The sequence below is a fragment of the Candidatus Binatia bacterium genome (assembly GCA_029243485.1).
GTDB lineage: Bacteria > Desulfobacterota > Binatia > UBA12015 > UBA12015 > VGTG01.
On the sequence record JAQWRY010000071.1, the window covers coordinates 1 to 57,671 of the forward strand.

47 protein-coding genes, 1 tRNA gene and 2 pseudogenes are annotated in these 57,671 nt (G+C 65.7%); 26 read left to right on the plus strand and 24 right to left on the minus strand.

Annotated elements, in window-relative coordinates; translation table 11 throughout:
- On the plus strand, positions 1-732 hold a 732-nt coding region (locus P8R42_19740), incomplete at its 5' end, for a serine/threonine-protein kinase (GenBank protein ID MDG2306832.1).
- Here the strand turns inward: P8R42_19740 and P8R42_19745 are convergent.
- The 4 genes from P8R42_19745 to P8R42_19760 form a co-directional block, all read right to left on the minus strand.
- On the minus strand, positions 729-4,067 hold the full coding sequence (locus P8R42_19745) for an AAA family ATPase (protein MDG2306833.1): 3,339 nt from the start codon (positions 4,065-4,067) through the stop codon (positions 729-731). The two genes, P8R42_19740 and P8R42_19745, sit on opposite strands and share 4 nt — an antisense overlap.
- Positions 4,068-4,255: 188 nt before the next feature.
- Positions 4,256-7,375 carry a hypothetical protein gene (locus P8R42_19750; GenBank protein MDG2306834.1) on the minus strand — a complete coding sequence of 1,040 codons (3,120 nt, stop codon included), beginning with the start codon at positions 7,373-7,375 and terminating at the stop codon, positions 4,256-4,258.
- A 625-nt stretch (positions 7,376-8,000) separates the two neighbouring features.
- Complete coding sequence (locus tag P8R42_19755; GenBank protein ID MDG2306835.1) at positions 8,001-8,987, minus strand: LLM class flavin-dependent oxidoreductase; 987 nt, start codon at positions 8,985-8,987, stop codon at positions 8,001-8,003.
- A 271-nt stretch (positions 8,988-9,258) separates the two neighbouring features.
- The gene (locus tag P8R42_19760; GenBank protein MDG2306836.1) at positions 9,259-9,711 is read right to left on the minus strand and encodes an OsmC family protein; all 453 of its coding nucleotides are present in this window, start codon (positions 9,709-9,711) and stop codon (positions 9,259-9,261) included.
- A 138-nt stretch (positions 9,712-9,849) separates the two neighbouring features.
- Between P8R42_19760 and P8R42_19765 the strand changes: the two genes are divergently transcribed.
- Both P8R42_19765 and P8R42_19770 read left to right on the plus strand, forming a co-directional pair.
- Complete coding sequence (locus tag P8R42_19765) at positions 9,850-10,500, plus strand: TetR/AcrR family transcriptional regulator (protein MDG2306837.1); 651 nt, start codon at positions 9,850-9,852, stop codon at positions 10,498-10,500.
- Between the two features lie 11 nt (positions 10,501-10,511).
- A complete protein-coding gene (locus P8R42_19770) occupies positions 10,512-11,777 on the plus strand; it encodes a cytochrome P450 (GenBank protein ID MDG2306838.1) in 1,266 nt (421 codons plus the stop codon).
- A 413-nt stretch (positions 11,778-12,190) separates the two neighbouring features.
- Here the strand turns inward: P8R42_19770 and P8R42_19775 are convergent, their stop codons facing one another.
- The gene (locus P8R42_19775) at positions 12,191-13,219 is read right to left on the minus strand and encodes a LacI family DNA-binding transcriptional regulator (protein MDG2306839.1); all 1,029 of its coding nucleotides are present in this window, start codon (positions 13,217-13,219) and stop codon (positions 12,191-12,193) included.
- A gap of 268 nt (positions 13,220-13,487) precedes the next feature.
- Between P8R42_19775 and P8R42_19780 the strand changes: the two genes are divergently transcribed.
- Both P8R42_19780 and P8R42_19785 read left to right on the plus strand, forming a co-directional pair.
- Positions 13,488-13,646, plus strand: coding sequence for a CPBP family glutamic-type intramembrane protease (locus tag P8R42_19780; protein MDG2306840.1), 159 nt, complete (start codon positions 13,488-13,490; stop codon positions 13,644-13,646).
- Between the two features lie 143 nt (positions 13,647-13,789).
- Entirely contained in the window at positions 13,790-14,734 is a 945-nt protein-coding gene (locus P8R42_19785) for a glycosyltransferase family A protein (protein ID MDG2306841.1), read from the plus strand.
- Between the two features lie 108 nt (positions 14,735-14,842).
- Here P8R42_19785 and P8R42_19790 read toward each other — a convergent pair whose 3' ends face one another.
- The 4 genes from P8R42_19790 to P8R42_19805 form a co-directional block, all read right to left on the minus strand.
- The gene (locus tag P8R42_19790) at positions 14,843-16,465 is read right to left on the minus strand and encodes a sigma 54-interacting transcriptional regulator (protein MDG2306842.1); all 1,623 of its coding nucleotides are present in this window, start codon (positions 16,463-16,465) and stop codon (positions 14,843-14,845) included.
- Between the two features lie 31 nt (positions 16,466-16,496).
- Positions 16,497-18,842, minus strand: a complete 2,346-nt coding sequence (locus P8R42_19795; GenBank protein MDG2306843.1) for an adenylate/guanylate cyclase domain-containing protein — start codon at positions 18,840-18,842, stop codon at positions 16,497-16,499.
- Positions 18,843-18,869: 27 nt separating this feature from the next.
- Positions 18,870-19,550, minus strand: a complete 681-nt coding sequence (locus tag P8R42_19800; GenBank protein ID MDG2306844.1) for a hypothetical protein — start codon at positions 19,548-19,550, stop codon at positions 18,870-18,872.
- Positions 19,551-19,803: 253 nt separating this feature from the next.
- Complete coding sequence (locus P8R42_19805) at positions 19,804-20,505, minus strand: GAP family protein (GenBank protein MDG2306845.1); 702 nt, start codon at positions 20,503-20,505, stop codon at positions 19,804-19,806.
- Positions 20,506-20,616: 111 nt separating this feature from the next.
- Here P8R42_19805 and P8R42_19810 point away from each other — a divergent pair, with 111 nt between their 5' ends.
- Complete coding sequence (locus P8R42_19810) at positions 20,617-21,351, plus strand: protein kinase (protein ID MDG2306846.1); 735 nt, start codon at positions 20,617-20,619, stop codon at positions 21,349-21,351.
- A 120-nt stretch (positions 21,352-21,471) separates the two neighbouring features.
- Positions 21,472-22,347 (plus strand): transposase, encoded by an 876-nt coding sequence (locus P8R42_19815; GenBank protein ID MDG2306847.1) that lies wholly within the window; start codon positions 21,472-21,474, stop codon positions 22,345-22,347.
- Between the two features lie 15 nt (positions 22,348-22,362).
- Here P8R42_19815 and P8R42_19820 read toward each other — a convergent pair whose 3' ends face one another.
- Positions 22,363-24,060, minus strand: coding sequence for an amidohydrolase (locus tag P8R42_19820; GenBank protein ID MDG2306848.1), 1,698 nt, complete (start codon positions 24,058-24,060; stop codon positions 22,363-22,365).
- A gap of 244 nt (positions 24,061-24,304) precedes the next feature.
- Positions 24,305-24,526: a hypothetical protein gene (locus tag P8R42_19825; protein ID MDG2306849.1), complete on the minus strand. Its 222-nt coding sequence runs from the start codon at positions 24,524-24,526 to the stop codon at positions 24,305-24,307.
- A gap of 12 nt (positions 24,527-24,538) precedes the next feature.
- Between P8R42_19825 and P8R42_19830 the strand changes: the two genes are divergently transcribed.
- Both P8R42_19830 and P8R42_19835 read left to right on the plus strand, forming a co-directional pair.
- On the plus strand, positions 24,539-24,775 hold the full coding sequence (locus tag P8R42_19830) for a hypothetical protein (GenBank protein ID MDG2306850.1): 237 nt from the start codon (positions 24,539-24,541) through the stop codon (positions 24,773-24,775).
- Positions 24,776-24,898: 123 nt separating this feature from the next.
- Positions 24,899-25,489 (plus strand): phosphohydrolase, encoded by a 591-nt coding sequence (locus tag P8R42_19835; protein ID MDG2306851.1) that lies wholly within the window; start codon positions 24,899-24,901, stop codon positions 25,487-25,489.
- A 59-nt stretch (positions 25,490-25,548) separates the two neighbouring features.
- Here the strand turns inward: P8R42_19835 and P8R42_19840 are convergent, their stop codons facing one another.
- Positions 25,549-26,679, minus strand: a complete 1,131-nt coding sequence (locus P8R42_19840; protein ID MDG2306852.1) for an LLM class flavin-dependent oxidoreductase — start codon at positions 26,677-26,679, stop codon at positions 25,549-25,551.
- Between the two features lie 122 nt (positions 26,680-26,801).
- Positions 26,802-27,614, minus strand: coding sequence for an ion transporter (locus P8R42_19845; protein MDG2306853.1), 813 nt, complete (start codon positions 27,612-27,614; stop codon positions 26,802-26,804).
- Positions 27,615-27,710: 96 nt separating this feature from the next.
- Here P8R42_19845 and P8R42_19850 point away from each other — a divergent pair.
- From P8R42_19850 to P8R42_19860, 3 genes and pseudogenes are all read left to right on the plus strand, one after another.
- Positions 27,711-27,904, plus strand: a pseudogene (locus P8R42_19850) (aquaporin).
- 10 nt (positions 27,905-27,914) lie between these two features.
- Positions 27,915-28,228: pseudogene (locus P8R42_19855) on the plus strand (aquaporin).
- 288 nt (positions 28,229-28,516) lie between these two features.
- The gene (locus P8R42_19860; protein ID MDG2306854.1) at positions 28,517-28,918 is read left to right on the plus strand and encodes a TM2 domain-containing protein; all 402 of its coding nucleotides are present in this window, start codon (positions 28,517-28,519) and stop codon (positions 28,916-28,918) included.
- A gap of 65 nt (positions 28,919-28,983) precedes the next feature.
- Here P8R42_19860 and P8R42_19865 read toward each other — a convergent pair whose 3' ends face one another.
- On the minus strand, positions 28,984-29,379 hold the full coding sequence (locus P8R42_19865) for a RidA family protein (protein ID MDG2306855.1): 396 nt from the start codon (positions 29,377-29,379) through the stop codon (positions 28,984-28,986).
- A gap of 197 nt (positions 29,380-29,576) precedes the next feature.
- Between P8R42_19865 and P8R42_19870 the strand changes: the two genes are divergently transcribed.
- The 3 genes from P8R42_19870 to P8R42_19880 are packed head-to-tail and all read left to right on the plus strand — an operon-like array spanning position 29,577 to position 33,094.
- Positions 29,577-30,920: an ATP-binding protein gene (locus tag P8R42_19870; GenBank protein MDG2306856.1), complete on the plus strand. Its 1,344-nt coding sequence runs from the start codon at positions 29,577-29,579 to the stop codon at positions 30,918-30,920.
- A 9-nt stretch (positions 30,921-30,929) separates the two neighbouring features.
- Positions 30,930-32,345: a sigma-54 dependent transcriptional regulator gene (locus P8R42_19875; protein ID MDG2306857.1), complete on the plus strand. Its 1,416-nt coding sequence runs from the start codon at positions 30,930-30,932 to the stop codon at positions 32,343-32,345.
- A 2-nt stretch (positions 32,346-32,347) separates the two neighbouring features.
- Entirely contained in the window at positions 32,348-33,094 is a 747-nt protein-coding gene (locus P8R42_19880) for a PspA/IM30 family protein (protein MDG2306858.1), read from the plus strand.
- A 50-nt stretch (positions 33,095-33,144) separates the two neighbouring features.
- On the opposite strand, the gene P8R42_19885 is transcribed toward P8R42_19880, so the two are convergent.
- The 4 genes from P8R42_19885 to pgeF form a co-directional block, all read right to left on the minus strand.
- Positions 33,145-33,477 carry a DUF4345 domain-containing protein gene (locus P8R42_19885; protein ID MDG2306859.1) on the minus strand — a complete coding sequence of 111 codons (333 nt, stop codon included), beginning with the start codon at positions 33,475-33,477 and terminating at the stop codon, positions 33,145-33,147.
- Positions 33,474-34,373: an ROK family protein gene (locus P8R42_19890; GenBank protein ID MDG2306860.1), complete on the minus strand. Its 900-nt coding sequence runs from the start codon at positions 34,371-34,373 to the stop codon at positions 33,474-33,476. The genes P8R42_19885 and P8R42_19890 overlap by 4 nt, the downstream gene beginning before the upstream one ends.
- A gap of 94 nt (positions 34,374-34,467) precedes the next feature.
- Positions 34,468-35,487: an A/G-specific adenine glycosylase gene (locus P8R42_19895; GenBank protein ID MDG2306861.1), complete on the minus strand. Its 1,020-nt coding sequence runs from the start codon at positions 35,485-35,487 to the stop codon at positions 34,468-34,470.
- Positions 35,484-36,158, minus strand: a complete 675-nt coding sequence (gene pgeF, locus P8R42_19900; protein MDG2306862.1) for a peptidoglycan editing factor PgeF — start codon at positions 36,156-36,158, stop codon at positions 35,484-35,486. The genes P8R42_19895 and pgeF overlap by 4 nt, the downstream gene beginning before the upstream one ends.
- Positions 36,159-36,218: 60 nt before the next feature.
- Here pgeF and P8R42_19905 point away from each other — a divergent pair, with 60 nt between their 5' ends.
- The 4 genes from P8R42_19905 (at position 36,219) to P8R42_19920 (ending at position 42,174) form a co-directional block, all read left to right on the plus strand.
- On the plus strand, positions 36,219-37,136 hold the full coding sequence (locus P8R42_19905; GenBank protein ID MDG2306863.1) for a HEAT repeat domain-containing protein: 918 nt from the start codon (positions 36,219-36,221) through the stop codon (positions 37,134-37,136).
- A 71-nt stretch (positions 37,137-37,207) separates the two neighbouring features.
- Positions 37,208-38,596: a nicotinate phosphoribosyltransferase gene (locus P8R42_19910; protein ID MDG2306864.1), complete on the plus strand. Its 1,389-nt coding sequence runs from the start codon at positions 37,208-37,210 to the stop codon at positions 38,594-38,596.
- Complete coding sequence (gene uvrA / locus P8R42_19915; GenBank protein ID MDG2306865.1) at positions 38,593-41,625, plus strand: excinuclease ABC subunit UvrA; 3,033 nt, start codon at positions 38,593-38,595, stop codon at positions 41,623-41,625. Before P8R42_19910 ends, uvrA begins: the two co-directional genes overlap by 4 nt.
- 210 nt (positions 41,626-41,835) lie before the next feature.
- Positions 41,836-42,174 (plus strand): hypothetical protein, encoded by a 339-nt coding sequence (locus tag P8R42_19920; protein ID MDG2306866.1) that lies wholly within the window; start codon positions 41,836-41,838, stop codon positions 42,172-42,174.
- A 622-nt stretch (positions 42,175-42,796) separates the two neighbouring features.
- Here the strand turns inward: P8R42_19920 and P8R42_19925 are convergent.
- The 4 genes from P8R42_19925 to P8R42_19940 all read right to left on the minus strand — a co-directional run bounded on the left by P8R42_19925 (position 42,797) and on the right by P8R42_19940 (position 46,009).
- The gene (locus P8R42_19925) at positions 42,797-43,252 is read right to left on the minus strand and encodes a cytidine/deoxycytidylate deaminase family protein (GenBank protein MDG2306867.1); all 456 of its coding nucleotides are present in this window, start codon (positions 43,250-43,252) and stop codon (positions 42,797-42,799) included.
- Positions 43,249-44,322: a site-2 protease family protein gene (locus P8R42_19930; protein MDG2306868.1), complete on the minus strand. Its 1,074-nt coding sequence runs from the start codon at positions 44,320-44,322 to the stop codon at positions 43,249-43,251. Before P8R42_19930 ends, P8R42_19925 begins: the two co-directional genes overlap by 4 nt.
- A gap of 104 nt (positions 44,323-44,426) precedes the next feature.
- Positions 44,427-45,413 (minus strand): hypothetical protein, encoded by a 987-nt coding sequence (locus tag P8R42_19935; GenBank protein MDG2306869.1) that lies wholly within the window; start codon positions 45,411-45,413, stop codon positions 44,427-44,429.
- The gene (locus tag P8R42_19940) at positions 45,410-46,009 is read right to left on the minus strand and encodes a D-sedoheptulose 7-phosphate isomerase (GenBank protein ID MDG2306870.1); all 600 of its coding nucleotides are present in this window, start codon (positions 46,007-46,009) and stop codon (positions 45,410-45,412) included. The genes P8R42_19935 and P8R42_19940 overlap by 4 nt, the downstream gene beginning before the upstream one ends.
- 113 nt (positions 46,010-46,122) lie before the next feature.
- Here P8R42_19940 and P8R42_19945 point away from each other — a divergent pair, with 113 nt between their 5' ends.
- From P8R42_19945 to P8R42_19955, 3 genes are read left to right on the plus strand one after another with little or no spacing between them, the layout of a single operon-like run.
- Positions 46,123-46,992, plus strand: coding sequence for an enoyl-CoA hydratase/isomerase family protein (locus tag P8R42_19945; protein MDG2306871.1), 870 nt, complete (start codon positions 46,123-46,125; stop codon positions 46,990-46,992).
- A 1-nt stretch (position 46,993) separates the two neighbouring features.
- Entirely contained in the window at positions 46,994-47,839 is an 846-nt protein-coding gene (locus P8R42_19950; protein MDG2306872.1) for a thioesterase family protein, read from the plus strand.
- A gap of 14 nt (positions 47,840-47,853) precedes the next feature.
- A complete protein-coding gene (locus P8R42_19955; protein ID MDG2306873.1) occupies positions 47,854-48,834 on the plus strand; it encodes an NADPH:quinone oxidoreductase family protein in 981 nt (326 codons plus the stop codon).
- A gap of 339 nt (positions 48,835-49,173) precedes the next feature.
- On the opposite strand, the gene P8R42_19960 is transcribed toward P8R42_19955, so the two are convergent.
- A complete protein-coding gene (locus P8R42_19960) occupies positions 49,174-52,581 on the minus strand; it encodes a DUF748 domain-containing protein (GenBank protein MDG2306874.1) in 3,408 nt (1,135 codons plus the stop codon).
- Between the two features lie 496 nt (positions 52,582-53,077).
- On the opposite strand from P8R42_19960, the gene P8R42_19965 reads away from it, so the two are divergent.
- From P8R42_19965 to P8R42_19980, 4 genes are all read left to right on the plus strand, one after another.
- Positions 53,078-53,149, plus strand: a tRNA-Gly gene (locus tag P8R42_19965).
- Positions 53,150-53,524: 375 nt separating this feature from the next.
- Complete coding sequence (locus tag P8R42_19970) at positions 53,525-53,908, plus strand: VOC family protein (GenBank protein ID MDG2306875.1); 384 nt, start codon at positions 53,525-53,527, stop codon at positions 53,906-53,908.
- Entirely contained in the window at positions 53,909-54,631 is a 723-nt protein-coding gene (locus P8R42_19975; protein MDG2306876.1) for a hypothetical protein, read from the plus strand.
- A gap of 131 nt (positions 54,632-54,762) precedes the next feature.
- Positions 54,763-55,416, plus strand: a complete 654-nt coding sequence (locus P8R42_19980) for a histidine phosphatase family protein (GenBank protein ID MDG2306877.1) — start codon at positions 54,763-54,765, stop codon at positions 55,414-55,416.
- On the opposite strand, the gene P8R42_19985 is transcribed toward P8R42_19980, so the two are convergent.
- A complete protein-coding gene (locus P8R42_19985) occupies positions 55,398-57,662 on the minus strand; it encodes a PBP1A family penicillin-binding protein (protein ID MDG2306878.1) in 2,265 nt (754 codons plus the stop codon). The genes P8R42_19980 and P8R42_19985 overlap by 19 nt on opposite strands.
- Positions 57,663-57,671: the final 9 nt, after the last annotated feature.

The window sequence follows — 57,671 nt, forward strand, 5'->3', positions numbered from 1 at the left end:
GTCATCGACCCGAAGCGCCAGCGAACCTTCCTGTACTACCTCATGGAGTACGTCGACGGGACGACGCTGGCGGAGTGGCGCGCCAGTCGGGAGGACGTCGAGATCCGTGAGGTGACCGATCTCATCGAGCAGATCGCGCAGGGCCTGCAGGCCTTCTTCCGCCGCGAAATGCTCCACCAGGATGTGAAGCCGCCCAACATCCTCGTCGGTCGCGAGGGGCGGGTGCGCATCGTCGACTTCGGCTCGTGCTGGGTCGCGGGGATCCGGGAAATCGCCGCACCGATCGAGCGCGACGTCGCACTCGGGACCGCACAGTACTCCGCGCCGGAAACGCGCTCGGGCGAAACGGCGGGCGTTCCGTCCGAGGTATTCTCACTGGCTACGGTCGCCTACGAGTTGCTCACGGGTGCCCTGCCGTTCGGGGATGCGATCGAGGCCGTGCAGACCCCCAAGGACTTCGAGCGGTTGTCGTACAAGCCGAGCTACGAGCACGATCCGCTGATCCCCGTCTGGCTCGATGGGGCGCTGCGGAAGGCGCTCGCGCCCCGTCCGGCAGATCGATACCGCGAGGTCTCGGAGCTGGTCTACGATCTCCGCCACCCGAACCCGAAGCTGCTCGGCCGATGGCGGCCTCGGCCGCACGGGTCGCAGGAAATCGGGTGGTGGAAGCGGGCTGTCGGCGTGTTGCTGGTCCTGCAGGCCCTTACGATCGGGCTCCTGATCTTTGGCTAGCGCAGGTCCCAGTCGATCGGGGAAAGCGGATCGGGGGAGTAGCCGCACAGCCGGCCCGTCCGCACGCACTTCTCGAGGTGGTCACCCAGCGCCGGATCGTTTTCGCGAATGCGCTTGATGGCGTCTCGCACCGTACGGGTGACGTTGATCCGTGCGCGCTCGGTGCCCGAAGCGTGCCTGCGCGAACGCCCCCCGAGGCCCGTCGCGGCCGCCACGACTTCGGCGATACGCTCTCGCTCACCACGCAACTCTGAAGCGCGCCCCGTGTCGTTGTTCGCCTCAGCCTCCTCGATTTCACCGCGGAGCGACTCGAGCTGAGCGCGGTACTCCGCGCGCGCCCGCTCGTCGAGCACGTCGTCCTCCGACTCGCCCTGACGCGTGACGGCCTCGTGCGCCGCGGCCTCCCCGATCGCGGCCGGCCCGGCATCCTGCACCAATTCGATCGCCGTGAGGTCGTCGCCCGGGCGTGCAAGCATTCGATGCAACTGATCGAGCCCTCGCGATCCGCGGATGCGAAATGGGCTGTCGGCGGGCCCGACGGCCCACCCATCGCCGTCTCGGCGGAACGCGATACGACGCGATGGCCTGTCCTCCGACGCGCCACCTCCCACCGGGGCTCCAGTCGCGCGAGCGGCGACCTCGCTCGCAAGCTCGACGATGCGCAGCGCACCGATCTCTCGGGCGATGCCTTCGCCCTCGGCGAGAACACGCGCCGCGCGGTCGCGATCTTGGGACGGTCCGGAGGACGCCAAGGCGTCTGCAAGCCGGACCTTGGCATCTGCAACGAAGGGTGCCGCCCCCATTCCCTCTTCGAACTCGACGGCAGCCTCGAGGTGGCCCGCGGCGTCGGCGGAGCGACCGAGTGCCGATGCGAGGATTCCGAGATACCGCTGAACCCCGCCGTAGTAGACCGCCGCGAGCCCGGCGAGCACGACACCACCCGCCTGCGGCGCGAGTAGATCGTACAGCACCTCGGCTCGCTTCGTATCGCCAAGTGCCGCAACCGTTTCCGCGGCGACGGCGATGGTCACCATCCAATTCCCGTCGCGGGGGACACCGGCGAACCCGTCTCCTCCGAGCGCGGCGATCTCGGCCGCCGCCTCCTCGGGCCGTTCGGTTTCGACGAGCAGCAACGCAAGGACGGCCCGCCAGGTCGGAACCCGCGGGAACTGCGCCGCTACGCCGCGCACGATCGGTTCGAGCTCCCCGAGCCTCCGCTGCTCCCGCCGGACTACGTAGAGCTGGATGCCGGCGAACTGAACGAGGTTCTTCTCCCCCGGCCAGCGATCCGCCGCCGCGAAGGTCTCGAGGACCCTCCCTTCGGCGCCCTGGAAGTCGCCGCGCATGCAGCGCCGCATCGCGTCGAACAGCGACAGGTAACCGGCGACCCGGGGATCGCCGATCCGGTGGGCCCTCTGTGTCAGTGCTTCGATCTCGGCGTCGGCGTCCACCGGTCGGCCTTGCTCGAGTGCCTGCATGATCCGACGCGTGCGGAACACTATGATCCGGAGGTGAAGCTCGGCCCGCTCCGCGACCTCGAGCCCCTCGCCGGCGAGCGCGACTCTTTCCTCGAGACGGCCCGGGCCCCAGAGAGCGAACAACCGAGCTTGAACCGCGGCGGCGTGAATCGCCGGATCTTGCGACCGCCGGCCGACGTCGAGCGCGGTTGCGCTGAGCTCGTCGATTCGGTGGCGCTCGTCACTGAAGTAGAGGGCGGCAACCAGCTCGCTGTCGACGAGCGCTTCGAGTGGATCACCGCTGCCCTCGAGCCCGGCGCGGGCATCTTCCAGGAGCCGCACCCGCTCCGGCTCGACGACGCCGGTTTCCGGTTCCGCGCCACTGAACGCGACGGCCGCGCGCGCCCGAAGGTGGGGATCGTCCCGCTCCTTCGCCAGCGCAGTCACGTCGCGAAGGATTCCGCGCCCCCGCTCGATCTCGCCCTGCCAGAGCAGGAGCTCGCCGAGTTCCAGGAGAAGATCACCGCGCAGATCTTGCGACTCTCTGGGAAGGTGTTCGAGCATCTCGACCGCCCGGCTGCACCACAGCACGGCGCGGTCGGCGAAGGTCTCTCGCCGCGCTCGGGCCGTTGCACGGCGCGCGAACTCGAGCGCGACCTCGGGGTCGCCCACCCCTCCCGCGGTCGTGCGGTGATGGGCGATCTCTTCCAGGTGCTCTGTCGATCCCGAGGGGAGTGACTCGAAGGCACACGCGATCGCCAGGTGGGCACGCGGACGTGCTTCGACCTCGATCTCGGCCGCGAGGGTCTCGCGCGTCAGGTCGTGGACGAAGCGATGGCGGTCGGCACCGGGTTCCAGGAGCCCCGCGTCCGCAGCGCGCGCCGCGATCTGCTCGACGCCGAGCTCGTCGACCTCCGCCGCACGAGAGAGTGTCCTCTTGTCGAATTCCGGCCCGATGAGTGCGGCGAGGCGCAAGACCCGCCGACCAGTCTCGTCAAACGAATCGAGCCGTCGCCGAATCGCGGCGCGGACGCCGAGAGGCAGGAGACGCGACGGCAAGCGGCCGGTCTCGGGGCCAATGTCGTCGCGCGCCGCCAGGGACCGCAGCAGTTCGTCCGCAAAGAAGGCGTTCCCTGAAGTGGCCGACAAAAGTGAGTTGCGAAGCTCCGCGGAGATCGGGAAGCCGAGCCTCGACTGCGCGAGCGCCCCGAGCGCCTCGCCGTCGAGTCCGCCCACGGCGATCGTCGTGAACTCGCGCAGAAGGCCTTCGAGCGCCGGCTGCGCCTCGATGCGCTCACGGAGCTCGACCTCGCGCGAGGTCGCGATCACACACAGGGGAAGCGCGCGACACGTACGAGCGACGAACTGCAGCGCTTTGATCGAGGCCTCGTCGCTTGCGTGAAGATCGTCGAAGACGACGAGCGCGGGGCGGGTCGACGTCAGGTTGGTCATGAGCTGCGCGAGCGCCTGGTAGAGGCGGAACTGAGTACCCTGCGGATCGAGGGCCACCGGCTCGGGGAGGTCCGGGAGGGCGCGGCGGACTTCGGGGGTGAGCACGACCAGGTCGCCGGCGGCCCCCGAGAAGAGTTCGGTGTGCTGGTCGGCCGGAACGGCGGCGATCACGTTGCGGACCAGCTCGATCCACGGCCACAGCGGCGGCGCCCCCTCGTCGTCCCAGGCCCGGCCCCAGACACACCGGAACCCGGCCGCGCGTTGCTCGGCCTCGGTGGCGAGACGGGTCTTGCCGGCACCCGGCTCACCGAGGGCCAGTAGGAACTGCGCCTGGCCGGAGGCGGCCGCCTCGAGCGAGGTGGCGATGTCGTGGAGTTCGGTTTCGCGACCGACGAAGACGGCAGCCCCGGCCAGACCACTCGTCACGCCGCTCTGCGCGCCCGGACCCCCTCTTTCCTCCGCAGACACTCCACCGCAGTACATCGCATGGGACGGGCATAGAGAACACCGTTCAAGGCCGAGCCGTCACGGCCCCAAAACGACGACCGGCCATGGCCTCCTCCCCGGATGCGGGAAGGCGACCATGGCCGGCTTGGGAGAGATGGTTCGGAGACCTAGTAGCGACCCTTCGCTCGGCCCCCCTTCAGCGCCATCTCGTGGAGCAGCGTCTGGCTGTCCAGATCCAGGAGCAGCGCGCCGTCGGAGACCTGGCCCACGATGCGACCGTCGACGAGCGACATCAGGTCCGTGCCCAGGTGATCACCGGGCTTGCCGTAGAACGGCTCACCGATGTTTCGCCCCTTGAAGTCCAGAGCGTAGATGGCGCCCGACGGGGACTTTTTCCTCGCCTTCCCCTTCAGGACGACGTTCGGCGCGCCCACCAGGATCCGCTCGGAGACGAAGTCGACGACGATCGCCGTACCGAAGTCACCCTTCTTCCGGGTCCGGCTCCAGAGCGTCGTGCCCTTTACGACGTCGCGCACCAACACCCGACCGCGCTGCTTTCCGAGGGCCAACCCGAACACCACCTCGGGCATGCCGTCGCCGGTGAGATCGGGGAGCATCGTGGCCGAGCGAATGCCGCCGACGCCGAGATCCTTCGGCGAAACGTTGAACTTCCTGTTGCCGAACTGCGCATTGAAGCGCCCACCCAGGCAGGAAGATCCGTCTTTACAGCCGCGCGTGAAGATCCGGAAGAAGTCCGGGTCGAATCCGGGGGGCGGAAGGTTGGAGAAGTCGAAATCGGGGTCGAAGTTCCCGCCCGGGCCGTTCGGGTCGAAGAGACAGATCGGCTGACCGGCGTTGCAGAGATCACACGCATCGCCGATGCCGTTGTCATTCTGGTCGCGCTGGTCCGGGTTGTCGTCGAACGGGCAGTTGTCGTCTTCGTCCGGAACACCATCGTTGTCGTCGTCGGGATCACAGTCGCTCGGGATGCCGTCGCCATCTTCGTCCGTGTTGCCACTCGAACGAGTGGGACGCTGGTCGTGGATCTCGCCGTCGCGTGGCGTGCACGAGGTGGGCACGGAATCCGGCGCGTGGTCCACCGGACGAAGTCCGAGCTCGTTCACACAGCCGTCACTGTCGATGTCACACTGGCAGTTGTTCGGGTTGTTGAAGGGATCCGGCGTCCAGGGACACAGATCACACCCGTCGCCGAAGCCGTCGAGATCGTTGTCGACCTGCTCCGGATTCACGTCGGCCGGGCAGTTGTCGTCCTCGTTCGGAACTCCGTCGAGGTCACGGTCGGGAAGGAAGCGGAACACGGCGTTCCGCTCGCCCGCCCGGCAGGCCGCCGGACGCGTCGGTGAGGGGGCGCACCAGAGCGTATCGGTGAAGCGGTAGCGACCTTCCGCATCGACCGCGTCGAGGGGACGCGTGAAGATCTCCTGAACCGTAGGAGCGGCGCTCAAGACTCCGTCGAAGAAGGCGGCCAGGTTCGGCGAGGCGGGAATCTCCTCGCTGAGCATTGCCCACAGCGCCTCCCGAGCAAGGCGATGCGCGCGACGCGCCGCGGAATCTGCACCCGGTGCGAGTGGTCGCAGCACCTCGTAGACCACCAGGAGCAAGCCCTCCGTCAGCTGAAGATCCGTCGCCTCACAGTGCGAGGAGTCTCCGGACGGAACCACGCAGATCCCGGCCGACGTCAGATCACACGACGCGAGCCCAGCCGGGCCACCGCACAGAGTCGTACACTGGCTGCAGAGGCTCCTGCTGGCGGGACACGCCTGGCAGGTCCCGTTCAGCACCGAAAGGTCGAGCTGCGCGCGCTTCAGACCACCGCCATCGTGGATCAGGTTGATGGTGTCGGTGCTCCAGGTGCCACCCGGGCCCGCGAGAGGAGCAAGCGAGTCACCTGCGAAGATCGAGCTCGTATCGAGCGTCAAGCCGCCCGACACCGGGATGTTCAGAAGAGGGATCTGCATGAGGCCGTCGAGAATCCGGCCCGGCATCCTACCGACCGATGCGAGCCGATCATGGATCATGCCGCGCGCGATCTCGCCGGCGGCAATGCAGGTGGCGAGCGGGACTCCCGCAGCGCCGAGCGGAGGGAAGAGGATTGCCACTTCGACGGGCAGCGCGGGAAGGAAGCAGAGGGCACCGGGAGCGATGGAGATGTCGGTCGAAACGAGACGGGAGCGAACGTGGACGTCGAGACCGGTTCCGCTCTCGGCCAGGTCGCGCGGCGCGCCAAGGCGGTAATCCTCGAAGATCAAGCCACGGTCGAATCGGCAGCCCGCGCCCGAACACGCAACGGGCTGGATGCGCAGTTCGAAGACCAACTGGTTCACGCCGATGTCGAGAGCCGCACCGAGCAGGTCGTTCGGGTCGAGATCGCCGGCGATCGGAAGTTCGACGACCAGCACAGGCGCCTCACGATCCTGCTCGCTGTTCCCCGAGTCGAAGGCGTTGAAGGACGTGCACACGCCAACCGTGTCGGCGCAGACGCCCGGCTCGAGAAAGCTGCGATCGCGGCAATCGTCGTTGGTCGAGCAGAGGCGATTCCACCGACACTCGCCGGCGACGGCTTCGCCTGCGTCGTCCGTAGGACAATCATACCCGGCGGAGCAGTTCGCGCGGACGTCGTCGCCCTCCATCGAACAGCTCCCTGTGTCCGACGGGAACTCGTACGTGTGGAAGTTCGTCCGCGGGCCGTCCCAGAAGACGTCGATGTCGTTCGAATCCACGCGGAGGTGAAGATCGTCGAACGGCACGGACTCGAGAGCTCCGAGACCGAAGCCGCCACAGACTGCGTCTGGCAGCTGGCCCTGAAGAAGCGGGCTCTCGCAGAGCGCGGCGACCTCGGCCTCCAACGTCGAGAGGGGAATCGGTGCAAAGAGGGGGCTGGCCGGCCCGAGCACGCTGGCGAACGCCTCGGGGCCCGACGCCCGGTGATCCGGGTTGCGGGGGTCGTAGATCTCGACGTCGCCGTTCGCTTCCGGCCAGAGGGCGCTCTTCACGCTCAGCTGGCCTCCGAGATTCCGCAGAAGGTTCCGCAGCGGCCGAACCTGTCGGTTCCGGGACTCGAAGGTGCCGGCCCGGATCTCAGCGCGTGTGAGTTCGGGGTTCGAGCGGCCGCGAAGTACGTGGCGGTCGGCGACCATGTCGCCGCCCAGCGAGAAGTTTCTACAGCCGGTGCCGAGCATTGTGACGAACGCCAGTCCCAGCAGTGCCTTGGCCGCAAAACCCTGAGTCCAACTTCGTTCATTTGCCTGATTATTCAGCGTTTTCATCGTTTCTCTCCCACTTTGGAGCGGCCGGACCGGCCCGCTTCGTCGTCGTTTTGTGGAGAGGCGTTCGATCGCTTCGAACGATGTTCGAAGAACGGGCGAGATTGCCGTTCGAACATCGGGTGAGCCGCATGCGGCGCCGGCTTCGTGTCCCGGTCAGCGGGCGCGGCGGGCCTCCTCGACCCCTAGGACGGGGAGAAAGCGGGCGCCTAGCTGCCCTGGCGTGCGGCGCAGAGCGGGCTCAAGCGGGGACTTGCTCGAAGAAATCCCCAGGTCGGCCCACCGGTGATGCCAAAGCCCGGGTGCCTTAGCTTCCGCCTGACCGTTGCGCGGGGTCGGGGCTGGTCGGTGGGCTCGCTCGACGAACCAACCGTCCCTCCCGAAACATCGACACCGTTAGGGCCCGGGAGTCGCTGTTGGGTCGGAGCGAGTCCCGCAGGCGCTCGTGTCACTCGGTAGAAAGCCGACCCTCCCTCGCCCAGGATCGCACCGACCCGACAGCGACTCTCGCGCCCGGCCGAAATCAGGAAGAAGCCCCGAGAGAGATCGGGAGACGCCTCCAGCCCCCATAGGATCGGCAAAAATGTAACGATTAAAGAATTCGCCGAGATTAAAGAACGTCCCCCGGTTAGCGGGGGGCCAGGGCTTCGAACATGGCTATGGCGCCGGCTTCGTCGCCGGTGATGGGGCTGACCATCGGGGTCGTGACCCCGGCGGCGCGGAAGGCCTCCAGCTTGTCGCGACACTCCTCGGCCGACCCGATGACCGCAATGCTGTCGATCATCTCGTCGGTGACGGACGCCCCCACCTTCGCGCGATCCTTCGCTTTCCAACCCTCGAGGATCCCCTTCGCCTCTTCCTCGTAGCCGCACCATGCGACGAAGCGGTTGTAGACGGACGTCGCGAAGTATGGGCCGAAGAAGCCGCGCATGAAGCCGCGGGCGCTCTCGGGATCGTCGGTGACGCAGACCATGAACCTCGAGACGACCTCGAAGTTCGAGAGGTCTCGACCGGCCTTCTCGGCGCCGATCTTCACGTGCTCGAGCATCTTCGGGACGGCCCCGACGGGCATCATGTTGAGGGTGACGCCGTCGGCGATCTCTCCGGCGAGTTCGAGCATGGGCGGGCCGAGCGCGCCGACGTGGATGGGGATCGCTGGGTTCGGCGGGATCATCTGCAGGCGGTAGCCGTGCGTTTCGAGGGTGCGGCCGGAGAAGTCGCTCTTCTCGCCGGTGAGGATGCCCCGGACGGCCGTCACGGTTTCGCGGACCCGGGAGAGCGGCCGCTTGAACGGGATGCCGCTCCACTTCTGGACGATGTTCTCGCTCGACGCGCCGATGCCGAGGATGAATCGTCCGGGAGCCAGCTCCGCGCACGACGCGGCCGCGCAGGAGATGACCGGCGGCGTTCGCGTGTAGGCCGGGATCACGGCGGTGCCGATACGCACCTTCGAGGTCACGGCGGCAGCCGCGGCGGCGACCACGAACGGGTCTGGGCCGCCGGAATCGGCGATCCAGAGGCTCTCGTACCCGAGCTCCTCGGCGCGCTTCGCTACGCGCTGACTCGCCGGGACGCTGGGAGGGGTGGGAAGACTCGCCGCTAGAATTCCTGCCATCCCTCTCGCTTAGCGCAAAAGGGGGCGAGCGGGGAGCCGTTCAGAACGCGATGAAGTAGGCGGCGACCATCGAGACCGCGAGAACGCCCCCGATGATGTACATCATCTGCGAAATATCGTCCGTAGGCTCATGCTTCGAATCGTTCGACATGCCCGCTCTCCTAACAAGGGGACGTTGGTTAGTCCCGCCCAAAACGTTTAGTCACGGCCGACCGGCCTGCGCGGGCGGGCGGGGTTAAACAAAAAAGGCGAGACTAACCAACGTCCCTCCCTAGGCGTCCACGGCGACGTCGGGTTCTAGGATGAGTTCGCAGGTGACGGAGTTGGCGATGAAGCAGCCCTGGTGGGCGCGGTCGACCAGCTTTCGGGCTTTTTCGGGGTCGGCGTCGGCGGCGAGGCGGATGCGGGGGCGGAGGGTGACCGAGGTGATCCGCATCCGACGGTCGGCGATGGCCAGGGTAGCGGTCGCGCGGTCCTCGTAGGCGAGGACGTCGAGCCCCGCGTGCTGGGCCAACGCGAGGTAGGTGAGCATCTGACAGGACAGCAGCGAGGAGAGGAAAAGTTCCTCGGGGTTCACGCAACTCGGGTCACCCTTGTACTGCGGCGCCGCCGAGACCTCGAGGTCCGGCCGCCCGTCGAATCGAACGCTGTGGTTGCCCTGGCGCTCATCCTCGGCGCCCTTCTCCCAGATCAGCTCTGCTTCGAACTCATGTGAATTCGCCATCTTTGCCCTCCGACGATTCGGTTGTGGCAGACGGCCGGACTGGCGGCTAGACGGGAGATGGCAAATAAACGTTTGTTTGGAGTTTACTTGGAGACATCTCCAAGTGTATAGTCGACTCCAAGTTTGGAGATTCCTCCAGTGGCGACCCTACCTACACCAGCAGCATCTCTTGGCGGGCGGCGAGAACGCCGGCGGCGAGAGCTCCGCGAGAGGGTCGTCGAGTCCGCGCTGAGATTGGTCGCGGAGCAGGGGTTCGAGGCTACGACGGTCGAGCAGATCGCCGCCGCGGCGGACATCGCGCCGGCCACCTTCTTTAACCACTTCCAGAGCAAGAGCGGCCTCCTCAGTGAGATTACCGGCGACGTCGCCGAGGCCCTGGAGACCCTCATCGGCCAGCATCTCGGTGCCGAAGGCACCGTCCGCCAGCAGGTCGAGGGTCTCGCCCTCCATGCGGCGGAAATGATCTCGGAGCACCAGAAGGTCTCCCGCGAGGTCATGCTCGAGATGCTCCGATCCGGCTCGCGTCCCGAAGACGCGGCACCGTACATGGCGAGTCTCCACCGCCCCCTGAGTACCATGCTGGCCGCCGGCCAGGACCGCGGTGAGGTCCGAGCGGACCAGGATGCAGAGTTTCTCGCCGAGATGGTTCTCGGCGCCTTTCACGCCACGGTTTCGCAGTGGCTTTCCGACGAAAAATACCCCATCGCCGAGCGGCTTCCCCGCGCGGCGTCGTTCATTTGGGATGCCATCCGAGCGGGCTCCGCCGGAGAGGCAAGCAACGAGAAGTGAGGATCGAAATAATGACTCCAGCCGATGTGAACTACGGAAAATCTGATTTCTGGACGTGGGACGAAGCGATGTACGACCGCCTGCGCTGGTTGCGCGAGAACGATCCGGTCCACTGGTCCGAGGAGACCGGGGCGTACATCCTGAGTCGTTTCGAAGAGGTCACGTTCGCCTCCAAGAACAACGAGCTCTTCTGCTCCGGCGAAGGTGTTCTGCCTGAGAATCCGGCCAAACTCGGCCTGATCGACGAGGACGAGCCTCGCCACCAGAAGCTCCGCCGTCTCGTGAACCAGGGCTTCACGCCGCGCATGGTGAAGAAGCTCGAGGAGAGCGTTCAGGAGATCATCGAGGGCTCGCTGAATGACGTCGGTGCGAAGGGCACCTGCGACTTCGTCGACGACATCGCCGTCCCCCTGCCGCTGCTCGTCATTGCCAAGATGATCGGGATCCGTCACGAGGACTTTGGGCGTTTCCACCATTGGTCGGACGCGATGATCCTGGCCCAAGGCAACATGCACGAGCCCGGCGTCGCCGAGGCGGCCGCCCAGGCGTTCGTCGAGTACGGCCAGTACGTGTCCGAGCTCATCGAGGATCGGCGCACGACCCCGCAGGACGATCTCCTCAGCATCCTCGTCAGCGCGAAGGACGAGGGCATGATCGGTGAGCACGAGAACAACGGTACGCGTCCGGGCTTCAGCGAGGAGCAGAAGGAGATGGGCAACGACGAGCTCATCATGTTCTGCGTTCTCCTCATGGTGGCCGGAAACGAGACCACGCGGAACGGCCTCTCGGGCGGTATGAAGCTTCTGATCGAGAACCCGGAAGCCCGCCAGCGCCTCCTCGACGACCCGTCGTTGATCCCCGGCGCCATGGAGGAACTCCTCCGCCTCACGTCCCCGGTCGTCTCCTTCATCCGGACGGCGACGCAGGACACGGAAATCGCCGGCAAGACCATCAAGAAGGGCGAGAAGGTCCTGATGCTCTATCCCTCGGCGAACCGTGATGCGGCCCAATTCGACCGCCCCGATGAGCTCGACATCGAGCGGAACCCGCAGCACCTCGCCTTCGGGATCGGCAACCACTTCTGCCTCGGTGCGAACCTGGCCCGGATGGAGCTCCGCGTCGCCTTCGCCGAACTCCTCAAGCGGACCCCGGACATGAACTATGCGAACGCCGGCCCGGTCATGGCGCCTTCGGCCCTGGTCCGGAGCTTCCAGCACATGGAAGTGATCTTTACGCCCGAGGCCGCCAAAGCCGCCGGGGCGGGCGCCGAGGCCTGACCCTGCAGCGTCTGGGGGCCCAGGGCCCCCATGGACTACCCCACTTGCCATAGCTCCGCGCTCGGCCAATCCTGGTCCCCAGACGCCCCGTGAGGGGTGTCTGGGGGGATTGATTGGAAACGATAGTCGAGGCAGAGACGGCGCAGGGTGCCACGAATACGTTATGGAGGGCCGGGGCTCGGTCCCCCGCAAGACGTGTTCTGCCCTCTAGGGCAGAGGCCCGACCGATGGTCTACGGGATCTGCGTGGTCTGCCACCAGAAGACCCCAATGGCTCTTCTCGCCGCCATCCCAGAGACGAGTCTGTGTCTGCCCTGCGCTCGCAAGGAACAGCGCTGGGCCGCGGCGTGAGCCGTCCCGTCCGCTTGGCGGCTCTCCGAAGCTAAGGAAGTGTCGCGAAGCTAAGGTCCGAAGCTAAGGCGGCGGACCCGTCGAGCGCCGGATCTCCAGGCGGGGATCGAACCGGACCGTGCGAAGCGCGGGAGCCGTTGTCTCGCCTCGGGTGGTCATGAGGAGGAGGTCCACCGCGGCAGCTCCCATCTCGTCCAGAGGTGAGACGACGGTGGTGAGCCCGGAGCGTCGGTCCCCCCGGTCGTCCCCGCCCACGAGGCTGATCCGGCCGGGTACGTCGATGCCCCCGTCCCGGAGGCCCGAGAGGAGGCCTGGTGCGAGCTCTCCTTCGAAGGCGATTGCGGCTGTCGCTCCGCTTCTGAGTAAGGCGTTCGTGAGCCCGTGACCATCGGCGAAGCTGGCCCCGCCGGCCTCCAGAGCGACGACCGAAGGGCCGCCCCCCGGCCGGCTCAGAGCCGTGTCCCGCTCCCGCTCAACCTCGGAGTCGTTCGATGGGGCGACCCAGGCGACGCGGTCATGTCCCAGTTCTCGCAGGTGCTCTATGGCGCGAAGGACCCGCACCCGCTCGTTGGCCAATACGGTCGGCAGGGGTCGGACGCGTCTGCGGGCGAGTACCACGGCCGCCGTTTCCGCGAGGACCGCGCACTCGCGGTCCAAGAGCGCGGGGGCGCACAGGAGGAGTCCGTCGGTCCGCTGCGCCATCTCCGCGACGAGCGGCCGCACTTCGGCGGGAGAGTGGACCCAGTCCGCCACGGCCAGTGAGAACCCCTCCGTCTGGGCGCGGCGCATGGCCGCTTGTACGAAGTGCGCCTCGCCGGGGTGGGTGAGATCGGGGACGACGATTCCGAGGAGGCCGGTCGACCCGCGGGCGAGGCTCCGGGCGGCCGGGTTCGGACGGTAGCGCGCGTCTCGAGCGGCGTTCAGTACCCGCTCTCGCGTAGTCGAGCGCACGCCGCCGGCCCCCGAGAACACCCGGGAGACCGTCGCGGTCGAAACACCGGCTGCCTTGGCGACCTGGCGAATCGTGGCCCCCGGAGACCGTCGCCTGCGGTGCCCGGTGCGTTTCGGACCGGCGGCTGAGTCGGCTCCCATTGCAGCATCCATTCTGGCGCGAGTTCCACTAGATGTAAACGTTTACATCTAGAGATATACCGTACGCTCTCCATCGAGCTGCCAATAGAGCCGGCCGATCTTCCGACACAGAAAGCGCTTGAAGGGCGGCACCCGGATCGCCACCGCCCATCCCATCGGAGGAGTGAACTGATGAAATCGAACCTGATTTTGTGCGCCAAGACCGGCCTCACGGCCCTCGGCATCGTGTCGGTGGCCAGCCGCTCGTCTCGGCGGAATCTGGCTCGCCTTGCGCATCATCAGGGCCGTGATCACCGTGCCGATTGCGGAGGAGCTGGCCTTCCGAACCTATCTCGCTCGCCGGGTTCAGGATCGGCAGTTCTGGAACGGGCCTCTCGCACGCTTCTTGTGGCTTACGTGCTCGTCACCGGCGAGTGGTCTGCGATGACGTGACTTGCCGCCCCTCGACGTCCCTCGCGGCGTCATGCCGCCTCGAAAGATTGCCGACATTCCTTCGTCGCCGGTCCTCGTGAGAAATGCCTACCTGCGGCCATCCGTTGATGTCATGTCGCTTACGATGCACTAGAAGGAGTGTCGGGGCAGACAGGGGAGCGCGTGGTGGTCGTCGTTCCGGTGTTCGAGCGGCCGACGGCCGTCCTCGAAGCTCTGGATTCGGTCGCGGCGCAGAGCCGGCCGCCCGACGAGCTCGTGATCGTCGACGACGGCTCGACAGACGACACTGCCGAGCGCGTGGCGAGATGGCTCGAGACGACCACGGGGTCGTTTCCGACGCAGCTCGTCCGGCAGCCCAATCGGGGTGTCTCCGCGGCGCGGAACCGTGGGGTCGAAGCCGCCGGCTCTTCGGACTGGGTGGCCTGTCTCGACTCCGACGATCTCTGGCCCCGCGAGTACCTGAAGGCCCATCTCGACGTGCTCCGGACACGCCCGTCCGCGGTCGCGTCCTCGTCGGACAAGGAGAGCACGGACGTGCCGACCGGCCGGCGGCGCCGCGTTTCTCGAAGCTGGGTAGAGCGCGATGCGACGCGTGGCATCGCGCGGCGCGGCCCCCCCGGCGTCTCGAACACGCTACTGCACGCCGGCCATCTGGCTGCAGTGGGTGGATTTCCCGAGCACCTACGAACGGCTGAGGATCTCGACCTCATGCTGCGGCTCAGCCGCCGCGGGCCTTGGCTCTACGTTCCCGAGACGAGCGCGACCTACCGCCACCGTCTCGGGGAGGCCCGGAACGAGGCGCCGTCGCTCGGCCACGCGCACGGAGACCGGCGACGCACACGCGCTGAGGTGCTCGACGCGTTCCGCGAGGCCGTATCTTTGGAGGAGCCGACGCTCGCCCGGGAGGTTGGAGATCTCGCTGCACGGCAGTGGGCCCGGGCGGGTCGCCAGTTCGAGGCGGCCGGGCGATCCGAGGACGCGATCGATTGTTTCGATCGCGCACTCGCCGAGCGGCCGGTGGACCTCCGGTCACGTTGGTCCCGATCCCGACTCCGGTCTCGCCTCGGGCGCGGGCCTTCTTAGCTTGGGCTCGCGCCTTCGCGTTCGGCTCGGGTGGGGTCGTTCTTGGCCGGAGGCCGGGGTCTTTCGTTGGGCTCCGGCCCGGGTCGTTCTCATCCCGAGGACGGCCTCTCAGCGGAGGCCGTAGTCCTTCATCTTCTTCTGGAGCGCGACCCGAGAGAGGCTCATCGCCTTCGCTGCGCGGGTGATGTTCCCGCCCTGGGTCTCGAGCGTGCGGCGGATGAAGTCGGCTTCGAACGCGGAGCGCGCTTCGCGCAAGGACCCGAGGGAGCCCGCCGGGTGCGCAGCAGCCGAGGCCCCGGCGGCGGCCGGGATGGTGGGACTCGACGGCCGCGCGGCCAGCGGCGGGGCCGAGGTGCCGGCCGCGCCGGTCAGCTTCCCGGACATCTGCGCCGGCACGAGCGGATCGCCGCTTCGCGCGAGGGCGCAGGCCCGCTCGATCTCGTTCTGAAGCTCACGGACGTTGCCGGGCCAGTCGTGCCCTTCCAGGAGGGCGAGGGCCTCGGGCGAGATCCCCTCGATCCGCTTGTCGTATCGCTTGGCAACGCTCTCGATCATGCGCGCGGCGATCGGCCCAATGTCTTCGCGGCGTTCCCGGAGTGAGGGCAGCCGGATCGGGAAGGTCGAAAGACGGTAGAACAGATCCTCGCGGAAGTTCTGCTCGCCGACCTCTCGGTGAAGGTCGCGGTTCGTGGCGGAAATCACGCGCACGTCGATCTTGCGGGGCCGGTTGTCGCCGACCGGTGTGATTTCGCCCTCTTGCAGAACGCGCAGTAGCTTTGCCTGCATCGGCGGGGGCATCTCGCCGACTTCGTCGAGGAAGATCGTGCCGCCGCGGGCGGATTCGAGCAGGCCGACGCGGTCGTGGCTGGCGCCGGTGAAGGCGCCGCGTCGGTGCCCGAAGAGCTCGCTCTCGAGCAGGGTTTCGGGGAGCGCCGCGCAGTTCACGGCGACGAACGACTGCGCGGCACGCGGGCTCGCCTTGTGGATCCCCTGCGCGACCAGCTCCTTGCCGGTGCCGGTCTCGCCTTCGATCAACACCGTGATGGGCGTCGACGCGGCGCTCTCCATGAGTCGGAAGACGTCGGCCATCGCCGGGCTGGTGCCGACGATCTCGGAGAATCGATCCTGGCGGGCGAGGTCGCGGCGCAGACTGCCGACCTGCGTCTTGAGACGTTCCTCCGACTCGCGGAGGGTCGCGTACATGCGGGCGTTGTCGATCGCGACCGCGACGCTGCCGGCGAGGGTCACGAGGAACGCTTCGTCGTCGGCTGGGAAGGGAGTTCCGCCCTTGTGGTTGACGAGTTGGATGACGCCCGTCGGACCTTCGCGCGTGATCAAGGGCGCGCAGATGAGGGACTTGGTGGTGGTGCCGGTCTCCTTGTCGGCGCCACGGTACATGCGCTCGTTGGTTTCGCCGTCGTCGACCCGGATCGGCTCGCCGGTTTGTAGGACGCTGCCGGCGATGCCCTGGTCGGCCGGGAACCGAAGCGTGGCGAGTTGGGCTGCGACTTCGGGATTCCGCGAGACCACGAACGGGAAGTAGAGCTCGTCCTTCTCCCGGTCGTGCAGGAGGACCGAGGCGCCTTCGGCGTCGAAGACGTCCTGGCACTTCTCGACGACTAGAGTAACGAGGTCGTCGAGTTCGAGCCGCGTCGCGAAGGCGCACGCCAGATCGTACAGCAGTCGCAGCCGTTGGGGATCGGTCGGTGCGGCGTGTGTTGCGGGACTCATGCCTCGGCTCCAGGTAAGATTGGTACGCGACTCAGGCCGCCGGGTCGAGGGGAAGGGCGTACACGGAGACCTGCTCCTTGCGGCCGCGGATCGGGACTTCTCCGCGGGGTTCGAAACCGGTCGTAGCGTCACCGGCGTCGTCGAAGGTCGGGCCGTCGATTGCGACGGCAGCCTCGAGATCCCGGGTTTGGTCCTGGAGCCGAGAGGCCACATTCACCGTGTCGCCGATCGCCGTGTAGATGAGCCGTTCCTTGGTTTCGACGTTGCCGATGAACACCCGGCCGGTGGCGATCCCGACGCCGACCTGAATCGCCCGGTTTCCGCCTCCGAGCTCCAGGCGGTCGATCTCGGATACGATCGAGCAGCCGGCCTGGACGGCGGAGCGTGCGTGCGCAGGGTTGGGATTCGGGGCGCCGAACACGGCCATGACCCCGTCGCCGAGGAACTCGACGACCGTGCCGTCGTGCTGGCGGATGACGCTGGAAATCGCCTCGGTGAGTTCGTTCACGACCGAGAAGATCGCTTCGGCTTCCTTCCCTTCGGAGTACGTCGAGTACCCGCGAACGTCGGCGAACAAGACGGAGAGTTCCCGTTCTCCCCCCTCGATGTCCTCGCCGGCGGCCAGATGATCGGCGACCGACGAGGGGACGTAGCGTCGGAACGAGTCGCGCATCGCGCGTTCCTGCTGGAGGATCTCGGCTTCGTCGAAGCGTTGTAGGACGTCGCTCGTCTTCTCGGCGACGGCTCGCAGAAGGGCCTTGTCGGTCGTGGAGTAGACGTCGCCGGAGCGCTTGGCGCCCAGCGCGAGGACGGCCGCGACGCGACCGGAGCGTCGGATTGCAAACACGAGTGTCGCGCCGAGTTCTGCGAGCGCCGCGAGATCCTCGGACTCGGCGTGGAACTTCTCCGTCAGATCGATCCCACCCTTGGCCGTCTCGAGGCTCTCGAGTGAGAACTGGGCGGGGGCGTCGCCGCCGGAGAACCGGCCTCGTTGGTAGACCGGCGCGGCGGTCTGTTCGAGGGCGCCGAAGACGACGCAGCCCTCAGGTAGCAGGAGTGTGTACAGTCGTCGCCCGAGCAGCGGGGGGAGGGCCTCGGGGGTTTCGCAGCCGTCGAGGGCTTGCAGGAGATCGTCCACCCCTTGCTCGAGTGCGTGCCGTTCCGAGAAGAAGACCCGCTCGATGTGGGGTTTCAGAACCCTCTGCCCCGGAACGACTCCGGCAGCGAAGATGGCGGACAGCGAGATCTGGCTCTGCGTGGCACTCGTTCCCAGCACGGCGCTCGCGATTTCGGCGAGCCACGGGACGACGGTGAGCAGTCCAGCGATGAGCACGATCGACAGGATCGAGTACGCGGTCGTCGAGAGAATGAGCCGGTCGACGTCGAAGGCGTTGAAGCGCACGATCGCGACGAAGAAGCAGATCGGTATGAGGACAGTCGCGAGGTTCGCGACGTCGTGAAGCCACCAGAGCTCCGGTCGGACGGCGATCAGAGCGGCCGCGGCCAGCAGTGGCGCCATGCCGAGATAGAGCCCGAGTACGACCCAGCGGAGCTGTCGGCGCCCGCGAGGGCGGGCGCGGCGGTAGCCCTGGGTCAGCACGAACAGGACGGTCGCGAGCCAGACGAACGTGATGGCGAACGTCACCTGGAGCGAGAGGACCGGGGGGAATGGAATCCCGACGACCCAGCCGGTGGAAACGGGGCCGAAGATCGAGAAGACCCAGATCCAGGCGGGTACCTTTTCGGGACCGGCTTCGTTGTCGTGAAGGATCACAAATATCGGTCGCAGCATGAGCGGGTAAAGGACCACAGAGGACAGGGCGAACACTGCGAGCCACCCGTACGTCACCTCGGGGCCGCCGCCGAAGAAGAAGGTCCAGTGCAGGCCGTAGACCATCGCGGCGACGAAGAACGCCCGACCCAGGCGCGTCCCGCGGCGCCGCAACAAAACGAGCGAGCCGGCGATGACGAATCCGACGGTGACCGGGACGGCCCGCCACGGAAACGGAATCGGTGTGAGGGCGAGGGTGATCTCGCCGGGGGTGCCGTCGCGCTCGTACCGGAGCGGCACGGTGAGGTTCGCGTCTGCGACGGCGAGGGTTTGGGCGAAGACCCCGACCGGTCCTTCGTGTTCGAGCGGAACGTCGCCTACCCGCAGAAGCCGGTCTCCGACCTGAAGGCCGGATTGGGCTGCGAGGGTTCCGGGCCAGAGAGCGCGCACCACCGGCGCGTCTCCGGACTCGGTGGTTTCGACCCAGAAACCCGGCCAGGCGAGACGACCGTCCGCCACGCGGTCGACGTGTAGCGCGAAGGCTCCGATCCACAACGGGAGGAGCACGGCCGCCAGGAGGCCGTCGATCAGGTAGCTCGACTTCACCTCGCGCCGCTCATGCGGACGTCGCCTTTAGTCCTCGGGTGTCACGGCGACGAAGAGCTTCGCCTCGATCACCGTCGCGAGCGGGTTGTCCTCGTTGTTGGAAAAGGCCTTGATGCCGGCGGTCCTGAGCACGACGAAATCGCCCGTAGTCTTGAAGTAGTGCCGCATCGCGGCTTCCATCCGGCTGTCCGCGCGCTGGAACAGGAAGTCGTCGATGATACCGCCGTCGCGCACAGCGGCGGCGGCGAGTGCCTCGTCGAGACGGCGGTCGGAGTTCGGCAGGTCGGCGATCTCGACGCCCTGCTTCATGTTGGCGATCAGCTCCTCGGCGGTGGCGCCCTTCACGTTCATGTAGTTCTGCGCGACGATCCGCCGCTTACCCTGCGCGACGAACTGGAGCTGGATGCTCACAGTGTGGATGTCGTCTTCCTCTTCGTCCTCGTTCCACTCACCGGTCTGGTCGTCGATCACGATGGTCGCTTTGACGGTGATCGGGCGCCGGCGGGCACCGCTGCGCGTGATCTGACACCTGCCACCGGGGCAGTCGGCGCCACCGCCGCAGCTGAGCCCCGAGGAACTGCCGCCTTGGCAGAGTGCATCGAGATTCTCGATCCGACCGCCGGATCCGGGCGCGCCGGCGAGGGCCGAGTCGGCCAGGCCGACGAAGAGAGAGAGAGCAATGATGAGCGTGAGTCGAATCGTATTCACTTTGAAGCCTCCTTTGTCCCATTTCTAATGGCTGGTTGCGACAGTGGGGGCAAGGCGGATCTCCGGCACATGACATGATCAGGGGACGGCTGGTTGGTGGCGATGTCGGGGGTGCTTTGGAAGATGCCACGGGCGCATCTCCGGTTGGGACGGGAGCTTTTCGTGATCCCGGCCGAGAGCGAGTCCCGCGCCCCGGCCGTGCAGAGCGGCCCGCGTTGTCGCCTTCCGGCCGGGCGAGTTGCAGGGGGCTCGATCAGACTGGGATCAGGGGTGTTCCCAGCAGCCAGCCGACCCCGTCGATCGTGAGGATCGCGCCGAGAAGGATCAAAAGCGCGATGATCAGGCCCCGTCCCCAGACGTCGAAGAATCGGGCGATTCGGGCGAAGATCGCCTCGCTCTGGGTCGGGAAGACGAACCGGATGAGGGGAATCATACAGAGGGGGAAGAGGAAGACGGCGTTGTAATACAGGAGGGCCCCGATTCCTCCGGCGATCGACAGGTCGGCCTGTAGAATCTGGTCCGCCGCCGCGAAGAAGGGTACGGCGCCCGGGAGGCCGACGAGGGTCAGGCCGGCCCCGAGAGTGAAGCCCTGGAGGGGGCTCATGACGAGGGTGGCGCCGCGCTCCCCACGGCTCTGGCGTGCGTTGGCCATCCGGTATCCGAAGACGAGCAGGATCAGGCCGATCGCGATCTGGAGCCAGATCTCCGATGTTTCGGGCGCGCGCCACAGGCTTTCGACCCACCCGTTCAGCTGGTCGGAGACGGCGCCGAGGCCGAGGAGGACCAGGATTCCGAAACCGAAGTAGACCACGAAGATCCCCAAGAGGAGGGACGCTGCCCCGAGGTAGGGGCGCTTGCCGGCGAGCAGCGCGACGAGTGGGGCGATGCACAGGGGGACGATCGAGGTGCTGTCGAGCAAGGCGATCGACGTCAGCACGGTGAAGAGAGCCGTCACGCTCCTCGGGCTATGCGAGGGGCGCGGCTCGCGCAAACTCTGCCGCCCGCCCCTTGTTGCGGGCGGCTCCAGTAAGCATATTCCATCCCCGCGTCAGGGATCCGAGTTCTGGTGGCAACAGTTAATCGAGAGGAGTTCCGGCTACGCCACGGGCGGTTGATCGGCGGCAAGTATGTCGTCGAGGAGCCGCTCGGGATGGGCTGGGAGGGCGAGGTTTATCGCGTGACCGAGCGCACCACCGGTGCGACGCGTGCGGTGAAGCTGTTCCATCCGCAGAGGAACCTGCGAGACCGGCGCCTGACGCGTTACGCGCAGAAGCTCGAGAAGCTTCGTCACTGCTCGATCGTCATGCAGTACCACCACTCCGAGCCCGTCCGGGTGGGTGGTGAAAAGCTGAACTGCCTCGTCAGCGAGTTCGTCGAGGGGCAGATGCTTCCCGACTACGTGAAGAGCCATCCCGGCAAGCGTCTCGAACCCTTCCGCGCGCTCCACCTGGTCCACACGCTGTCCGTCGGACTCGCGCAGATCCACGATCACGGCGAGTACCACGGCGACCTCCACGCCGAGAACATTCTCGTTCGCCAGCGCGGCGTCTTCTTCGACGTAAAAGTCCTCGACCTCTACGACTGGCGGGGCCAATCTTCCGAGGCCCGCCGCGACGACGTCGTCGACCTCGTAAAGATCCTCTACGAGGTCACCGGAGGTCGCCCCCGCTACCTCTCCCAACCCAAGGTCATCAAAGACATCGTCCGCGGCCTCCGCCGCGACCTCATCCTCCACCGCTTCCCCACCATGCACCGCCTCCGCCGCTGGCTAGAAACCTTCCCTTGGGGGGACGTTGGTTAGTCTCGCCTTTTTTGTTTAGTCGCGGCTCTGGTTCGGCTCGGGGCTGCGCGAGGGATTGCAGTGCACGCGGGTACGGATGACCTGCCGGAGGGCTTGAGTAGGGCTTAGCGTCTGGTGGCCATGCCACGAGTCGGACGAGGGGACCAGCCGGGAGGCATCTACCACCTGTACCCGCGAGGAGTGAATCGACAGCGGATTTTCGTCGACGATCGCGATCGGTTCTATTTCCTCAAATGCCTGGTCCGAGCATGCCGCCTCGGCGACCTGCGTGTCGTCGCGTACGTTTTGATGAGCAACCACGTGCACATCGTGGCGCTGCGCGGCTCTCTCAAACTCGGGATTGCTCTGAAGAGCCTACTCGGCCGATATGCGCAACATTTCAACCGTCGCCATCAGCGCTGCGGGCATCTCTTCCAGCAACGGTATGGTTCGAAGCTTTGCGATACGGACGACTATCTCGTTCATTTGATTCGCTACGTGCACGCGAATCCGGTTCGAGCGGAGATGGTCGCGGCCGCGGGCGAGTATCGGCATTCTTCGCACCGTTGGTACGCTGACTCTCGCTGGCCTCGCTGGGCAGCTCCAGAGGTGGTGCAAGGGTCGTTCGGGAGTTCGACGGCGCTTCGGCGGTTCTTTGCAAAGAGCGATGTCCTTCAGGATCGTCGGCAGATCGAGGCATACGAGTCGCGCGTACTCGGCGCGCGGCTGGTTCCTGTGGAGCCCGGGGGTGCCTTGCCTGGGGAACCCTCCCTTGAGGCCTTGGCCCCCGAACCTCGCCAGCTAGTCGCGTTGCAGGCCGAAATCGAACGATACCGGGGGCTCTCGCCCGGCCAGCTTTACGGAAATCGCCCGACCGAGACGGCCGCCGCTGCACGTCGCGAGTTCGCGGTTGCCGCGGTGAAGCTCGGCGGGGTGCGCGCGGCGAGTGTGGCTCGGTTTCTCGGGATCAGCCCTGGGAGAGTGAGTCAGGTGCTCTCGGCGTGGCGCGACGACTAAACAAAAATCGGGAGACTAACCAACGTCCCTATCTCGAGTGTATGCGGTTTGGCCGTTGATGATGGTTTCTTCGACCTGGATTTGGTCGATGGTTTCGGGGGTGTCCAAGGGGGAGGAGGAGAGGATGACGAGGTCGGCGAGTTTGCCGGGTTCGAGGGAGCCTTTGGAGGCTTCTTCGAAGTGTTGGCGGGCGGCGTTGATGGTGACGCCGGCGAGGGCTTCCATCGGAGTGATGCGCTGCGCTTCGCCGATGACGTCGCCGCCGGTGGAGATGCGGTTCACCGCGGACCAAACGATGCGCAGCGGTTCCATTGGAACCACCGGGCTGTCGGCGTGCAGGGTCGGTTGGATGCCGCGGTCGATCGCGGTGCGCGCGGGGCTCATTCGGGCCGCGCGTTCCGGGCCCATGAAGATGTCGCGGTGGCGGTCGCCCCAGTAGTACGTGTGGAGGATGAAGAAGCTCGGTATCACGCCGAGCTCTGCCATGCGGTCGAGCTGATCCTCGCGGGCCATCTGGGAGTGGATGATGACCGGCCGCGTATCGTCGAACGGCTTTGCTTCGTTCGCGGCGTCGAAGGCATCGAGGATGTCGTCAATCGAGGCGTCCCCGTTGCCGTGCACCGCGAGCGGCAGCCCGGCCTTGTGGTAGCGAACGACGCGCTCACGCAGTTCGTCGGATGGAATTCGCGGATAGCCTCGGAAGTTCGGGTCGTCGCCGGGCGGCACGTGATACGGCTCGCTCAAATACCCGGTGTACCCCTGGATCGACCCGTCGGCGACGATCTTGATCCTGCCGATGCGAACCCACTCTTCGTCATACGTTTCGTGGGTCGCTCCGTCGTCGAGCATTTCGTCGGCGGTCTCCATTCCCGGCCACAGGACGAGCCGGAGCGGAATCAGTCCGACGCGCGAGGCCAGCGTAAGGCCGTCCATCAGCTCCCCGGTCGCATATCCGCTCTGCGCCGTCGTGGTGCCCGACGCGACGTATCGCTGCGCCGCTTCCTTGATCATCCGCAGGCCAGCCATCGTTCCCTGCGACGTGAGGCGCTCCATCACCGGTTCAGCGGCGGTCTCTTCCAGGACGCCGGTGGGCGACCCCGATGCATCCCGGCGGATTACGCCGCCTTTGGGGTCGGCACTGTCGCCGTCATACCCGACCAGCGCGAGTGCCGCGGAGTTCACCGTCGCGAGGTGCGCGGAGATGTGAATCAGGCCAATTGGATGCTCGGTGGAGATTCGATCGAGGTCCTCCCGCGTCGGGTGACGCTTCTGCGCGAGGAGCGTGTCGTCGTAACTCATTCCGACCACCCACTCGCCCTTGGGCGTATCGGCGGCCTGGAGCTTCATACGCTCGACGATGTCATCGATCGTCTTCATCTCTCCGATCGGCGGCGAGTTCAGATCGGCGATCTCGACGTAGGCGCCTTCACCGGGGAAATGCCCGTGTGCGTCGATGAACCCCGGCAGCAGCGCCTTGCCTTGAAGATCGATCACCTCGGCGTCGCCCGCGGCCCATGCAGCGACCTCTTCTTCGGTTCCGACGGCGGCTATTCGATTGCCCTGCACGCCGAGGGCCTCGACCACGCGTCGGTCCGGATCCATCGTGATCACTGGTCCGCCGCGATACATCACTCTTCGTTCGCCGCTGCGGAACAAGACGCCCCCGAGCACGATGATCGCAAGAACCGCCAGGAGAATCCGTAGGCTTCGCATCTCCCTTACCTGCGCGATCCAGGGTTGGAAGACAAGGCTCTACGAACGTCGTCTGCTTTTGGCCGCAGGAGTTGGGCATGGGGCTGATGGCGAACACGGAGGTGCCGCGGATTCACGCGATCGTGAACCCGTTTGGAGGCAAGAAGATCGGCCTCCGACTCCTCGAGGAGGCTCGCGCGGTCTTCGACGAAGCCGGCATCCAGTTTCTGACCTACGAAACCGAGTACGCCGGGCACGCCCGCGACTATGCCCGTTCGCTCCTTGTGGAGGGGGCAGATGTTCTCTTGCCGATCGGTGGTGACGGCACGCTCTTCGAGGTGGTGAACGGCCTGCTCGCGCGATTCTTGGCGGCGACATCCGCCAGGTCGATCTCGGCCACGTCCAATCCGAAGGCCGCGACGTACACGCGCTTTGCGCGCTTTTCTGGGGTTACGTCGCCGAACTTGCCGCTTGTGCCGAGCGTCATCGGTGGATGGGCGTGCAGCGCTGCACGGCCGCGGGTCTCCACGAGCCCTGGAAGACCGGCGCCCGTCCGGGCCGCCTCAGGATCGACGACGACGAAGTCAGCGACGATCAGTTCAGCCTCTTCCTCTGCGTGAATACCGAGTACATGGGTCGCGACAAAGTCGTTTTCCCCGAAGCGCGAATCGATGACGGCTACTGGGATCTCATCATCTGTCGTGCTCTCTCGAGGGGGAGGCGGGCGATCCGGTGAACGTCGACGGCGAGCCGAACCTGCCGATGCCGCTCCAATTTGCGGTCGAGCCGGGCGCCGTTCGCTTCGTGGCGCAATCGGCGCTCGCGCGCTATCGAAGTTTTCCGATAGGAGGGCCCGAAAATGGACGCAACAGATCCACCCGATACGACCTTCTCGCGGATGCAGGACGCAAGCCGAGACGACTACCAGGTGATCGCGGAACACTCGATCGAGTTTTTCGTGGGCCTGCCAGACCGCGTCCTGACGCACCTCGGGCTTCTCGCCGGCGACACGGGTGGCTACGCCGTCGATCGGCTGACGCACAGCCTTCAATCCGCGACGCGCGCGCATCGCGACGGACGAGACGAAGAGTACGTCGTCTGCGCGCTGATCCACGACATCGGCGATTCGCTCGCGACATCAAACCACGCGGATCTCGCTGCGACGATTCTCGAGCCGTTCGTTTCGGAGAAGAACCACTGGGTCGTGAAGCATCACGGCATCTTCCAGGGCTACTACTTCTTCCACCACCTCGGTCTCGATCGGAACATGCGCGATCGTTTCAAGGACAACGAGCACTTCCGGGACACGGCCGAGTTCTGTGCCAAGTACGATCAGAACTGCTTCGACGCGGAGTACGACACGATGCCACTCGAGGAGTTCGTGCCGATGGTGCGCAACGTTTTCAACAAGCGCCCCAAGAGTATCTACATGCCCGAGAACGAGAACTAAAAAGGGCGACCGGGTTTCCCCGGCCGCCCTTTCGAACCTTCGACCCGACGAGACGCGCTCTAGAAGCCGCCGCCGGTGGCGTTGTTCCGGTAGTGCGTGGTGCTGCAAACCGGGTCCTTGTCGTACTCGGGGATGACCTTCTGTCCGAAGAGCTCGAGGCACTCGTGCACTTCGTCCGGCTTCAGGTGGTTCGGCATGCCGAAGACCAGCTGGTCCATTCCGACGGCGTCGAACGCCTTGAGCTGCTCGGCAACCTCTTCCGGATTGCCGCAGAGAAGGGCGCCGGCTTCGATCGCTGCGTCGACGTCCTCGATCTTCATCTGGTTGGGCGTCTCCGGCCAAACCGGCGCGCCGGGAGGGGTCGGGAACGTGTCGTGGTAGAGGCACACGAGAGAGAAGATCAGTCCGCGGTCCGGGCGGCACGCGATCTCACGTGCGTGGTCGCGGTCCTTCATGCAGATGACCGAGTTCGTGACCATCACGTTGTTGTTCTGGTAGTCGCCGACCGGGTCGGTGCAGTTCGCGGCACCTTCCTTGTACGAATCGATCTGCGGCTTCATCGCGGCGACCGGCGAGAAGTTGAACCCGAGCGCACCGATGCCCATCTTGCCGGCCTTCTCGTACGTCTTGGGATTTCCGCAGGCGACCCACATTGCCGGATGAGCCGCTTTGTACGGCTTTGGCAGAATGTTGTGCGGCGTATCCATCTGGAAGTGGTCGCCTTGGAAGGTGTAATCCTTCTGGCGCCACATCTTGGGGATCTCCTTGATCACCTCGTCCCACTCGACCTTCGTGGACGACGTGTCGTGGATGTTGAACGTCGCGATCTCATGCGAGCCCGCGCCGCGTCCCGTGCCGAATTCGAACCGGCCCTGCGTGAGATGGTCGAGCATCGCGACCTTCTCGGCATTGCGCACCGGGTGATTCACCCGAGGGCTCAAGTTGAAGATGCCCGAACCGAGATGGATTCGCTCGGTCTGTGCGGCGAGGTATCCGAGGTAAACGTCGTTCGCCGAAATGTGGCTGTACTCTGTGAGGCCGTGGTGCTCGGTGGCCCAGCAGTACTTCCAATTATTCTTATCGGCGGTCTTGGTGTAGGCGATTTCGTTGAAGAGAGCTTCGTGCTCCTTCTCCGGAATGTGTGCGTTTTCGCCCGTACACGTACCTTGGATGAAGATTCCGAACTCCATCTGAACTCCCCTTCTCTAAGCTGACAGGTAAACGGCCGGTGACGCGCGCCGTCACCCGTTCGGGGGACTCTAGCGTCCGATTGAATGTTCGCAAGGCAGGTTTTCTGCAGGTTTTCGGAGTCTCAGCCCTTGGGGAACGAGCCGCCGCAGTGCGGGCAGATCGTGGCCTCGGCGCGTTGCCTCTTCAGTTCGTCGGTGAATCCGCTGGCGAGCACACCCGCCGGCAGCGCGAACATGATGAGGCCGAGGATCTGGATCCCCCCGGCAACGAGTTTCCCCATCGGGGTGACGGGCGTCGCGTCGCCGTACCCGACGGTGGTCAGCGTCGTGATGCCCCACCACATCGAGGCCGGGATGCTGGAGAAGTCCTCGGGGTTGTCCTGGTGCTCGAGGACGAACATGGTCGCGGAGGCGCAGAGGAGGAGCATCCCGCCGAGTGCCGCGGTGATCACGAGCTCTTCTCGTTTGTCGCGCAGGACACGAGCGAGGGTGTTCACCGCGCTCGAGTAGCGCCCGATCTTGAGGATGCGAAGGAGCGCGAAGAGGCGAAACACGCGGGCGGAGCGCATGGGCGTTCGCAGACCCAGCTCGACGGTGCCGATGTAGAAGGGGAGGATCGCGACGAGATCGATGAGCCCGAACGCGCTCGTCGCGTACCGCAACCGGCCGGAGATGGGGGAGGCGAATCGTTCCTCCTCGACGCACGACCAGATTCGAAGGAGGTACTCCACCGAGAACACAGCGACCGAGAAGAACTCGAAACGCCAGAAGAGGACTCGATACTGCTGTTGGATTGTGGGGACGCTCCCCGCGATCACGACCATCACGTTGAGTGCGATCAACACCAGGATCGCGAAGCTCACGAATTGATCCAGCCTGTTGTCGTTCTGGTCGAAGTCCAGAGCCATGTGGACCCGTTTGCGAAGTGCTCTCATCGGCCTCAGTCTACAACGTCGCTGGTGCGGCCAAAAGGAAATCGCGCCGAGTCTTGCCGCGAGGGGAGGGGGGCGCTTGCTCCCGCGGCGTCCTCTGTGGCAGCGGGGTTCCCCGAGCTCGGGATTGGGCTGCTCGGAGTCTCCTTCGCCTTCGGACTAACCGTCCTCACCATGGCCTGCTTGATCGAGCACATTTCGGGCTGCCACCTGAACCCCGCCGTCTCGATGGGGCTGTGGGGGGCGGCAGTTTCGAGGCGGGCGCGCTCGCGCCGTACATCGTTGCGCGGGTCGTCGGTGCGACGTCGGACGCCGGCCGGCTTCGCGATCGGTCTCGGCCTGGCCCTGATTTCCTGATCGGCATTCCCGTGACGAATCTCTGGGTGAACCCCGCGTGCAGCACCGGGCCCGCCCTCTTCGTCTGCGGCTGGGCGATCGCGCAGCTCTGGCTCTTCTGGGTCGCCGCCGACGGTGCCCGGGGACGTCACGTTGTATTCCCACTGGTCGAACACAGGTGCGAGTCCGTCGAGAAGGTTCACGGTCCCGGTCGAGTTTGGGGTCGAAGGTCCAGAGCTCGCGACCCGTTTCGGGCTCGAGAGCGATCACCCGGTTCCTAGGGGTCGTGAAGATCAGCCGGCCGCCTGTGACGACCGGCGTCGACTCGAACGCGCTGTCCCCGTTGATCTCGAGGGGAAAGCCCCCTTCGAAGAAGTCGCCGCGGTTGTCAGTCCAAGCTACCTTGATGCTGTCGACGTTCTCTTTACTGATGTCGATGAGCGGCGATCCGAAGCGCTCTTTTCGAGGCTCTCATGCGCGGGTGCTTTCATCGGCATCGAAGTTGCGCTTGCACTTCGCTCTAGAAGCCACACATTGGGGCAGGACGAGACGTCCCCGAGGAGAGCACCATGCAAGAGCATACGCATCTAAAATCAATTGGCTACATCCTCTGGATCTTCGGATTCACGGGCGCGCACCGCTTCTACTTCGGGAAGCCGATCTCGGGAACGATCTGGTTCCTCACCTTGGGCTTGCTTGGAATCGGTTGGCTCATCGATCTGTTTCTCATCCCGGGCATGCAGGCGGAGGCGGATCTCCGGTTCGAAGAGGGCCCCTACGATTACAACATCGCGTGGATCTGCATGACGTTCCTCGGCCTCTTCGGTGTCCACCGAATGTACATCGGAAAGTGGATCACCGGCTTCCTCTACCTCTTCACCGGCGGCTTCTTCCTGATCGGCCTCCTCTACGACTACTGGACCCTCAACGACCAGATCGCCGCAGAAAATGCCCAATACGTAGAGGCCTGACCGGAGAGGGACGTTGGTTAGTCGAGCCGAAAAAGTTTAGGCTAAACGTCGGCTAATCAACGTCCCTACCCGACGATCGCGTCGGCTTCGATTTCGACTAGGAGGTCGGGGGAGATGAGGCGCTTCACTTCGACCATCGTGGTGGCTGGGCGGATGTCGGCGAAGACTTCGCCGTGGACGCGGCCGATTGCTTCCCATTGGTCGATGTCGACGACGTAGATTCGCGTGCGTACGACGTCGCTGAGCTTTGCGCCGGCCCGTGCGAGGGCGCTCTCAATGTTGCGGAGGATCTGCCGGGTCTGGGCGGCGGGGTCGCCGACCCCCACGACCGAGCCGTCGTCCCCGGTCGCGGTGGTGCCCGACACCATCACGCGGTCTCCCAACCGGACGGCCCTGGAGTAGCCGACGATCGACTCCCAAGTTGTGCCGGTGGACACATTGTTCCTCGTCTCGGCGCTCATCGCAGCCCCTGATTTCAACCATTCCAGCCGCAGTCGCTTTACTGCAGTATGGATGATGCAGCCGCAGTCAGGCGGTTGCGTTCTGGGCCGCTCGCGGCCCGGTTTGGACGGTTTTCCAGGCTTTTGGTGGTGGCACGGGGGTTGCGGAGACATATCCCCAGACCCGCTCCACGACAACGGCGGGAGGGAAGGGACAGATGGCGGCCATATTCGGCTTCATCCTCGCACTCATGCTTTTCAAACACTTCAATCGCCAAACCCGATACTACCGGCGGCGGTACGAACTCGACGACGACGAGGCACTCCGCAGTGGGAGCCTGCGTCGGCAGCGTCGCAGCTCGTTCCCGGGCACACGGGGCGGTTCATCCTCGACGCCGAGCTCGAGTCCGACCGGCGATTCGCGCGAGGCGAGCTGGCACGAGGAGTGGGAGCGTCATTGGGCGGAGAAGTTCCGTCGTCAGGAAGAACGCCGCGAGCGCTACGTCGCGCGCCATTCCAAGCGCGAGCAGAAGCGCTCGAAGAAGCGACAGAAGCAGGCGGCGAAAGCCGGCGTCGGGGAGATGCCCGCCGACGAGTTCGAAGAGGGCATCGGCGAACTCTCTGAGCAGGCGATCCTGAAGCGCGCGAAGCAGCGCGCCAACGCCGAACTCGGCTTCTACAGTCACCTCACGAGCTACCTGAGTGTCATCGCGATGCTCGCGCTCATCAACATCTTCACCACTCGCTACCCGTGGTTCATGTGGCCGGCCCTCGGCTGGGGCATCGGCATATTCTCACACTACATGTCGGTCTTCGGGTCGCGTTCGCTGAAGGATCGCTACTTCTACCCAGCTGTCGAACGCGAAGTCCGTCGCGAGACGATGGAGGCGCGTACCGACAAGCAGGCGAGTATCGATGAGCTCTCCGCCTCTATCGCGCACGAGATCCGCAACCCGATCGCCGCGGCGAAGAGCCTGGTGCAACAGATGGGCGAAGATCCTCGCTCGATCGAGAACGTAGAATACGCGGGCGTGGCCCTCGACGAACTCGACCGCGTCGAGCGCAGTATCTCTCACCTTCTGAAGTACGCGAAGGAAGAGGACATCGAGTTCGCCCAGGTCAATCTCGCCGGAGTGATCGATTCGTCGCTCTCCGAAATGCGCGCGAAGCTTGACGCCGCCAACGTGGCCGTTGCCCGCAACTACATCGGTGGCCCGACGCTGATCGCCGACGGCGAGAAGCTCCGGCAGGTCTTCACAAACATCCTAGACAACGCGATCGACGCCTTCCCCGACGAGAAGGAAGAGAAGCGAATCGATCTCCACATCGAGAACGGCATCCCGAAACGCGTCCGCGTACGCTTGCGGGACAACGGAAACGGGATCCCTCCGGAGAAGATCGACCGGATCTTCAATCCGTTCTTCACAACGAAGGACGACGGGACAGGTCTCGGCATGGCGATCTCGAAGAAGATCGTCGAAGCCCACGAAGGAAAAATCGATGTCGTCAGCGAAGAGAGCCGTGGCACGGAGTTCGTGGTCACGCTCCCGCTGCCGGAGTAGGGGCGAATCATGGTTGGACGAATCCTAGTCGTCGACGACGAGAAAGCTCTGGTCCTCGCGCTGAAGGGCCTCCTTTCGAAGGAAGGCTACCAGGTCGACGTGGCCTACAGCGGCGAAGAGGCCATCGAGAAAATCGAGCCCGGCGCCTTCCACCTCATCATTACGGACCTGAGCCTCGGCGGATTGAGCGGCATGGACGTGCTCGCCCACGCCCGGGGAGTCGATGTGGCCGTCTCGGTGATCATGATCACGGCCTACGGTTCCGAGAAGATCGCGGTCGACGCGATGAAGCTCGGTGCGTGCGACTACATCCCGAAGCCGTTCGACAACGACGAGGTTCGGGTGATGGTCCGCAAGGTGATGGAAACCGCCTTGCTGCGCAGCGACCACCAGCGACTTCTCCAGCAAGTCCAAGAGGCCTACGGCTTCGAACAAATCGTCGGGAAGAGCCCGGCGATGCAGAACATCTTTTCGATGATCGAAAAGGTCGCTGACACCGACATCACGGTTCTGGTTCGCGGGCCGAGCGGTACCGGCAAGGAACTGGTTGCGAACGCGGTCCACTACCGCTCCTCACGTCGCGCGCGAACCATGGTGAAGATGAACTGCGCGGCGCTCTCGCAGGAGTTGGTAGAGAGCGAGCTGTTCGGGCACGAGAAGGGCGCCTTCACCGGTGCCGTAGCCCGGCGCGAGGGGAAGTTCGAGGCTGCGAACGGCGGCACACTTTTCCTCGACGAGGTCGGTGACATGCCGCTCGAGACGCAGGCGAAACTTTTGCGCGCCATTCAGGAGCGGGAGTTCGAGCGCGTCGGCGGCAACCAGCCCATCAAGGTCGACGTGCGGTTGATCGCCGCGACCAACCAGGATCTGGAGGCCGGCGTCCGAGCGGGCACGTTTCGCGAGGATCTCTACTACCGGCTGAAGGTCGTCGAAGTCGTCCTGCCGGCCCTGATCGAGCGGCGCGACGACATTCCGCTTCTGATCGATTGTTTCCTGAAGACCGCCGCCGAGCGTTTCAGGCGCGATCCCAAGCCGTTCACCGGTGAGGCGTTGGGCGCCGCGCTTGCGTACGAATGGCCGGGCAACGTGCGCGAGCTCAAGTCGGCGGTAGAACAGGCGCTGCTGTTGTCTTCCGGCGCGGAGATCACGGCGGGCGACCTCCTGGGCACCGGATCGAACGGGAACGGTCACGGGTCGGTGGAAACGGTGCCGGCCGACGGTCCTCCCTCCTTCCGCGAGGCGAAGGAACGCACCGTGCAGAATTTCGAGCGCCGCTTCCTCGAGGACGCTCTCCGCCGCAGTGGCGGCAACATCACCCGGGCCGCCGAAGCCGTCGGCATGTACCGGCAAAGCTTTCAACAAAAGATGCGCGAACTCGGGCTCACCGCCGCCGAGGCGATGAACGGCGCGCAGAAAGGGGTCTGACAATGAAGTTCTTTTCCCGACTGACCAATCTGATTCAGGGCACTCTCACGAACTGGATGGGACGGCGCGAGCGGCGCAATCCGGGGGCGGTATACGAAGCCGCGATCCAAGCGCGGCTCGAACAGTATGGTTCGCTGAGAGAGTCCGCCGCCGGCGTTCTCTACATGCGCGGCAAGCTCTCGGGTGAGGTCGAGCTGAAGGCCAACGCGCTGCGCTCGTTGACTCGTCAGATCGATATCGCCGTCGAGAGAGACGAAGATGACGTCGCCGTCGTTTTGATCGCACAGCGTCGCGCGCTGAAAGTCGAGGTCGACCGTGTGACCGCCGAGCTGAAAGAACTGCACACCGAGGCGGAGGCGGCGAAGAAAAACCTGGTCGCCTTTCAGAGCGATGTGATCCGTCTGCGCGAAGAGAAGGTGCACGCCATGGCGCGGCTCGCGAATGCAAAGGCCCGTCTTCGGCTTCAGGAGACGATCAAAGGGCTCACGCCGGATGCGGACGTCCAGGCGTTGGAGGAGGTGCGGGCCCACATCGATCGTCTGTCCGCCGAGGTTCAGGTGAGTCGAGAAGTTGGCGACTCCGAGCTCTCGGAGCGAATCGAAAAAGTGCATGAGGCCGAAGCGGACGCGGCAGCCCGCGGCGAGCTCGAAGAGCTGAAGCGCGTGAAGAAGCGCTCACTGGTTCGAGTCGACATTCCCGAGCCGGCGAAGGCGGCGGTCCCGCCGTCGAATGGGGCGCCCGCGTCCTGATCCGAAGCCGAATCCGATCGATTCGACGTTGAACAGCCGGAGCTGCCTCTTCAACGGGGGCAGCCCCGGTTGCGTTGTATCAGCGGCCCATCGACCGCCAGACTCACGAAGCGCCCGATGGTGAGACCGCCCATGAAGGTGAGGCCCACCCAGAGCGCCGAGCGGCGGAACGCAGGTCGCACGGCACCAGCGAGAAGCAGCATGCCGATGCCGATGTGCATCCCACCATACGCCGCACGCATCTCGTTGTGTGCGCTCACGCCCTCGACCTGAAGACCGAGAGGCGTCAAGAGGGTCTGCGGATCGACCAGCCCCGTGATCCCAGTGGCCAGGATTGCGAGACCGGAGAGCCCGAGGGTCACGATCTCGAGTGTGCGCCTCATCCTCGCGGAGCTTCGTCCGCGAGGAGTGCGGCGCCGATGACGCCGGCCGAATCCCCAAGCGCGTTCTTCCGGATCGGGGTGCGAAGCTCGTCGTTGAAGATGCGTGCCGCGACTTGGTCTCGGCCGCGATCGTAGAGAGCATCGAGATTCGAGACGCCCCCGCCGAGAACGATCACGGAGGGATCGAGAATCGAGATGAGGTTCGCCATCGCGCGTCCGAAGAGTGCGAGGTACGCGTCCAGGGTCGCGCTTGCGGTTGCGTCGCCGGCGGATGCGAGTGCCACGATCTCGGGGGCCCGGACGGAATCGCCACCGGCCTCGCGGTACGAGTTCTCGAGTGCCGGTCCCGACAGCAGCTTCTCGACGCAGCCGCGCTGGCCGCAGTAACAATGCGGCCCGTTCGGATCGATCGAGTGGTGCCCCCACTCACCGGCGATGTGCTGCGGGCCCGCCCAGATGCGGCCATTCACGACGATCCCGCCACCCACGCCGGTCCCGAGGATCACGCCGAAGACGACGTCGGCGTCGCGGGCCGCCCCCAGGCGCGCCTCCGCGAGCGCGAAGCAATTCGCGTCGTTCTCGATGCGAAGAGGAAACCCGAGCCGGGCCTCGAGCTCGGTCTGAAGCGGCTGCCCATTCAGACAGAGAGTGTTCGAGTTCTTGAGCGTTCCGTCCTCTGCCGAAAGGGAGCCTGGCGTGCCGATCCCCACGCGGTCGGTTCCGCCGGCGCGCCCGCGCAGCTCCTCAATGAGCCGGACGATCCGCTCAACGATGTGCTCGTAGCCGCCGTCCTGCTCCGTCGGGATGCGTTCACGTTCGACGACCTCCCCGTCTTGGGAAAGCACCGCTCCCTCGATCTTGGTGCCGCCGAGGTCGATGCCTATCGTCGCTTTCATGGGTGATGCAGGGGGCCCCGCTAAGCTGGTTTGCCTTGCAGGTGCACCGGAGGCAAGCGTGGCACGCCCACCCGTGCGCACCACAGACGCGGCGTCATGCGTGTCGCAGAGACTTCGTGAGCAGGGAAGAGCGTCCGAGCCCAGCCAGCTCGCCCGGTTCCACGACGCGCCGTTCGGCGGCTTTCTTGGACGGTTTGCCGACCAGGCGACGGAGCTCGGCGGCGGACACGGTCCGACTCTCGACCGTGACTTCGAAGGATCGGTGGAGAATCGCGTGTTTGAAGTCGGCGCGGTCGGGCGGCGCTCGAAGGAGCCGCACCGGGGGCAACCAGAGGTGGTCGAGGTGTTCGAAGGCGCCGCGTTCGAGGAGGAGTCGACCGTGCCTGTCCTTCAGTATGGTGACCGAAAGCCCCAAACGCTGCGTGGCCCGCCGCGGCTTCGGCGGCGGGTGCTTTTCGACCACGCGGCGGAGATGGGCTTCGCACATCGTTTGCAGAGGACACTGGCTGCAGCGCGGCGCCCGTGGGGAGCAGAGAGTTTCGCCGAGCTCCATGACGGCCTGGTTCCAGTCTCCGGCTCGTTCGCGCGCGAGGAGTCGGTCGGCCAGAGTCGTGTGTGGCTCGCCCCGTCCGTCGGGTCGTTTCAGACACTCCAGTCGGGAGAGGACGCGGATCACGTTCCCGTCGACCGCGGCGTGTGGTGCGCCGTACGCGATCGATAGAACGGCGGCGGCCGTGTACGCGCCGACGCCGGGGAGGCTCATCGCTTCGTCCCACGTTTTCGGAAACTGCTTCTCGCCACTCTCGTTCAGCCGCTGGGCGGCGCGGTGAAGCGACCGCGCCCGGGAGTAGTAACCGAGCCCTGACCACAGAGAGAGGACTTCTTCTTCGGTCGCTCGCGCAAGGGCGGCCATGGTCGGGAACGCCTCGAGGAACCGTTTGTAGGCGGGTTCGACGACGGCGATCCGCGTCTGCTGGAGCATGACCTCGGCGACCCAGATGCGGTAGGGGTTCGGTCGCCGTCGCCAGAGAAGCGGGCGCGCATGCTCGTCGTACCAGGCCAGGAGGGACGTGCGGCGCGCTTCGTCCCGCTTGGCGTCGGTGCTCTTCGTCACGATGCTGCGCGCAGTCCGATCCAGCTGAGTTGTCGCCCAGCGTCGGCGCCCTGCACCCGGTACGAAGCGAGATCGGCCCCGCCGCAGCTGGTGCAGGGACCGACGTGTTGGATCGAGTCGGGCGTGAGGCCGGTGCGTCGCAGGAGAATCTCGTTGACGGTGCGTAGATCCAGCCGGCCCTTGCCGGTGCGCCCGATCGTCCACGCAGTCCACATCTCGGTGCCGTACTGATCGACGAACTGCTCAGCGATCGCGCGATCGACCTCGTAGCAGCAGCCGCCGATCGAAGGGCCGAGAGCCGCCTGCATCTCGGCGACGTCGACGCCAAACCGGGTGACGAACTCGGCGACGGCACGGGGCACGATCCCGGCGAGGCTTCCCCGCCAGCCGGCGTGCACCGCTGCGACGACCCGAGCCTTCGGGGCGGCGAGCAGTACCGGAACGCAGTCGGCGGTGGCGATGGCCACTGCGACGCCGGGCGATCTCGTGAGGAGTCCGTCCGCATCCCCGGCGGGGGAGGCCGTCTGGGCGTCGGCGACGATGAGTTCGGCGCCGTGGACTTGCCTCACTCGAACGAGGTGGAGATCTTGCGCGACCGCGGTCTCCTGCGGCGCGAACCCGTGCTCTAGCCCCTCGAAGTTCCACCCCGCAGCGGTGAATGCGCCCGACATTTCGTCCCTATAGCAGAGCAGGCGTGGTCTCAGCGGCGTCGGCGTTGTAGACCGGATCGGATGTATCGGCTCGTCGTACTCCTGCTGGGTCTGCTCCTCGTGCCGCCGACGGCGAGAGCCGAGGATGATCCGTACCTCCTGACCATCGATCTCGGAGAGGCGATTCGAGTGCTCGGCGACGAGGACTCGTTCGAGCGCGAGCCGCTGGAGATCCTCCTCGTCGGTCTCGGCGACCGGGCTGTCCCCGCGCTCCGAAAGGGGTTGGCGACGGAGGATGAGGCCGTTCGGATGGGCATCATCGAGGTCCTCACGGAGACCGAGGCGGAAGGAGCTTCGGCGTTGCTGCTCGAACGGGCGAAGATGGATGATTCGATCTACGTTCGCGTCGAGGCGATCTCTGGTCTCGTCTCGCGGGATGCTCCGGAAGCGGCAGAGGTCGTTTCGAGTGCCCTCGCGAGCGATGAGCCGCTGCTCTACCGCGCTGCGTTCGGCGGCTGCGGTCGCTACTGCACTTCGCCGGAGCAACTGGATCGGATCGTCGCCTTTGCCTTCAGCGAGCCGGTGGTTCAGATGGTCGGGCCGCGCGGAGCGCTCGTGCGCACGGCTGGAATCCCGGAGCACCGGGCGGCCGTCGTCGCCGCGCTCGAACGGGGGGCCGCGCCGAAACTGGTGGCGGACGACCCCGAGGTGAGGGTTCGCGCTGCGATGTTGCTCGCCGCTCTGGAGGACGAACGCGCCGCTCCGGGCCTGGAGGTGGCTCTCGACCAGGAGATCGCAACGATGCTCCGGGTCCAGGCCATCGTGGCTCTCGGAGGCGTCGGCAACGAAAGCACCGTGACGACGGTCGGCGCCTCGCTCGCCACCCTTTCGCCCCTCATCCGGCCGGCGGCATGCAAGGCTCTGTCTATCCTTGCCTACCGTGGTGTCGAGGGTGCGTCGGCCGAGGCCGTGCAGCGAGGCTGTCCCGGCGCGAAGTGAGCGAACCCCCCGCACCCTTGCTCCACGAGAGCGCTCGCAGGACCGCGCCTGGATGGTAGAAGGGCCTCGTGATCGGCGAGAACCGCATCCTGCTCGCGGACAGCTACAAAGCCACGCACTGGCTTCAGTACCCGCCCGGCACCGAGCGCGTGTACTCGTACTTCGAGAGCCGGGGCGGTCTGTTCGACGAGATCGTGTTCTTCGGCCTCCAGTACGTGCTCGAGCGCTACCTCGCCGGGACCGTCGTGACGCGCGCCCACATCGAAGAGGCCGATGTCTTTTTCGGGGCTCACTTCGGCAACCCCGATCTGTTCCATCGCCGGGGCTGGGAGCACATCGTCGATGCACACGGGGGGCGGCTCCCGGTAGTCATCCGCGCGGTTCCCGAGGGCACTGCGGTACCGACCCGCAACGTTCTCTTCACCATCGAGAATACCGACCCCGAGTGCTTCTGGCTGACGAGCTATCTCGAAACGCTGCTCGTGCAGGTTTGGTACGGCTGCACCGTCGCGACGCTCTCGCGAGAGATGAAGCGGCTCATCGGCTCGTACCTCGAAGAGACCGGGGATCCCGCGGGGCTCGAGATGAAGCTGCAGGACTTCGGGTTCCGCGGCGTTTCGAGCGTGGAGTCGGCCGCGATCGGCGGCGCAGCGCACCTTGTGAACTTCCAGGGCACGGACAACGTCGTGGGCGCACTGTTCGCAAAGGAGTACTACGGTGCGGACATGGCCGGTTTTTCGATCCCGGCGGCCGAGCACTCCACGCAGACGGCTTGGGGTCGCGAGGCGGAAGAGGCGGCATTCGCCCATATGCTCACGACGTTTCCCGCGGGTCTCGTCGCCGTCGTGAGCGATTCCTGGGACGTACGCAACGCCTGTCGGAACCTTTGGGGGGATCGGCTGCGCGACCGCGTTCTCGAACGCGAGGGCACGTTGGTCGTGCGACCCGACTCGGGCGACCCACACCGCATGGTTCTGGACGTGCTCGAAATCCTCGGGGAGCGCTTTGGCACTGTGTTGAACCCGAAGGGCTACAAGCTTCTCCCGCCTCAGGTCGCGGTGATTCAGGGCGACGGCATCGACTACGACGAGACCGTTCGCATCCTTACGACGCTTCGGAAGAACGGTTGGTCGACGGAGAACATCACGCTGGGCATGGGTGGCGCACTTTTGCAGCGGCTCGATCGCGATACGCAGTCGTTCGCGTTCAAGTGCTCGGAGGTCGTGATCTCCGGTGAGCCTCGTGAAGTGTACAAGGATCCGGTGACGGACCCGGCGAAGGCGAGCAAGCGTGGACGCCTCGCGCTGATTCGTGACGAGGACGGACTCCGAACGGTCCCTGCGACGGACCCGCGCCCGGACGAGCTCGTCGAGGTCTTTCGCGACGGCGAGGTCCGACTTCGTCACTCGTGGTCGGACGTGCGCGAACGCGCTAGCTTGCCGGAGTTCGTTCGCTCGTGAAGGAACCCATCCAGATCCGCGGCGCGCGGACCCACAATCTGCGCGAAGTCACGTGCGAGTTCCCGCCCGCCGTCCTGACGGTCGTGACCGGAGTCTCGGGTTCGGGGAAGTCGAGCCTGGTTTTCGACACGCTCTACGCCGAAGGCCAGCGCCGGTTCGTCCAGTCGATGTCGACCTACTCCCGGATGTTCCTCGAGCGGATGGAGCGACCAGACGTCGATTTCATCAGCAACATCCCGCCGGCGATCGCTCTCGCCCAGAAGAACACGATCCGAAACGCGCGCTCCACGGTTGGTACGATCACCGAGATCAACGACCACCTTCGGCTCGTCTACGCTCACGTGGGCGAGGCGACCTGTACCGCGTGTGGCGGTCGCGTCGCCCGCGACGATCCGCATACCGGTCTCCTGGACCTCGAAGCGATGGGTGAGGGAACGGCCGTGCTCGTCGTGGCGCCCGTCGAGATCGCCGATCTCCCGCTCGAGAACGTGGCGACCGGGCTCCGGAAGCAGGGGTATCGGAGGCTGTGGATCGACGGGAAGGTGATCCGGCTCGACGAGGAGTCGGACGAGATCCCCGAACTGCCGAAGGCGGCGGAGACCGCGGCGGCCTACGGCGGTCGGCAGGTTCTGCCGGTCGTGATCGATCGCCTGACGATCGGGACCACACGCCAGGCTCGCTGCCGCGAGGCTCTCGAGGCTGCGTTTGCGCTCGCGCGGGGACGAGCGCTGCTTGTTCCGCAGGACGGCGGCGACCCGCGCACGCTCGATCGACGCTTCACGTGCCGTGACTGCGGACTCGAGCGCGGCGAGCTCGTGCCACATCTCTTTTCGTTCAACAGCCCGCTCGGGGCGTGTCCCGAGTGCCAGGGATTCGGTCGCGTCGCCGGGCTGGATCTCGACAAGGTCATCCCCGATCCGCGCGTGAGTCTGGATGAGGGGGCGGTCGCGCCGTGGACGACGCCGTCGGGCGAAGAGATGTGGGAGCGGATGCTCGCGGCGGCGAAGGATCACGGCATCCGGACGAAAGTTCCGTGGAAAGAGCTTCGCGACGAAGAGAAGGCGTTCGTGCTCGACGGAGAGCCGACCGGTGGCCCGCCTCTCAAGGGACGTCGGAAACGCTTCAAGGGAGTGCACGGCTTCTTCCGCTGGCTCGAACGCAAGCGCTATCGAACTCACGTTCGCGTCCTGATCGCGCGCTACCGAGGGTACACACCGTGCGGTGTTTGTTTGGGCGCTCGGCTTCAGCCCGACGCACTCGCAGTTCGAGTCGGTGGGTGGAACATCGCCGAACTCACCGAGCGACCGATCGCCGAAGCGCTCACGTGGGCCGACACGATCGCTGCGGACCCCCGGATCTCAGCGCGCGCGGCGACGCTCCTCTCAGAGGTCCGCAGTCGCCTCGGCTACCTGATGGAGGTAGGTCTCGACTATCTCACGCTCGGGAGGCAGGCGCGCACGCTGTCCGGGGGCGAAGCGCAGCGCATTCACCTCGCGAGTGCGCTCGGCTCGGCCCTCACCGACACGCTCTATTGCCTCGATGAGCCGACCGTCGGCCTGCATGCGCGAGACTCGGCGCGTCTCCTCGGAGTCCTCCGGGGACTGACCGAGGCCGGCAACACTGTAGTCGTGGTCGAGCACGACCCGTCGCTCATCGAAGGGGCCGACAACGTCATCGATCTGGGCCCCGGCGGTGGTGCCGGGGGGGGGCAGGTGCTCTACGCCGGTCCGCCCGAAGGTCTGCCTAAGGACACGAGTACCACGGCACGCTTTCTCGAGGTGCGCGGAGACGACGACACGGTTCCGCAGCGCGGCGCGGGGAAGGCCGGCGTCAGGATCGAAGGGGCGCGGGAGAACAACCTCCAGAACGTGACGGTCACGATTCCCGCCAAGAGGCTCGTCTGCCTCACGGGCGTCTCGGGCTCGGGCAAGTCGTCGCTCGCAGAGCAGGTTCTCTACAACGGCCATCTGCGCGAACAGGGTGAGGGTGTCGAGGCGGGTGCTTGTGACGCGATCCGTGGTCTCGAGGCCTTCGACGAGGTCGTCTTGATGAACCAGGCACCGGCCGGACGGTCGAGTCGGTCGAACGCGGCGACCTACCTGAAAGCGTACGACGAGATCCGCAAGCTCCTCGCCGCGACCACCGCTGCGAGGCAGGAGGGAATTCCGGCCGGGCACTTCTCATTCAATTCGAATGGCGGCCGGTGCGAAGAATGCGGCGGCATGGGCACGGTCACACTCGAGATGCACTTCATGGCCGACCTCGAAGTTGCGTGCGAGCAATGCTCCGGGACGCGGTTCAAGCCGCACGTGCTCGAGGTGCGCTATCGCGGTCGCAACGTGAACGAGATCCTCGGGCTCACGATCGACGAAGCCCGGGAGTTCTTCTCGGAACGGCCGCGGATTCGGGACCGCTTTGCGGCGCTCTCGCTCGTGGGCCTCGGCTACATCACGCTCGGGCAGGCGACGTCGACGCTATCGGGGGGTGAGGCGCAGCGCCTCAAGCTCGCGAGTTTCATCGACGCGGGTAACACGGCACAGCGGCTTCTGATCTTCGATGAACCGACAACCGGGCTTCACCTCTCCGACGTCGCCCGCCTGGTACGCGTCCTGCACGATCTGGTGGATCGCGGGAACACGATTCTGGTCGTAGAGCATAACCTCGATTTCATAGCGGCGGCCGACTGGGTGATCGACCTGGGCCCCGGAGGTGGCGACCGCGGCGGACAGCTCGTTGGCGAGGGAACGCCGCGAGACCTCGCGTGCGGCGGTGGAACGCCGACGGCAGACGCGCTCGCGGAGATCTTCGGTACGCCGACGGTTGCCCGGGACCCGAAGCCGGCGCCGAAGACGAAGGTCGCTCGGGCGCCCAAGCCTGCGCCGAAGAAGAAGGCCGCACCGAGGAGGAAGCCGGCGGCAAAGAAGAAGATCACGTCCAAGCCGAAGGCGACCGCCAAGAAGAAATCTACGAGCAGCAAGAAGACCGGCAGCACCAAGGCGGCGAGTGCGAGCCGCTCGGGGGCGCAGTGAGAACGACTCGACTCGTTCTTTCGCTTTCCCCGCTGGTTTCGCTCGCGTTGACCAGGTGCTGAGACGACGCGACGACGCTCACGACCGCCGGCGTGCAGACGCTCGAGTTCGCTGACGCGACGCGGGAGCGGATCATCCCGGTCGACCTGTGGTGCCCGACGCCGGATTCGTCGCCGAACCTCCTCGCTCTGGCGGGCATTTTCTTGGCGCGTGCGCGCCGTCTTTGCGATGGCGCCCGCGGTCGGGCAGGCGTTCGATCAAGAAGGACTCTCGTCGGTCGGGATTCCGGTGCACATCGTCGGTTCACGAGGCGATGAGCTCACGCGATTCGAGTTGAATGCGGCGCACTACGCGAGTGAACTACCCGCAGCGCAACTCACGGTCGTGCACCCGGGCGGCCACTTCGTGTGCACGTCGTCCTGCAACGATCTGGGACGCGGGGTCGCTTCGCTCGTGTGTTTCGATCCGGATCCCGCGACCGATCGACGGACGGTGCACGAGCAAATCGCCGCGGAGGGGGTGCGCTTCTTTCGACGCGAGCTGGACTAGCGGGCCGCGCTAGGCGTCGGTCGCGCGAAGGCAGAGGGTCGTGATGTCGTCTGTCTGCGGCGACGTTTTCCGGTGGGAACAAATCTCTGCGCGTAGGCGTTCCTCGCCGAACTGCTCGCCGGTAGGATTCTCTGATGCGGTCATCCCACAAGCCGGAATCGAGGTAGCCGTACGCGCCGAGTCGCTTGCTTAGCGTGGTCCCGGCCGTGCGTGCCGGGGTACGGAATCGTCACGATGGGACCCGGAGACATCGAGCGCTGCCTCGCTGCCGTCGATCGAGCCGCTTGAACCAAACGCGAGTAAAAGCTGGCGTTGTATGGCCAGGTAAAGCAGCGTCCCGGTCCATGCCGGGAAAGCCCGCCACCACCCTTCGGAAGCGATCGCGTCAGGCGCGTTCATGCGCGCTGGTCGACGCTGTCCTCGAAGCCGCGGCGCGGGTGCTCGTCGAACAGGGCTACGAGTACGCGACGACGAATCGGACCTCGCGAGCTTCATCGTGTCGAGATCCTTGGAATCACTGACACACGGTGCCGTGCTCCATCACTCGCCTCTGTTGCAGGAGCTCGAACTCGCCGAAGAGATGACCGAACTACTATTTCGATACCTGGAGCGCGGAGCGCGATCAGGCCATCTCGACCTGGTGCAGCTCGACGCCGGTGTGATGGATGATGTCTTCGACGGTCGTGAGCTTGTACGGCTTCTCGAAGTAGATCGCGCGGATGCCGGTATTCACCAGGGTCTTCAGGCAGTGGATGCAGGGCGAATGGGTGATGTAGATCGCCGCGTCCTTGATCGACGTCCCATTCTTTGCCGCCTGTGCGATCGCGTTGATCTCGGCGTGAATTGTCCGGTAACAGTTCTCTTCCATGTCGCCGGTCGGCGTCTCGGACTTGTAGATGAGACACCCGAGTTCGTGGCAGTGCGGCATCCCGGAGGGTGCCCCATTGTAGCCGGTAGCGAGGATGCTCTTGTCGCGAACGATGGTCGCCCCGACCTTGGCCCGCGTGCACGTCGATCGCTCGGCGACGTCTCGGGTGATGGTCAGGAAGTACTGGTCCCAGCTCAGGCGGTCACTCACGTGGAGGTTGGTACAACAGCCGGCTCCTGGATGGAAACGTCTACGGACTGCAGGCTCGAAGAGGTCGGAGCGCGCTCCCTCGGGTGCCGCTGCTCCTGAGGCGCGCGGTCGCCGGCGAAGTCCTCTGCGGTGACGAAGTCCAGAGGGATGGGCATGAATGTGAGTACGAACATCGCGATCGTCGCCCACGCGGCTTTCCGCCGGAAGGGGTCGAGTGGCGTGTTGGCGTCGACGGTGTCGGGATGGTCGACCTTCAGGATGAACGCCAGCATGAAGGCCCAGAGGAGCCAGCCCTCCCAGCCGTAGAACCCGAGGCCGATCACGCCGACCAGCACCGCGCGCGAGATGGTGCGGTGGCGCTTGCCGCAGAGCGCGTAAACTACGTGGCCGCCATCGAGCTGGCCTACCGGCAACAGGTTCAAGAACGTCACGAACAGCCCGAACCAACCGGCAAGCGCGATCGGATGCAGGATGACGGTGACGCTATCGGGGTCGACGCCGAGCACCAGGCGGCTCAGGAACTCGAACAAGAGCGAGTTGCCGAAGGTGATTCCGACGCTCATCTCGTCGGGGATGGGCAAGGCGCCGGGCATGGGTCGCACCTCGGAAAGAGCGAGGCCCACCACGACGGCCGGAACCGCGACCACCATCCCGGCCCACGGCCCGGCCGCGCCGACGTCGAACAGGGCCCTTCGCGAGCGCGGCATGCCATGCATCCGGATGAACGCGCCGAACGTTCCGACGAGGATCGGCGGTCCCGGAATGAAGAACGGAAGGCTCGTCGGAATGCCATGCCACCGGGCGAGGAAATAGTGGCCGAACTCGTGGCTCAGAAGGATTGCGAGCAGGGTCAGCGAGAACGGGAAGCCCGCCGTGAAGGCCCATGGGGAGGAGAAGGGGTCGACTCCGGCGTCGAAAGAGCCCGCGAGAGTCGTCGTCGCGAGCGTGGCGCCGAACAGGATCAGGTTCCAGCGCGGCGAGCGCTTCTGTGCACTCACGACGTCGAGGGGTCGCTCGATTTCGGCTTCGGTCGGCTCCGGCCGTGGGCTCTGAAATTGGGAGGGGTCCATGACGGTGGTTCTTCAACGGTACGCGCGAGTCGGGGGCCAAGGAATCGGGGATCTGCCAAGCGGCCCCCGGGGGCGTGAGAGGCTGATCCTTGTGCCCGAACGGATCAGCGCCGGGATTTCTTGGTCGATTCCGCTTCGAGCCGCTCGAGGATCGCGCCCGCCAGGAGCGGGAAGAGTAGCTCGTGGTGGCCGGTAATCCGCAGTCCCTTGCCTCCGGCGGCGGTCGGCCGGGAGACCACGTTTACACCCGGGCGGTAGTGGCGCAGGAAGTCGAGGTCGAGCGTGACGAGAGGGCGGACTTTGTGGCCGAGATTGCGGGCGAGGTTCAGTGCCTTCACGAAGACCTCGGGCAGGACGACGGCGGAGCCGAGATTCACGTACACGCCGCCCGCGAGACCGGCGACGACCTCGGCGAGTCGGTGGAAGTCCCGCAAGCTGGTTTTGCCGATCGCCGCACCGTCGGCGCCGGGGTGCATGTGAATGATGTCCGTTCCGATGGCGACGTGGACCGTCACGGGGACCTCCAGGCGTGCACCCGCCGCGAGGATGCTCAGTTCGCGGTGCGGGTAGCGCCCCTTCTGGATGTGCTCGCCAATCGCCTCGCCGAGCCCGCGGTTCGCCTTCGCGCCCTGTCGGATCACTTTGTTGAGCACGGCGCCCGTCTCGCGGGCCATGCCGAACTTGCCCTTGTCGAGACCCGGTCCTACGTCCTCGGACGTCTTGCCGACCGCGGCGAGCTCGAAGTCGTGAATGATCCCGGCGCCGTTCATGGCGACCGAAGTGATCACGCCGCGCTCCATTAGGTCGATGATCATCGGAGACAGGCCCACCTTGATCGGGTGGGCGCCCATTCCGAGGGCGACGCCCCGACCTTTTAGGCGAGACTTGGTGATCGCGTCGACGGCGTAGCGCAGATCCTCGCCGGCGAGGATGTTGGGGATGCGGTCCAACCACTCGGCGAACGAGAGGCCGGGTTCCAGTTTCCGCCCGACTTCGCCCGCGGCGACCTTGCTCGGGCGCCCGCCGAGCGGGTAGGTCTTCGCTCGCTTCACATCGAGCTTCGGTCGGGCGGGTGGCTTGAGGGCCTTCACGCGTGTCCGCCCTTGTCGTACTCGGCGGGGAAGAGCTGCCGATCGACGAGATCGCAGAGGACGTGCGACGCGAGAATGTGGCACTCCTGAATGCGAGGGACCTCGCGTGTTGCGGATACGTTGAGGAGGAAGTCGACCTGGTCGCGCATCGCGCCACCGTCACCGCCGGTCATCCCCACGACGAAGAGACCGACCTTTCCGCAGGCGTCGATCGCTCGTAGGACGTTCTTGGACCCGCCGCTCGTCGAGATTGCGATGGCGACGTCGCCGGCCTGGCCGAGAGCCTCGATCTGCTTGGAGAAGATCTCGTCGAAGCTGTAGTCGTTGCCGATCGCAGTGATCGCGGACGTGTCCGTCGTGAGCGCGATCGCCGGCAGTGGGCGTCGCTCGATCATGAAGCGGTTCGTGAACTCAGCGGCGATGTGTTGAGCGTCCGCCGCGCTGCCGCCGTTGCCGAAGAGGAAGACCTTGTGGCCCTGATTGATCGTGTCGGCGATCAGCCGAGCGACTTTGGCAAGGTTTGCTTCGTGTTCCGCCAGAAATTGCTCCTTGGCGCGAATCGACTCGGCAAACGAGCGACGGATGACTGCTTCCATCGTCTGATCTTACGGGCTCTCGGGCCAGGCTGCCACTCGCCGGGGTCGCGTCGCGAAGCGGCATTGACGCGCCTTCTCCTCTAGCCGTAGTCTCGAACGAGGAGGATGAGGTCATGACTGCGTTCGATGGTTTCGAGGCTCTTCGCGTAAACGTCGTCCATGGGGTGGCTTGGGTCACGCTAGACCACCCACCGATCAATCTCCTCGATGAGATCCTGTTCGCCGACTTGTCCCGATTGGTCGGCGAGCTCGAGCAGGACTCTGCGATTCGCGTGCTGGTCTTCCAGAGCGCCGACCCCGACTTCTTCATCGCGCACGCCGATGTGGAGTGGATCCTCCGCTTCCCCGACGCGTCTTCGGAACAGGCCACCAAGCCGAATCCCTTCGTGCAGCTGATGGAGAGGATTCGCCGCATGCCGAAGATCTCGATCGGGATGGTCGCGGGCATCGCGCGTGGCGGCGGCTCGGAGTTCCTCCTGTCGCTCGACATGCGATTCGCCGCTCGCTCCAAGGCGCTCTTGAGCCAGCCCGAGGGCGCTCTGGGGATCATCCCCGGCGGCGGCGGCACGCAGCGGCTCGCCGAACTGGTCGGACGCGCCCGCGCCCTCGAGATCGTGCTCGGTTGCGGCGATATAGACGCGGAGGAGGCCGCGCAGATCGGCTACGTGAACAAGGTCTTTGCCGACGACGATCTACTGCCGTTCGTTCGCTCCTTGTCGGAGCGCATCTCGGCTCTGTCGCCGTCGGTCGTCCGGCTGACGAAGGAAGCCGTGGATGCAGCGAAGCCGGCTCCGACATCTGGATTGGTCGCGGAGACGAACTTGTTCAACCAGGTCGTGGCATTGCCTGAAGCCCGCAACAGCATGGCCGCCTTTCTCGAGGCGGGCGGGCAGACACGCGAGATGGAGCTGCGTCTGGGCGCTCGGATCGCGGACCTCAGCCGACAGCCGCTCGTTCGTACCCGCGCAAAGCGAGCATCCTGAGTTGTCTGACTCCGAGCGGTCGCCGATCTCGGCTCTGATCGGTCGCCTGGAGGTCGAGGCTCTCGACTCCGACCTCTTCCTCGGCAAGCAGGCAAAGGGTGAGGGGCGTCTCTTCGGTGGATTCGTTGCGGCGCAGGCAACCGTTGCGGCGGGGCGCACGGTGGAAGACTCGCACCTGCATTCGCTGCACGCGTACTTCCTTCGGCCGGGGTCGTACGGCAAGCCGATTCGCTACGTCGTCGATCGCATTCGCGACGGGCGCACCTACACCACCCGCCGGGTGGTTGCGCTGCAGAACGGCGAGGCGATCTTCAATTTGTCGGCAAGCTTCACGAAGCCCGAGGGGGGGATCTCGCATCAAGACCCGATCCCTGACGTACCGCCCCCCGATGATCTCCCGGACTGGGAGGACCTACGCGAAGAGCGAATGGGCGTCCGCGGTGGTCAGGCCGCTTTGGAAGTGCGGCCGTGCGATCCGGACGACGAGTTCAGGCCGGGAGTGCCGCGCATCGCACGAAGGCGGATCTGGATGCGCCCAAACGGTGTGGTGCCCGACGATCCGATCCTGCACGCCGCTATGTTCGTGTACGCGAGCGACCGAACGCTGCTGAGCACCGCCGGATTGCCACATGGCCTTGTCATGGGTCGTATGGTGGGCGCGAGTCTCGACCACGCGATGCATCTGCATCGTCCCGAGCTCTTTGAGGGCTGGATCCTGTACGCGGCTGAAAGTCCGGCGGCGCACGGCGCGCGTGGGCTCACGCGCGGTGCGATGTACTCCCAGGCCGGCATCCGCATCGCTTCGGTCACGCAAGAAGGATTGATTCGCGAACCGAAGGCCGATTGATCTAAGGTCCGAGCATGCGTGCCTGGCAAGTTGGGAAGGCGGGGGAGCCGCGTGAAGTGCTCTCCCTCGAAGACGTTGATCCGCCCGAGCTGGTGCCGGGCATGCTGCACGTTCGGGTCGAGGCCGCGGGCGTCGGTCTGCCGGATGTGCTCATGTGCCGCGGTTCGTATCCGCTGACTCCGCCGTATCCCTTCACGCCCGGGCAGGAGCTGGTGGGCAAGGTCCTCGCGGTCGGCGAGGGGGCGCAGGCAAAGGTCGGAGACCGGGTGATGGCAGTGTCCGGGTTCTACCTCGGTCGCGGGAGTTTTGCGCAGGAGTGCCTCGCGCAAGGCGACTTCGCCTTGTCCGTTCCCGACGAGATGCCGCCCGAGCAGGCGGCGGCCTTCGTGATCCCCTTTCACACCGCGTGGGCCGGGTTGTCGCGCCGCGGGGCGTTGCAGAAGGGCGAGACTCTTCTGGTGCTCGGTGCCGCCGGCGGGACCGGTTCTGCCGCCGTGCAACTCGGGAAGGCGATGGGCGCTCGTGTGATCGCGACTGCTGGTGGTCCCGCGAAGGTGAAGTTCTGTCGTGAGCTCGGCGCCGACGTCGTCATCGACTATCGCACACAAGACATCGCCGAAGGGGTTCGGGAGGCAACCGGCGGTCGTGGTGCGGATGTCGCGTACGATCCGGTTGGAGGGGAGGCGTACAAGGCCGCCGCATCGGTCATGGCCCCCGAGGGGCGTCTTCTCTTGATCGGATTCGCGGAAGGAGAGTGGGGGCGTCCCTCCGCCGCACACATGGTCGGTGGGAATTATTCGGTGGTCGGTGTGATGCCCTCGCACTTCGGATTCGACGTGCGGGCGCGGGCGCAGCAAGAGATGCTCCGGTTCTGGCGCGAGGGAGCGCTGCAGGTCCCGGTTTGGCGCGTATTCGAGTTCGATCAGACTGTGGAGGCGGTGGAAGAGCTCGCGTCCGGCCGCGCTCAGGGGAAGATCGCCGTTCGGGTTTCGTAGTTCGGGCCCGACTCGGCCGCCCTGACGCCTAGGCGCGGGCTGATGCGCGCAGTAAGCCTCTGGACCGGAAATGGGGAGTACCGCCTCAAGAAGGAGGCGACCTTGTGAACACCGGTGGCCCCGACTCCCGCGTCCGGCCGAAACCACGAGAAGCTCCCGTGCCCGCGGGAGATCAAGACGAACCACCGAAGGCTCCGCCGACGAGGCGCGGCGAGAGTGACGATTAAAGAAACCGCCGAGACTAAAGAACGTCCCTACTTCGGAAGCCGATTACGATCTCGCTTTCAGAAAAATTGCTGTCTGAGACTCGCGCAATCGTGGGAATTTACGCCACGGGCCTCACGCTCGCGCGAGGAGATTTACGGCGACCTGGGAGCCGTCTTCGTCGCGGGTGACGATCGGTTCGCCGACCGAGACTTGATCCGCCGGCACGCCGTCGTCTTCCGTGAAGATTTTGAAGAGGCGCTCGGCGCGCCGATTCGCGAGCGCGGTGAGATCGGCGTCGGTCACGGACTTCTCGGCCACCATTTCATCGAGCTCGGCCGCGTCGTCCTTGTTGAGAGAGGCGACGTCGTCGTCTTGAAGCGCTTTTCGGATCGCCTTCCGGGTACCCCCACTCGCGAGGTTGCGCAGGCCCCCGAGGAAGCCGCTCTCGCCGGCGAGGGCGGCGAGGACGGCGGCTTCCTTCAACCCGCGGACGTCGTCCGAACCGGCTTGGCCGACCAACTCGATCTTGATTGCGGGGGACGACGACAGGACGCTGCTGACGCGCTCGACCTTGTCCTGCGCGTCCTTCGAGATCTCGTCCGAGCCGGCACGAAAGGAGACCGGTGACGGTGTGATCTCGGCGACTTTGCCGCCGATCATCGTGATCGCGCCCAGCATCTTGAGCGGAGACATGATCGCACCCAAGATGGCCTTGGTGAGGGCCTGCTCGACGACCGAGCCGATGCCGATCTCGGTGCCCTCGGTCGTGCCGCTCACCGGAATCCCCAGGTCGATCTTCCCGGTGATGTCGCTCAGGAGCGCGAGGGCAGCGGAGATCGAGATTCCGAAGTAGTCCTTGAAGAGTGAGCCGCCCTTGGCGTTGCCTACGTCGAGCGCGCTCAGCGTGATGTCGGTGTCCGAATCGTAGCGGTCCTTCGCCCACAACACCGTGGACTCCACGGTCGCGGCGCCTGCGAGCACCGTGTATCCCGCGGCTTGCTGTACGTAGGGGTTGAACTGGGAGAGGGGGAGCTTCTCGACGTTCGCGTCGATGCGAACGCCCTGCGCTGCGGTTCCGGCGCGCACCTTCACGAGAGCATCGCCCGGCGCTCTCAGGTCGAGCGACATCTTCTCGAAGACCGTTTCCGAAGGCGGCACGTCGGCCGGAAGCGCGACGCCGGAGATGTCGAAATGGAAGTCCGTGACTTTCCCGCGGTAGGTCGGCTTCACCGCTCGGTCGACGACACGGAACTCACCGTTCTGGATGCGGAGGCGATCGACGACGAGGCCGATCGGGAGGTTGGCGGCGGGTTCGGCGAACTTCGCGATCTCGTCGACGCCGACCGCCTCGGTCTGGGCGACGAGGCCGCTGCGGATCACCGCATCGTGCGGTTGGTCGGCGTCGGCGGTCTCGGTGGCGGAAGCGTCTTGTAGTTCCGGTTCGCCCGCTGCCGGGGCACCACTGTCCTCCGCGAGTGCTCCGGCTGCGGCCGCGTCCACGCGAACCGTCGGCAAGACGATGCCGTCGGCGGTCAGAGTCGCGCGAATCTTCGGCCCGGTCAGGTGGAAATCGGCAAGCTCCAGGCTCATTGGCGCTTCGGGTTCGGCGACGTTCGCGTGGAACGACCGGATGTCGATTGCCAGCGTCTCCCAGGCGACTGCGAAGTCCTGTTTGCCGTCCTGCGTGAGCACTTGCAGGTCCTCCAGGGCGATCTGGCCCGAGAGATTCGCGTCGTCGCCCGCGACGTCGATCGCGAGCGCCGCCTGCAACGTGCCGGTCGGCATGTGGACGGGTGACATACCGCTCAGATCCGCGTACCGCCCGAGGGCGACGTTCTCGAGATTGAGCTTTGCCTGCACGGATTGTGGTTCGAGCACGACGTCGGCGTCGACGTCGATGACGGCACTATCTTCCTTGATCCGGCCGACGATCTTGAGTGGCGAGGCCGGGTTGCTCGTGAGGCCCGTGACCGTGAGTGTCGGAATCTCGATGTGCGTGTCGCCGGTTCGGAGCGAGGCCTTCGCGGAGCCGTCGACGAGATCGACCGAGCCCACCTTCCACGTCGTGGGAGTCGCATCGATCCCGGTGACGGTGAGCTTTCCGATGTGCGCGTGCCCCGGGCGCCTGTCGGCGACGATGTCGGCGCCGCTGTCGGTGATCTCGACGGTCGCGACCGCGATCGTCCAATCCGTGGGCGGGGCGTCGTCGGCGGGACCGGCCGGAGGTTCGACCGCGATTCCTTCGCTCTGTTCGGCGGTGTTCGATGTGACGGCAGTCGTCTCCCCGACGTCCACAGCAGTAGATTCGAGATCGGCTCCGGTGATCTCTGAGGTGGCCTCGGCCGACGGCTCTGTCGACGCGACGACGTCCGCTGTCGCGACCGCATGGGTATCCGGCTCGTCGGTCGCGGCAGGTGCCGGTTCCTCGTCCGTCGGACCCACGGCATTGGTCGTGTCCGCAGACTCGATCATCGCCGCCGGCGGCATCACGGGAAGTGGAGGCTGTTGCATCGGGCGGAGCAGGACGTTCGCGCCATCGAGCGAGATGAGCTCTAGGTCGACTCGTTGTTGCGCCACGTCGATCTGATCAATTTTCACGCCGAGTCGACGCCACGCGAGTCCGGGCTTCTGCTCGCCGCGGACGTCGATGCTCAGGCCGGAAACGGCAACGTTGCCCGAAACGAGAATGCGCGCCTGGGGATCGACGGTCAGGTGCACCGATGTTTCGAGCCGCCCCTTCGATCCGGTCCAGCCCAAGCTGGGCTCGTGGACGTGCAGCTGATCGAGAGGGAGATTCGCAATGTCGATCTGAGCCTCGGTGAGAAAGCCGTCGTCTCGCTCGGAGATGTTGGTATCGATGCGAAGCGTGCCGTCGCCGAGGCTGGCCTGCACGACGATGCGTCCCGGAGCCGTCGCTTCGGGGTCGTTGATCGCGAGCCCTTTCACTTCAACGGATGGAAGCTCCAGTTCGCGGTAGGTCGGCTTGCCGGGGACGTCGTCGCGGACCCGCAGCCGCGCGCTCAAGAGAGCGGCCCGGTCGATCAGGACGCCGAAAGGTTCGGAGTCGTCCTCGGGTTCTTCTTCCTCTTCTTCGGGGAGGTCGCGGAGGTCGGGGATCACCAGCGTCCCGTCCTGGAGCCGGGCGACGTTCACGCTGAGCTCGTCGAGTTCGAAGTCCTCGATGTTCGCGATCTTGCTCAAGAGAGGCATCCAACGGATGTTGACGTAAGCGCGCTTCCAGGCCACGAGCGCCGTGTCGTTCGGCGTCTCGCCCTCTTTGGGAGCCGCACCGTCGGGCCAGAGCGCGACGTCCTCGAGGGCCACCGCCCCCGAGAGGAGCCAGAGGTCGACGTCCCCGACCGAGACTTCTCCTTCGAGGTATTCGTTGCCCTGCGAGACGATGACCTTCTGCACGATCGTCGGAAGGGTGATGCGGACCAGGAGCAGGAAGCCGACGATGCCGACGAGGATCCATCCCCGCCGGGAAGCGGGCCAGAATCGCCGGAGAAACGACGAGGAGTTTTCAATGCCTTCGGCCACGCCCACTAACGTAGCGTGCGATCCGCTGCGGGCGAAGCCCCGCCGCGGCGCGGAATCATCGGAATCACCTTGCATTCATCGGGGAGTGGGCGGCCTGGCTCCGGATCTTGATCCGCTCGGAGCATTCGCCGCGGCCTGCGCGCTCGCCATCGAGACTGCGACGTCAGCGAGCCCGACCGGAACTGAACCGGGTTCGCGATGCTGCCCAATGGCGAGGTCGGCTCGCCGATCTACAATTCGCCGAGCCTCCCGGTTGCAGGCGGCCCTCGCTCTCAGGACTGTGTGGTCGCCCTCGTGGCCGCGTCCCGCGGTAATGCCGCCGGCGAAAAGAAGCTCGCCGCCTCCGTCGTACAGAAGGGTCTGGCCGGGCGTGGCGGACCCGAAGCGACTCGCTAGGGCGTTCCCTGCCGGGCCCGTCCGAGATCCTGCAACAATCGGGCGCCGGCTCGACCAAGTTGACCGGCGGAGGCGGTGTGATTAAGAGCGGGTGAACCACGCGGGTGTAATTCAGTGGTAGAATGTCAGCTTCCCAAGCTGGACGTCGCCGGTTCGATCCCGGTCACCCGCTCTCTCTTGTCCCTAAAGGGTTTTTCGTTCGACCTCTGAGTCACCCGAGAGCGCCTGACTGAGGGGGTTCCCGGCGGGTTCCCGGTTTTCAGAATTCGGGGGACATTCTCCCACTGAATTACACCCGCGTGTTGGGTCTCCGCTCGCGGGCATGCGCGATTCTCGGTCGAGCTTCGAGGCGAGATCTCACTCAGCGAATTGCTCGCCTCGTCGGGCAGTCCTTCGAGGACGATTCGGGTCTTCTCTTCCGCCGGAAAACGGCGTCGTGTCTTGCGCTGAATGTCGCAGACCTCCTTCGCCGCTCGTGGAGACACTGGCGGCAGACGCGCTTGTCTCGGGGGCGCGGTCGGACGTAGACAGAGACAGGAGGTGACTTATGCTGGGCCGAGTCGAAGAACTTCATCACATTCAGCTCGCCATGCCGCGGGGGCGCGAGGCGGAAGCGATCCGCTTCTACGAGGGCCTCCTCGGAATTCCGCACCTACCCAAACCACCGGGGTTGGATGCTGCCGGGGCCTGGTTCGAGTCTGGAGCCCTGCGGGTTCACCTGGGGGTCGACGCGAAGTTCACCGCCGCGAAGAAGGCCCATCCGGGGCTCCTCGTCACGGGTTTGGACGATCTCGCAGATAGACTCACCGATGCCGGAGGATCGGTCGTGTGGGACGACCGGCTCGTTGGGTTCCGGCGCGTATATGTGACGGACCCGTTCGGGAACCGAATCGAGTTGTTGGAGCCGTCGGACGGAACCCAGGAGGTCTAAATGAGCCTTGCAGACGATGCGGATCGCCGTTGGTTCGACGTTCAGCTCGGTGAGGCAGCGATCGTAACCGAGATCTACCTCCCGAAGAAGTACGCCGACAGCTCGCTCGTCCGCGCGACGCTCCTGAACTCGCTCTTCCCCGATCGCATTCTCGCTCATTTCCAGAATGCGAGTCCGGAAGTGAAGAAACGCATCCTGAGCGTCCTGCCCGGCAAGCTCTCCGGGTACGACGCGCTCGTGGGCTCTCTCGAGCGCTCGAAGCGGCGATTCACGGGCTTCTCCGTCTACGACGTCGAAGGCACGTTCAGTCACGAGATCGACGAGTCGACGGGACAGCCGGGAGCAATCTTCGACGACAGCAGCCGCTGCATCCGCATCATCGATCGTCCCGAGTTCGTGCAGTTCCTCGACCTTCCTGAAGACCGATTCGTCGACGATGAAGAGAGTCGAGAGCAGTTCCAGAGCGTCGTGCGACTATATCTCTTCTCCGGACAGCGGGCGGACCGGTTGAAGGCACAGGTCGAGAGCCTGCCGGACGTCGATACGCCGATCGGTCTGTCGCTGCTGGACGCACTCGGACAGTGGGCCGACCAGGGATCGTTCGTTCTCTACGGCTTCATCGGCTACTGGCTCGGCGTGGCCGCACAGGAGGAGAAGGAAATCTGGATGACGTCGCAACCGACGGTCATCAACCGGTTCACCGAAGGCTCACGCGGTCGCTAGTGCACCACCAGGGACACAGGGTTCAGCGGCTCCACGCTCATGGAACCGCAATCCATTCAATCCCTCGGCGGCCCGTGCGAGCATGAACTCATGCTTCGCTACCTCGAATTCCAGAGCGACTTCGCGTGTCCATGAAGCCGAAGATCGCCCGCTCGAGCTCTCGCCTCCCCGACGAAGCGGCCACCCGCTGGTGGTGGGTCCGGCACGCGCCGGTGCCGCACCTCCGCCACGAGATCTACGGGAACCGCGATGTCGACTGCGACACGTCGGACAGCGACACCTTCGCGTCGCTCGCCGAGCGGCTCCCAAAAGACGCCGTGTGGCACGTGAGTCACCTCAAGAGGACGCACCAGACCGCGCAGGCGATCGCGGACCAGGGATACCCCATCCCGGAGTTGCAGCCGTCCAATAGAATCGGCGAACAGGATTTCGGAGATCTGCACGGCCGTCGGCACGACGAGCACGCGGCGGCGCGGACGGATCCGTTCGTCGGCTTCTGGCCGAACTCTCCGATGGACACCGTCCCCGGTGGGGAGCACTTCGATGATCTCTGCGCGCGGGTGCACGAGTTCATCCGCGCGGGCAACGCGAAGTACCCAGGGCGGGACGTTGTTTGCGTCGCACACTTCGGGCCGATCATCGCGGCCCTGCGACTCGCGCTCGATTTGAACCCGACCTCCTCGGTCGCGTTCTCGATTCCCAATCTCTCCGTGACGCGAATTCACCACTACGCGTCGGCCCCGGCGGGTGCGCCGCCGTATCGCGTCTACGCGGTCGGGGGGTAGGCCTGCGGGCGGTCTTGGGTAGGCCGGTCTCGGGTCGGACGCTGCTTGGCGGGCACCGGCGGCGCGGTGGGTGCTCCGGTCGCCGGCTCGATGTCCGCGCTCATCGTCGGCGCCAGTTCCGGCGGCGTGAACTCGCGGATCTCCCGACCTTCGAGCACCTGTGCCATGTATTTCGTCCACAGCGGCGCCGCGGCGCCGCCGCCGGTCACGCGCCTGCCAAGAGGGCGGCTGCCGTCGTATCCAACCCAGACGACTGTCACGAGATCCGGGGTGAAGCCCGCGAACCAGACGTCCTTCGAATCGTTCGTCGTACCCGTCTTGCCGGCGGCGGGGCGCTCGAGCTTCTTGGCGGCTCGGCCGGTTCCCTCCTGGACGACCGTCGTGAGCATGTCGGTCATGGTGCGCGCCGTCTCGGGCTGCATCACGGGCAGGAATCGCGCGTGCGCGCCCGGGAAGTCGATGGGGTTGCCGTCGGAATCGGTGATGCCGGTGATGAAGATCGGTTCGAACCGGCGGCCTTCGGTCGCGAACACGCCGTAGGCGCGAGCCAACTCGAGAGGCGTGACCTCACTACTTCCCAGGACGATCGACGCGTGCCGCGCGAAGCGCGCCTGGAAGCCGAAGATGTCGAGGTAGTCGCGCAGCGGGTCGATTCCGAGATTCCCGACGAGGCGCACGGTCACCGAGTTCAGTGACTTCGCGAGCGCCTTCCGGAGCGGCACGGCGCCGTAGTATTTGTCGCCGAAGTTCCTCGGGCTCCAGAGGCCGCGCGCGCCGTTGGGGAGCGAGATCGGTGCGTCCATGAATATCGAGTCGGGGCTGAAGCCTTGGTCGATCGCGGCGGCGAATACGAACGGTTTGAAGATCGAGCCCGGCTGACGCTGGGCGAGAACCGCGCGGTTGAACTGGCTGCGTGCGTAGTCGACGCCGCCGACCATTGCTTTCACGAGCCCAGTGTCGGGTTCGATCGAGACGAGAGCTCCTTCGACCTGGGGGTCGGGGTCGAGCGCAAACCGAGCCGTTCCGTCCTCGGCTCGGCCGATCGGATCCACGGCGATTGCGTCTCCAGGACGGAAGAAGCCCGGCTTCAACTTGCCGCGCGCCGCCACCAGGTTCTCGCTGTCCACGCCCCCCTTTTCCCACGGCGTCTGCAGGCGGAGTCCGGCTTCTTCTCCTTTGGTCACGACGGCAGTCACGATCGCGTTCTGCGGGTTGCCGAGCGGGTGCGTTCCTCGCTGGCGGTTGAGGTACGCCTCGAACTCGTCCGGTTTGAGGCGGTCGAGGGTGACGCGCAGTCGGTAGCGGCGCTCGATGTCGCCGAGGCCGGTGTGCAGCGTGCTCACCGCGGCTGCCTGCATCGCGGGGTCCATTGCTGTGTGCACGCGCAGTCCGCGACTCGTGAAGTTCGCGCCGAAGTGCGCCTCGAGAAGCCGGCGCACGTGTTCGACGTACCAGGGCGCGATTGAGTACGTACCGATTCGGTAGCCGTCGAAGGTAGAGGGCTCCGCCGTCGCCTCGCGGAACTCCTCGGGGGTGATCAGGTCTTCATCGAGCATGCGTCGCAATACGTAGCGTTGGCGCTCGATAGCCCTCTCGGGGTTGGTCTGCGGGTTGTAACGACTCGGCGCTTTCGCGAGCCCGGCGAGGAGCGCGGACTGCGCGATTGTCAGGTCCTGCACTCCGACACCGAAGTAGGTCTCGGAGGCCGCGACGATGCCGTAGGAGCCGGCACCGAAGTAGATCTCGTTTAGGTAGAGCTCGAGGATCTTTTCCTTGCGCAGTTTGGACTCCAACTGCGTCGCGAGAATGATCTCTTTGAGTTTCCGCTCGTAGCTGCGCTCCGGCGAGAGCAGGAGCTGCTTCACCACCTGTTGCGTGATCGTGCTTGCTCCCTGAACGATCGTGTCGCGTTGCCAGTTGGCGAGGAACGCGCGCACCATGGCCTGGAAGTCGACGCCGCGATGCGCGTGGAACTCGGTGTCTTCCGCGGCGAGGAACGCGTCCTTCACATGGCGCGGGACCTCGAAGATCGACACGGGGTAGCGTCGTTCCTCGAAGAACTCGCCGATGAGGCTGCCGTCGGCGGCGTAGACCAGGGTCGCCGCCGGAGGTCGGTACCGCAGAAGCTCTTCCACGGGGGGAAGGTCCTGCGAGAGTTCTCTCCAGAGTACGAAGGCGACGAGCCCGGCCGCGACGACGGTGAGCGTCACGGTCCAGAAGAAGAAGCGGAAGATCCGTCTCAGCACGGGTGGGGC

Coding starts and splice junctions, on each gene's coding strand:
- P8R42_19750 (MDG2306834.1), bottom strand. CDS start 7,375: ATGAAAACGCTGAATAATCAGGCAAATGAACGAAGTTGGACTCAGGGT.
- P8R42_19755 (MDG2306835.1), bottom strand. CDS start 8,987: ATGGCAGGAATTCTAGCGGCGAGTCTTCCCACCCCTCCCAGCGTCCCG.
- P8R42_19760 (MDG2306836.1), bottom strand. CDS start 9,711: ATGGCGAATTCACATGAGTTCGAAGCAGAGCTGATCTGGGAGAAGGGC.
- P8R42_19770 (MDG2306838.1), top strand. CDS start 10,512: ATGACTCCAGCCGATGTGAACTACGGAAAATCTGATTTCTGGACGTGG.
- P8R42_19775 (MDG2306839.1), bottom strand. CDS start 13,219: ATGGGAGCCGACTCAGCCGCCGGTCCGAAACGCACCGGGCACCGCAGG.
- P8R42_19790 (MDG2306842.1), bottom strand. CDS start 16,465: ATGAGTCCCGCAACACACGCCGCACCGACCGATCCCCAACGGCTGCGA.
- P8R42_19815 (MDG2306847.1), top strand. CDS start 21,472: ATGCCACGAGTCGGACGAGGGGACCAGCCGGGAGGCATCTACCACCTG.
- P8R42_19820 (MDG2306848.1), bottom strand. CDS start 24,060: ATGCGAAGCCTACGGATTCTCCTGGCGGTTCTTGCGATCATCGTGCTC.
- P8R42_19825 (MDG2306849.1), bottom strand. CDS start 24,526: ATGACGCTCGGCACAAGCGGCAAGTTCGGCGACGTAACCCCAGAAAAG.
- P8R42_19835 (MDG2306851.1), top strand. CDS start 24,899: ATGGACGCAACAGATCCACCCGATACGACCTTCTCGCGGATGCAGGAC.
- P8R42_19840 (MDG2306852.1), bottom strand. CDS start 26,679: ATGGAGTTCGGAATCTTCATCCAAGGTACGTGTACGGGCGAAAACGCA.
- P8R42_19845 (MDG2306853.1), bottom strand. CDS start 27,614: ATGAGAGCACTTCGCAAACGGGTCCACATGGCTCTGGACTTCGACCAG.
- P8R42_19860 (MDG2306854.1), top strand. CDS start 28,517: ATGCAAGAGCATACGCATCTAAAATCAATTGGCTACATCCTCTGGATC.
- P8R42_19865 (MDG2306855.1), bottom strand. CDS start 29,379: ATGAGCGCCGAGACGAGGAACAATGTGTCCACCGGCACAACTTGGGAG.
- P8R42_19870 (MDG2306856.1), top strand. CDS start 29,577: ATGGCGGCCATATTCGGCTTCATCCTCGCACTCATGCTTTTCAAACAC.
- P8R42_19875 (MDG2306857.1), top strand. CDS start 30,930: ATGGTTGGACGAATCCTAGTCGTCGACGACGAGAAAGCTCTGGTCCTC.
- P8R42_19880 (MDG2306858.1), top strand. CDS start 32,348: ATGAAGTTCTTTTCCCGACTGACCAATCTGATTCAGGGCACTCTCACG.
- P8R42_19885 (MDG2306859.1), bottom strand. CDS start 33,477: ATGAGGCGCACACTCGAGATCGTGACCCTCGGGCTCTCCGGTCTCGCA.
- P8R42_19890 (MDG2306860.1), bottom strand. CDS start 34,373: ATGAAAGCGACGATAGGCATCGACCTCGGCGGCACCAAGATCGAGGGA.
- pgeF (MDG2306862.1), bottom strand. CDS start 36,158: ATGTCGGGCGCATTCACCGCTGCGGGGTGGAACTTCGAGGGGCTAGAG.
- P8R42_19905 (MDG2306863.1), top strand. CDS start 36,219: ATGTATCGGCTCGTCGTACTCCTGCTGGGTCTGCTCCTCGTGCCGCCG.
- P8R42_19930 (MDG2306868.1), bottom strand. CDS start 44,322: ATGGACCCCTCCCAATTTCAGAGCCCACGGCCGGAGCCGACCGAAGCC.
- P8R42_19940 (MDG2306870.1), bottom strand. CDS start 46,009: ATGGAAGCAGTCATCCGTCGCTCGTTTGCCGAGTCGATTCGCGCCAAG.
- P8R42_19945 (MDG2306871.1), top strand. CDS start 46,123: ATGACTGCGTTCGATGGTTTCGAGGCTCTTCGCGTAAACGTCGTCCAT.
- P8R42_19955 (MDG2306873.1), top strand. CDS start 47,854: ATGCGTGCCTGGCAAGTTGGGAAGGCGGGGGAGCCGCGTGAAGTGCTC.
- P8R42_19970 (MDG2306875.1), top strand. CDS start 53,525: ATGCTGGGCCGAGTCGAAGAACTTCATCACATTCAGCTCGCCATGCCG.
- P8R42_19975 (MDG2306876.1), top strand. CDS start 53,909: ATGAGCCTTGCAGACGATGCGGATCGCCGTTGGTTCGACGTTCAGCTC.
- P8R42_19980 (MDG2306877.1), top strand. CDS start 54,763: ATGAAGCCGAAGATCGCCCGCTCGAGCTCTCGCCTCCCCGACGAAGCG.